Source organism: Kordia aestuariivivens, assembly GCF_014397005.1.
Taxonomy (GTDB): domain Bacteria; phylum Bacteroidota; class Bacteroidia; order Flavobacteriales; family Flavobacteriaceae; genus Kordia; species Kordia aestuariivivens.
In genome coordinates this window covers 57,672-115,342 of sequence record NZ_JACGWS010000012.1, presented here as the reverse complement: position 1 = coordinate 115,342, position 57,671 = coordinate 57,672, and the positions used below count along the sequence as shown (strand labels likewise).

Below are 57,671 nucleotides of genomic sequence, written 5' to 3'. Positions count from 1 at the left end.
CTTTGCCTTCGATAGAAATTAAAACTTTTCTATTTCTGTTCTTTGCAAAAATGCATAAGTCGGTTTTTCTTGGACTTCTATAATCGTCAAATTCGGTTGATATTTCAGGTAAAGCATAATTAAAAACTAATTCTTTACTAACTTTTTTTAAATATAGCTGAAAATCATCTCGTTTCTGATTATCAGTCCAAAATTTAGCCATTTCTTTGGCACTACGTTTATCAACCCATTGCTTTTTTTGGTTCGTAGGTGGGCAATGCTCAAACCATTCTTTAACTGTAAGAATCTCAACTTTTTTCTTTCTATTTTTATAGATTTTCATCTTACCCGAAGCGGTTGGTTAAATTGTACATAATGGTCACGTATATGAAAAGTAGCACTGAAAATAAGCGATATCTTTTCGGGTTATAGACAAGCTGAATTTTCAAAAATGTCCAAATCATTGATTTTGCAATGACTTGTTCTATTTTTTATATATAATGTTATGCTACGTTATTTTCGCAATGTCATTTAAATACCATAATCGAGTTTGTCCATCTTCGGCAACATTTGAATATATTTCCGCCCAAACATTATTTTCCTTTGAGATCTCATTTTTATCGATTAATTTTTTTCCATTATCGTCAATATCTACCCAGACAACCAATTCAGAACCAAATTCTCTAAATTCTATTTCCTCATCATCTAAGTCTGTTACCTTGAAGAAATTTGCTTTTATAACTTGCTTTACATTTGGATCTTGCGTCATCGGTATTTTAAGCAAATGCGAGAACATATTCTTTTGTTTCCAGATAAGCTCCTCGAAACTTCTATGATTTTCGCTCTTAAATAATTCGTCCATTAATTCTTTTACATCGTTTGGGTTTGGATTCGTTCCTATGTTGTTTTTCAAAATCGATTTGAGATTATTAAGGACTTTTAGACAATCTTCTTTTAACTCGTTCTGCGATTTTTGCTTAAAACTTTGATTAAAGTGAAGACAATTATTTCTTATTCCACGAATTTCATCAAGTAAATCATAAGTGTTTTGGTCAATCAAAGATTCGCTCAATTGCATTTTTAATCTATCGTACTGGCTAACATCATAGGTTTGTCCTCTTCGTCTCCCAGAGTTATATGTGTCAGTTATATGATTATGTTTATTGTTCTTTATTGAAATGTATTTTGAAAAATCCTCAGCTGAAACTCCTATTAAAGCCGTACAACCTGTATAAAACCCTAATTCGTAAAGACTTTCCGATTCTCTAATTAACTTTATAAAGTCGCTTATTTCTTTTAGATAGTGGATTTCTTCAATTTCCCATTTTCTATTAACAAAATTATCGATATTAGAATTAAACCAATCTTTAAGAACTTCTTTGTAAGCCTCTTTATCTCTATCTTCATATCTACCTTTTTCAGATTGAGGAATGGTTAAATAATTGAATTTGTGGAAATTTATATACATCTATTCTCGTAGTTTTTTTATAATGCAGCACAACGTATATATATACAGAATTCCATATATTTCTATTGTAACTAAACTTGCTTTTTACACACAGCTTTAATTACCGTTAAAACTAGGAGAATCTTACATAAAATCAAAGTAAAAAGTAAGATTTTTATCACTTATCATATTTTTCAAAATGTTTAACTCGTTCACAATCGCTTCTCAAAACAAACACTTTCTTCCACACCAATGTATTGATCGTAGTTTGGTATGCGTTGATAGTTGTTTTTTTCGTAGAAACGAATCGCTTCGGGTAACATGGTTCCGGTTTCTAGGATGCAACGTGTATTTCCGAGTTCTTTTGCCCAAATTTCCAATGCATTTAGAATGAGAACTCCTAAGTTTTTCCCTTGGTATTTTTCTTGCACATACATACGCTTTACCTCAACAGTTTCCGCAGCGTACTTTTTGATCGCGCCGCAACCGATGGGTTCATCTTCCAAATAAATTACAATGACATTATCTAGATCTTCCAATCCATTGAACTGACTGAAAAATTCGTCACTTTCTCCGTTGCGAATGGTTAGAAAAGCATCGAGTTCTTTGACCAAATTTATGAAATCTGGATTTGATGAGTTGGTTCGTTTGGTTTGGATGTCCATGGCTATTGAGTTTTTTCTCGACTGCGCTCGAACTGACAGTTTTAGTTTTTTGTTGATTCGGTATTATACATCAGATCGAGTAAATTTCTGATACGGAATTTGTATCGATATTTACTAGAATTCAAATATCGTTTCATAGTACTTCTCGATACAATTTTTCTCCGTTTCACTGCGAAAAACCACTCGAACTGACGACATCGCTATCTAGTCTTTGAGATACTTCCCAAAAGCGTAGTGTGTCTAAAATTCTAACAATCTAAAAGATTCCCGCCTACTCGGGAACGCGTCTATCTCGTAAATAATAATTCTCTATATTTTACTAATGGCCAAATCTCATCATCAACCAATAACTCTAATTTATCACTGTGATATCTAATTTCCTCAAAATATGGTTTTACTTTGTTGCAATATGCTTCTGCTGCTTTTTGACCTTCTAGTTTGTTTGCTTTTTTACGTTCGTCAGTCATTGCATTTACTTTTGAGTTGATTCCTGCGATATGCGCCGAAATTTTCTCGATTAAGTCAATTTGCTCTGCGGCTAATTTTTTAAAGTCATTTCCGAAGATTTCTTTCAATCCACTTACGTTTTCAATCAATGTATTTTGATAACGAATGGCTGTTGGAATTACATGATTTCGAGCAATATCTCCCAAAACGCGACCTTCAATTTGAATACGTAATATGTATTCTTCCAATTCAATCTCATGACGTGCTTCTACTTCTATTTTGCTCATCACGTCCATTTCTTCATATAAATCGAATGCTTTCTGAGAAATTTGTGCTTTTAATGCTTCTGGCGTTGTTTTGTTATTGCTCAATCCGCGTTTCTTCGCTTCTTTTTCCCAAGCTTCTCCATACCCATTTCCTTCAAAACGAATCTTTTTAGAATCTTTTATATATTCTCTTAAGATGTTGAAAACGGCTTCATCTTTCTTTAAATCTTTCTCAGCGACTAATTTGTCAACTTCTACTTTAAAGTCTTTTAATTGCTTCGCGATGATTGTATTTAAAACCGTCATTGGACCTGCACAGTTTGACCAAGACCCGACAGCGCGCAGTTCAAATTTGTTTCCTGTGAAAGCAAATGGCGACGTTCGGTTTCTATCTGTATTGTCTAATAATATTTCTGGAATCTTCCCGACAATATTCAGTTTTAAGTCTGTTTTTTCTTGTGGTGATAGTTTTCCTTTGGTTACATTTTCTAATTCATCCAACACCGCAGATAATTGCGATCCGATGAATACCGAAATAATTGCTGGCGGCGCTTCATTTGCTCCTAAACGGTGATCGTTACTAGCACTTGCAATCGCAGCTCTGATCAATTCTTCATTGTCATGAACTGCTTTTATTGTGTTTACAAAGAACGTTAAGAATTGTAAGTTCTTCATCGGTGTTTTTCCAGGACTTAATAAGTTGACGCCTGTATTTGTTGCCAATGACCAGTTGTTGTGCTTTCCTGAACCATTGATTCCTGCAAATGGTTTTTCGTGAAATAATACTTTGAATTGATGACGTTGCGCTATTTTTTCCATCACATCCATTAATAAGGAGTTGTGATCCACCGCTAAGTTTGCTTCTTCAAAGATTGGTGCTAACTCAAACTGGTTTGGTGCAACTTCGTTGTGACGTGTTTTTACAGGAATTCCCAACAACATACATTCTTGTTCTAAGTCGCGCATATAACTCATTACACGGTTTGGAATAGACCCAAAGTAATGATCGTCTAGTTGTTGTCCTTTTGCAGGAGAATGTCCTAATAAGGTTCTTCCCGTTAAGGTAATATCTGGTCTTGCGGATGCTAATGCAGAATCAATTAAGAAATATTCTTGTTCCCATCCTAAAGATGCATTTACTTTTGTGACGTTTTTATCAAAGTATTTACAAACGGCTGTTGCTGCAGTATCAACGGCATGTAATGCTCTTAATAATGGTGCTTTGTTGTCTAGTGCTTCTCCTGTGTATGCAACAAAAATAGTTGGAATACATAAAGTTGTACCATATATGAATGCGGGTGATGTAGGATCCCAAGCTGTATACCCTCTTGCTTCAAATGTATTTCGAATGCCTCCGTTTGGAAAACTTGATGCATCTGGTTCTTGCTGTACCAATTGTCCGCCTCCAAATTTTTCCATAGCGCGTCCGTTACCAATCGTTTCAAAAAACGCATCATGTTTTTCTGCGGTTGCACCTGTTAATGGTTGAAACCAGTGTGTGTAATGTGTTGCACCTTTACCGATAGCCCATTCTTTCATTCCTGTAGAAATATGATCTGCAATCTTTCTATCGATTTTTGTTCCAAATTCAATTGCATTCATTACACTCTTGTAAGCATCTTTGGTTAGATGTTGCAACATTGCATGTTCATTGAATACATTATTTCCGAATAATTCCGAACGACGTCCTTTTTCTTCAATTTCAACAGGCTTCCTGTTTAATGTTTCTTTTAACGCATTAAATCTAAGTGTAGACATAATTTTCTAATTTTTTACAAATATATCAATTTTAGGCTATATTTTGATCAAAAAATTATTTACCCCCAAAAAAACAGGGGTTGTTAATAAACATTTAATAATTTACATAAATTTTACCTTAATTTAAAATAGGTGTTCTTGAAATTAAATTATATTTGCAAACGTAATTATTAATAAGAACAGCAATTATTATGGCAAAATTTAAATTAGAGTATATATGGTTAGATGGCCATAAGCCTACTCAAAACATGAGAAGTAAGACTAAAGTCGTAGAAGATTTTAATGGAAAACTAGAAGATTGTGAAGTTTGGTCTTTTGATGGTTCATCTACTGAACAAGCATCTGGAGGTGCTTCAGATTGTTTATTAAAACCTGTAGCAATTTTTCCAGATCCAGTAAGAAAAAATGGATTTTTGATAATGGCCGAAGTTTTAAGCGCTGATGGTACACCGCACGAATCTAACGCAAGAGCTGCTATTGATGATGATGATAGTGATTTCTGGTTTGGTTTTGAACAAGAATATTTCTTAATGGATACCAAAACAGATTTACCATTAGGTTTCCCAAGAGGAGGATTTCCTGGACCACAAGGAAAATATTACTGTTCTGTAGGTGGAAGATATACTTGGGGAAGAGATATTGTAGAAGAGCATGCGGATTTATGTATTGAAGCTGGACTTAACTTTGAAGGTATTAACCAAGAAGTTGCACCAGGACAATGGGAATTCCAATTATTTGCTAAAGGCGCAAAGAAAGCTGGAGATGAAATTTGGATTGCTCGTTACTTATTAGATAGATTGACTGAAAAACATGGTTATTATATAGAATACCATCCTAAACCAATAAAAGGTGACTGGAATGGTTCTGGTATGCACGCAAACTTCTCTAACACGACTTTAAGAACATGTGGTTCTCAAGAAACGTATGAGAAAATTTGTGAAGCTTTTAGACCAGTTACTGATGAGCATATGGAAATATATGGTGAATTTAATGATGAGCGTTTAACAGGAGATCATGAAACAGCTTCTATTAATGATTTTAGTTACGGTATTTCTGATAGAGGTGCATCTATTCGTATTCCAATTATTACTGTAGAGAAAGGCTGGAAAGGTTGGTTAGAAGATAGAAGACCAGCTTCTAATGGTGATCCTTATAAGATTGCAGGTAGAATTATAAAGACTGTAAAATCGGCTAATATTAGCTAGTTTCGATTTTATTAAACATATTAAAAAGAGCTTACATTTCTGTAAGCTCTTTTTTTATGCTGTTATTTTTCTTCTCTTAAAAAACAAGGTATATGAAGAAGATGTAACTTAAAAATAGTAGTACACCTTCATACCTTTCTATTCCGAATTTCTTTGGTATAAATGCTAATGGAAAGAGTACAAAGGAAAAACCTAACATCCAAAAGATATCTCTGGAAAGAATTGAAGCTTCTACTACTGGAATTTCAGTAATGATTGATGTTAATCCAAGTACGGAACCAATATTAAATATGTTGGAACCAATAAGGTTTCCTAATGAGATCGCTTTTTCCTTTTTGATAGCTGCAATGACAGACGCCGCCAATTCTGGTACACTTGTTCCAATAGCAATCATGGTAACGGAAATAACACCTTCACTTACGTTCATATTACGTGCAACTTCTTTTGCGCCGTCAACCAAAAATTCTGAACCAAAATATAATGCTGCGCCACCAATGGCTAACCAACTAAAGATTTTTAAATAGGATATTGTGGCAGCGGCATCGTTAATTTCTTCAATATCAATGACATCTTTGTCTTTTCGTGCTGAGCGAATTAAAATGACTAAAAATAGTATCAAACACCCTAATAAGATGATTCCTTCTAAGAGTGTTAGTACATCATCATTCCATAAAAAATAATAGATGAGTAATGAAAATACCATTAATACTGGCCATGTCAGCTTGTAAAATGTATTGTTGACCGCAATCGGTCCAATAATCGCTGTAATTCCTAATACCAAACCAATGTTGGCGATGTTAGAACCTATTACATTGTTGATTGCTATTGCTGGCGAATCGTTTAATGCAGCGTTTACACTTACTAATAATTCGGGTGCCGAAGTAGCAAACGAAACTACCGTAAGACCAATAATCATTTTAGATATGTTCAATTTGAAAGACAATCCTACGGATGCTCTGACTAGAAATTCTCCACCAGCAACCAATAGTATTAATCCAAGAATTACATAGGCTATGTTTTCCATTTACTATTTTTTTTTGCGAAGATACTATTTCCTTTTAGATCTCAAACACGAACTAAGCACCAGAAAATCTATTACAACTCTGAATTACTTCAAATATGTTCGCTTCGCTGCATTTTTTAATTTAACCGTAGTCATAGCTATGCTGAAATTAATAAAATGCTCATATTTATTGTAATTCAAACCTTCATCACTATTTTCTAGCACATAATTCGTGTTAAATAAACTATAAATTTCGTTGATTAACTATTTTTATAGTTGTGCAACTGTTTTTTTAGTTTATATTTGTATTGAAATTATATCGAAGTTTATTTAATTTATTTTGAATCATGCAAAAATTAACCAATAAGGAAGAAGAAATAATGCACATCATCTGGCAGCTTGAAAAGGCTTTTGTAAAAGATGTGATGGCAGAGATTACAACCAAAAAACCTCATTATAACACCTTATCTACTATTGTTCGGAATTTAGAAGAGAAAGGATATGTAAGTCATAATGCTTATGGAAATACACATCAGTATTATCCAGTGGTGACAAAAGAAGCCTATCGTAAAAAGTATATGGATTCTGCAATTCAGCATTATTTTAATGATTCGTATAAGAATGTGGTGTCTTTTTTCGCAAAAGAAGAAAAGATCAGTGTAGACGATTTGAAAGAGATTATTAACCTTATTGAAAAAGAACAGTAATGGACGGATTATTTTTATTTTTCGCAAAAAGTTCAGGCGTACTCCTACTCTTTTTAGTGGTGTATTTTTTATTGCTTCGCAAAGAAACATTCTTCACTGGAAATCGTTTTTTCTTGTTAAGCGGCATGCTAATTTCTTTGGCGTTGCCATTTTTGGTCATTACGAAATATATTGAAACTCCGGCACTGACAACGACTACGGACCTATTTACGATTGCAGGAACAAACGCAACAGAAGAAGCTACACTTTCTTGGACAACAGTTTTATTGTATGCCTACATAACTGGCGTATTATTTTTCTTTGGCAAGTTTTTGATAGAACTCGCTTCCTTATGCAAATTGCTTTGGACTTCGAGTGTTTCCAAAAGAGACGGACAGTTTATTTATATTGAAACGACGTCTACGTTTTCACCTTTTTCATTTTTTAATTATATCGTGTACAATCCGGAGTTGTATTCTGATTCAGAGTTGGCTGCAATTTTAAAACATGAACAAGCGCATAGTAGACAGTTACATTCTGTAGATGTTTTTGTGGCAAAATTGTATTGTATTTTATTCTGGTTCAATCCGTTAGCATGGTTACACAAAAAGTATATTTTACAAAATTTAGAGTTTTTAGCAGATAGCGCCGCCATTAAACAAACACCTTCAAAAAAAGAATATCAACTTACATTATTGAAAGTTTCTGGGCATACGTATTGTCCTGCATTAACCAATAATTTTTATAATTCATTAATCAAAAAACGAATAGTTATGTTACAAAAAACACAATCAAAACATCTGAATCGATGGAAACAAATTTTAATTTTACCAATGCTTATTGCGTTTGTTTTTCTGTTTAATACAGAAGTCATTGCAAAAGAAGTAAGCACTACAACTTCAACTGTTGAAGAAACTTTTATTGAAAAAGAAGTTGTTGGAGATTTGGTCGTTGTTATTACAAAAAACACAACAGTTGATGAGCTAAAAGCGTATAAAAAGTTGTTTTCTTCTCAAGATATCAAGTTTAAATATAATGATCTTGATTTTAATTCAAAAGGCGAAATTAGTAGTATTGGACTTGTATTGACTTCAAAAGATTTGGAAGCAGCAAATGGAAAGTTTAAAGCTGGCAAAGACAAAGCAATTACTGAAATTCAGTTAGGAAAGCGCGATAATGAATTGTTCATTAAATCGAAAGCATTCGAAGGTAAAGGAAAAAACACCTATACATATACTGTAACATCTGAGTATTCTGATGATGATGGAAAAGCCAAAAAAATCTTTGTAACGACAAAAGATGGAAAAAAAGGAACTAATACTTGGGTTCAGAAAAAGGATGTCAAAACAATTGATATTAAGAATGAAGACGGAAAAGATGTAATTATTGTCAACGGAAAAAAGTTGCCTCTAGACGTAATTATTGAGGAAGAAATTGAGATTAAAAATGGAGACGGCACAAACTTTATTTTTCTTAAAAATTCATCTGATAAAAAGGATGATGATGTTGAAATAGAAATTATTAAAGAGGAAGATAATAAAATTGTTTTTCATAACTCTAATAATAAAAAACCGCTTATCATTATTGATGGAAAGCAAGTAAAACAGAGTAAGATGAATAATTTAGATCCCAATAAAATTGAAAGTGTTTCTGTTTTAAAAGGGAAATCAGCTATTGAGAAGTATGGTGATAAAGGAAAAGATGGTGTTATTATTATTAAAACAAAGAAAAAGAAATAGACTTTCTTCACTTTTTAAATTAAAAAAAGCGTCATATCTATAAAATATGACGCTTTTTTTATGCCTTCTTATTTTTTAATCAACTAAAAAAGAAAGACCAGATAAACTTGTAAATTCGCCAGGATCGGTTACTATGTAAACATTTCCTCCTGATGTTATATCAATACGAGCTGGTGAATAAACAGTAGCATCATAGCTAATATTACTTAACATCATTCTTTTGGACGGTCTAAACCCAGAAGGTAACTGAAAAAGTACCACATTAGTAGCACCTGCTTTCACAAGTCCTTCCATATAAACTACGCCGTCTTTTTTTCTATATCTAACGGCTTCATACCAGCTGGCATTATAATTTAAAAACCCATTTTGTAATAAGGGAACTGTCCAACCACTATCATTTCCAATAACAATACTTCCAGTTTGTCCGTTAACGCTTGTTACAGGTGCATGCACTTCTGCAGCTCGCTTTGCGCCTTCTGGTGTTACAGCTCTTGTGGAATCTGTTCCAGCTGTAACTTCCGTAAGCGTTGCCAATTCTACTTTTCCTTTGGTAGAAATGGTGGCGTTTGGCACTGCATTATCTACAATATGATTTGCCGTTTTTGGCGTAATGTATTTGGTGTCATTTGTAGATAAAGCTTCCGTTAAGTTTGCTTTGTCTTGCGATTTGTTTACTGCACTGTCAATGAGATCAATAAAATGACCTTGTGTTGGACGATCACCTGTTTCGAAATATGCTTTTAGCTCTGTTCTATTTTTTTCTGCCATGATTTATTTTTTTATACGTTATTTTTTTGTGATTTATCTTATAATGAATGTGGTTCCAATAATCATATCTCCGATTCCTCCAATGTCAATCCAATTGTCTTCATTAGGAATGGTTAGTATGTTATCTTCTGTACTTAACATACCCGATGTATTTTTTGCCACTACTTTAAAATGATGGTTTATTGTATTTCCATCAGCATCTTGTGTTGACAAACTTTGCTCTTGCAAATCGGTATCCGCTAACAATACATAGATATCAGTTTCATTGGTGGTTACTTCGTGAATTTTCACCCAATTTCCTTCCGCGTTCATTTTGTATACATAGTAGGTTCCTTTGTAACAGGTTTTCTGCCAGAATAATGCAATTTCATTTACATCGCCATTTGCGGCAATTGGTTCTGAAATGTATTGTACTGTTGGTGCTGGCGGACTTGCGACTTCTACCATCATACTTGCTACAATTTTTGAAGGTTGCGATGGCGCATATTCCGTGAGGATTTGTGGCGAATTCGTACCATAATCTGCTTCTGAATATTCTATGCGTCTTGCGACCGTTAATCGATAGAATAATCCATCTCCGTAAGGAACTTCAACTAAATCATTAAAGTCATCAAATACAGTCCACAATTCGTTTGCTTCAATTCCTTCCAATTCAATATCAACTGATTTTACGAGCGTCATGGTTCTGATTGATTGTGCATCAAGCTTATTAAATGCTCTGTAAATGTTTACTTTTTTGATGTTTTGAATTTCAGGGTATGCATTGATTTCTAACTGAATTTTTGGTTGAATGTCTAACGCTGCATTTTCTAAAACTGGCATGATTCGTTTTATTTCTGGTGCTTCTGGTGCGTTTGAAGTCACCAATTTAATAGGTCCTTTAAACTTGCTAAATTCTCCAAGTTTCATCTGCGAACTCATTTCTCGCGCTCCATAGAAATAAATGTTGTTTGATGTTCCGTCCAAGTTAAAGTCTGTAAACTGCGTTGTATGCGGACTACTACTTGTAACTTTCATCATTGGCGCCATTTCAAATGCTGGATCTGTTGGTAATAATACACTTCCATTTTCATCTCTCAGTACTTGCTTTTTGTTGACTGGCTTGTAACTATTTCCATTAATGTACGCATATACAACTGGTATTTCCGTTAACGGAACAAACGCATTGAATATGACTCCTTTTATGAATTGTAATAAACGTGGATCGCCTACTGCAATATTTCCAACATCTGTGTTTACAGCATTCGGATCAGCTACAAATGGTGTTATTGTCACATCTGGTGGAAATGCTGTGTTACTGTTGATTCTACCAATGAGTTCATTTGCCCATTCAAATAGTGCAACTTTATTAGGATTCGGAAATTTGAAATTATCTACTAATAATAATGGTGGCGGATAATATCTGTAATCACCTTCTGCTTCAAGCGTATCAAAGTCTAAGAAGTTTTCCCAACGATTTGTAAAGTATTCTTCATCATTTCCACCTAAAGCTTTTAGTTCTTCTCTAATTTCACGAACCTTTTCCTTTTCATAAAGCGCATTTAAAATTGCTTCATCATTGGCTCTGTAAAATAATACACCGTGTGGTTTGTGTGTATATTTCGTGGTGATTGTGTATGTAGAACGCCCAAAGAAATCTGGTCGTGTTGCATAGTTTGCACCATCTGGCTGTTCCGGTTGTAATGCTTCCACAATTTTTTGTGCAAACATAATTTTCGGAATGCTTATTTGCGAGTAGTATGGTTCGTCAGTATCATGACTTCGCAATCCAATGATAGAGTTTCGTACTTCTTCATCGTCTCCTGGTAATAAGTTTGCTGCCGTTAATCCGTAGGTTGCATTTTTGTATAAATATACTTTGTAACCTGGATAGAAGTTTACCGAAACATTGGCTCCTGTTTTGATTGGATCGTACGAAGTATCGTTTGAGAATATTGGATCAAACGCTACTACTTGCACATCGTTTTGTACTGTATCCCCAACATTTACAATGTTTAGAATTTTAGCAACTTTTAATACTTTACGTTTTCCATTTGGATTTCCTGTGGTATTTACACGAACAATTCCTCTGTACCATTCTACAGATTCGCCAGCTGCATTGTATTGCGCATGCTGATCTAGCGTAATTCCGTGGAATGTAATATTGTACATTCCTTTGTGTCCCATGATAGGATCGCCATTCGTATCTAAGTCGATAACTTCATCAACTTCCGTAATTGTTGTATGATTGTTTGTAGGATCTGACCAAATTCCACGCGTTTTTTCTAAGTGACGTTCTAATTCTCCATTGTCACCTTCAACCATCACAACTTCTCTGTGAATTGGCCAATTATCGCCAACTTGCACGTGTAATGGTTGCGGATTTGGTGTTCCCCAACTCGACGGCGTTTGCATGTTTTCAATTGCCATGAAAATACCATCATTCGTAATTTCAATTGCTTGCAAATTATCTGCATCTGGCGAAGGAATGTCATCTACTAAGGCATCACTGATTTCTTTTTTATAGACTACAAATTTTGGAAAACCTGAGGTTTGTATGACTTCGTGAATGATGTGTTGCTGTTGCCCAATGATAAATACACCACCTTCATAGTTTGACTCTAATCCGTTTGGAATATCAGGCATCAACGTTTGATCTACACTTGATAAGTAGTATTCATCTACCGTAAGGATTGACACTAAATTATTCGTAGGATCTTCTGCTATATCAATGACTTGTCCTGAGATATTATTCGGAATTTCATTTCTGAAAAAGATATCTACATCTTCTGCAAAAATTTCATCAGCATCATCAAAAATAGAGGTTGTATCACTTACTAATTGCGCATCTGTAATGGCGGAATCATCTGAAACCGCATAGTCTAGTAATTCTTGATATGAATGATAATCATACGAGATTCTAACCAACGTTTTATCTGTATCCGTAATCGCGTCATAACGATCTTGTTCTTCTTGAGACGTTAATAATAATGGACTTTCTTTTTGCACTAAATGCGGCTGAATGTTCGATGGCGGCAGTAGCGGATTTACAGGTTTTAAGTCTGTAATGATTGAAAGTTCCGTTGGACTTGCGGTTGCTCTTGAGAACCAGTTGATTCCATAAGAACCATAGTAATGTGTTCCGCTAATGATTTGCTTGTGTACATAAATCGGTTGTCCTACTTCTGGCAATGTAACTGGGAACGCTTCATAACGTTGTGTTGCATCAGAAACGGTACTATCAAGATGTAAATAGCGTTTGTCATGCGAGATTTCTGGTTTTTCCCAAACACCAGGATCTATTTCGTTTACACGTTGTTTTCTGTATTCTAATCCTGCATAGATTGGAATGGTGTAATTTTTTGCTTCAAATTCTGTGTTTACAACATAGAAAGCTGGGTTGAACACATCCTCTGGAATTTCTTCCGCATATAAGGTTACATAACGTTTTTTACCATCATGCGTGTATCCGTCAACATCAGTAATGTTAGAAGGTTCACTTGTTTCTGTTCCAAAGTAAGCACCTGGCGTTAGTTCGTCCAATTCTATTGGCAATGGCAAACGTTCATCTGCCATTGCGGTTGGTAAACTCATGCTTAAGTGTTGTACTTCGCGAGCACCTTGTCCGTCTTCTAAATCGGCAGTTGTTACATATTCTGCAATGTAAACATAGGTTTCACTTTGTAATTGTGAAGCAAGGTCTAGAAATCCTAATCCCAACATACGCGCTATGTGATAATCAAAAGAAGCGATGTTTAGCATGTCTAAATTTGAAATTTCCATTACATCATCTTCTCCTTCAACAACAATGTTTTCATCTAAAGGAATTTCCTCAATTGCTTTCGGGTTGGAAGCATCGTCACTTAATGTGATGTATTGTTCAACAACTTGTTTTATGTTTCTATCGTAAATATCGGGTTCAACTACATTCCATCTGTTTATATAGTTATCAATGTTTACCGTAGCATTATCATTGAATCGCGGCCAATTTGCATTGACCAATCCTGCTGTTGGTTCTAACTGTTGCAAAGCTGTGTTATCATCTAATGTTAACGCGTAACTTCCCATTGGTGTCCACGCTGAATTTTCATTCGTATTTTCAATGAAATCACCGTATAATTCAATGACAATTTGCATCATGAAACAGTTGCTTCCCGTGAATCTAAATGTACGTCCGTTTTCACATAGTAATCGTATGTTTTGCAAAGCTCCTGCTGAGAATGTTTTTCTGTTGGTTGCTTTTTTGAGTGCAATTAATGTGTTTGTAGATACCGACAGAGTTTCTGTTTGCAATGAACTGTTGGACGCTGATGAACTTACTTTTGCTTCTACCGCGAAGAATAAGTGTCGCTTGCTTTCAACTTCTATAAGTTCACTTCCATAACTTTGCACGAACCCTTGCGGATTTGATGCTGGATTTATCGTAGCACGTACTTGCGAGTATTTTGCTTGATTTTTGAAGTATACGTGGAAATCTTTCCCATCAATTCTGTATATCCATAAACTATTTGCATCATCAACGATCGTTGGTTCTGCTGCAAAATCAATCACTTTTGTCACTTTTGTATACGGTGTTCTGTACACTCTTACAAAGTCATCTTCTTTGTTGAAGTTTGCAGTACTGTTTGCATAGTTTCCTTTTGGCAAGTGTTTTTCTCCAAGTGCTCCTGAGAAAATCCAACGTGTATGAATTCCTTCCGCACTACCATCATTTCCTGTTGATCCTGCTGCTTGCAAGTAGAAGTTAGGCGATTGAATTACCGAGTGTTCTGTAACTGTGATGACAGTTGTATCACAGTTTTCACTACAATAATCAGTACGTTCCGCATCTACATCAGCAACAGTAATCGCAACATTTTCATACGTATACGGCAAGTCTCCAACAGTTGGTGTAAAAGTATCTGCTGTATACGGCGCTAACACGTAAGCGGCTGGTGTAATATTTTGAGAAATACAGTTTTGCAGTTCTAAATTTGTCTTTGCAATGTATGCTTCATTTGAGCCTGTGATTGTTCCAACTAAAAATAGCTGTTGGTCAGCATCGTTTAGTAATTGACTGATACTGTTTTTACTTCCAAAGTCAAGCTTTTTTCTCCAGAGTTCATTTAACAGATAATCAAATTTAATGACTTCAGTTGCTCTGTCTGTTTCAAAATTTGCAATACAATAGAAGGTATTTCCTGCTCCTTTTACCAATTTTGTATTGGTACTTAGTCTGTCATTTAAACTTCCTAAGCTTGCCGTTTTTACATTGTATGCGTTTGTCGAATTGTCAAATAAGGTGATGAATAGTTTGTTTGAACTATTATGAACACCTGCAAGAATGTAACTTTCATTAGGCGCTACAATTGGAATTGCTCCTGTTGTAAATAAATATGAACCATCTCCAAAACGTTTTCCCCAGTTTAGTCCTAAGTTGTCATTGAATGATAGTACAATTCCGTGGCGAACGGTTTGTTGTGCAGGTGTTGTTGCCGAACCTAGTATGGTAAAACCAAAAGGCGTTGTCACTACTTCCATGATTTGCTCATCAGAAACTCCTGTAATTTTTCTTGAGGTACTTATGTTTCCGTTTTCATCAAGTTTGTAGAGTTCCATGTCATCTTGTAATGAAACTTCGTTGTACCAAGCTGTTACAATGTATTTTTGCCCACCTATATTTTCGTTTAGTTTTCTAATTCCTGTTCCAAAACGTGTGTTTGTAGAATACAGTATTTTTGACCAAAGAATCGTTCCTTGCGAATTGATTCTGAATAGTACAATATGTGCTCTGTTTGTTGCTCCTGTACCATAGTTTCCTAATACTATAGCACTGTTGTTATCTGAACACCTTACTGCAGATGATAACGATACTTTTCTACCAGCAATGACAAGTTGTTTGCGCCAAGCTACCGTACTATTTCCGTTAAAGAGCGTTACAATTCCGTTAGTTCCATCACTTCCAACAGTTAAAATATTCGATGTTCCTAGCTTACATACTGAGCCATTATTGTCTGTTAATCCACCTGTTCGGAATGAGCTTGTAAAGTAGCAATCACTTGAAATGTAAAATTCAACTGATGTTGTTTGCGAACTTTGCGTTCCGTTTACAGTAAAACTGAGATTTGCAGTTTCTTCTATACTTGTGGATTGTAAAGTAGCTGTATATCTTCCGTTATTATTGTCAACAGTAGCTGTAAGAGTTCCTTTAGATGTTGTAATAACTACAGTTTCGCCGCCAGAAGTAATGTTGTTTCCTTGCGCATCTTTTAATTGTACAGCAATCAACGATGTACTGTTTCCATCTGCAACAATCGCTGCTGGATTTGCTGTAATGGTACTTTGATCAATGTCAAATGTTGGACATATTTGAATGATGTTTGGATCGTAATCAACTGCTTCTAAACCAAGATCTGCAGCACTTCCTTGAATTATTGTTACTTCCACATCATTTATAGCTTGCATTTCCAATGAAATTTCATTGATTTCTGGGTTGCTTACTTGATCAAATGCCGCAATACAATCGTTTCCTTCTAATTCAACATCTGTTTTGATAACATTTCTATTTGCTTCTTGCAAGAAGATAAAATTGTCAAATACTTGAAACTGTTGTGCGTTAATTGCTATTGAACTTCTTTTTGTCCATAAACAGTTTAAGTTGAAATCAAATTTAAAATAGTTCGTTTGTGACGATCCAAATTCTTTGTGATTGAAGTAGAAATTTGTGTTGTTAAACACCATCTTATTACTTTGCTCACTACTGTTTGCTCCTAATCCTTCTGCCAATATTGCTTTTTCAGGCAATAAGTTGTTGTTAAGATTTAGTGATGTTAGCAAACGTTTCCCACTTGGAGAATGTGCCAAGTACAATAAATCGCCTTGCGGATAAATGTGATAAGATCCGGAGCCACCACCAATTTGTATTGGTGATAAGTTTTGATATCTGTTTCTTCCAACAATTTCCAAGTTTGTATTTAACTCTGTAATTCCAAAAGGAATATTGGTAAATCTACCAGTTCCTGCCAAGAATATTCGGTCATTATGAACTGTCATTCCAGAAAATACTGAAAAGTTGTTCGGTTCTATGTATGACATGTTTATACATTTGATAATGTTTCCATTATCATCAATAGTACAAACCGATTGTAGCGCTGTAAATACGTAGCGATCTAGTGGTATTTGTTGTATCAATGTTTTGTCAACATTATAGTGTGCATACGGATCTGCAGCAATATTGTATTCCTTACTCCATTGTATGACTCCAGCTTCGCTCATTTTTAGCGCAACTGCATTTGGCGTATTTGTGTCCACCCCGTAATGTCCACCGTAAATGATTAGGTTTCCACTTGTGCCAGGGATTATTTGGTTAATGAAGTGTAAGTTGTTTATTTGCTTTGCCCAAATTAGATTGTAATTGGTATCAACCTTCACAATTTTTGCAGGAATGTTACGTACTACGTTTGAGTTAGCTCTGTAATAGATACAGTAGATAAAACCATTGTGATGTAAGTAAGGTTTGCAATACCCCAAGTTTATATTTTTAACGAAAAAATTATTTTCTAGTGCCATTTGATATATTTTTTAACTATCAAGTTCTTTTTTATTTATTGTTTAAGCGATCGTGATATCGTCTACTTGAATTGTATCTTCTATTACGTATTCAGTTCCATTCCAAATCATGTATCGGAATCTGAAACTTAGATTCACAGCCGTGATTTTTTTGCTTTCATGCATTATTAATGCTTGTGAATAGTCTTTTGAATACAATACTTTGTACGCAGGATCATCTTGATCATTTGCTGTATTGATTACACGTATTGCGCCTCTTTCTCCATCTGTACTACCAGCTTCAAAGATTTCTTCGGTTCCGTTGATTTTTTCAATTGGAATTTTCGGAATGTTGAATGGTTCTGGATTTCGAATGAGTAGTGCAACTATATTTCCACCGCCATCTAAAATTTTGTTGAATTCAGTATTGATTGGCGGATCTAATGGAGTCATTCCTAATACACCTTCTAATACTCTATCAAATACATCTAGATATTGTGTTTCTATTGCATTGCTATCCGTATCACTGTTTCCTACTACGATGTTGTAAGCCGTTGTGATTTCGCTTGCCGTTATTGCTGGTAAGGCAACTTCAAATACTGCTTGTCGCGGATTGTCAACGTCGTTTTCATCAACTAATAGATAACTGTTTACTTGCGCTCCGAAGTTTTGGTATCGTGACGTTTGGAACACATAGTTGTGTACTTGTTCGCTTGTAACTACGTCGTTGCTTGCCGTTTCAAAAGCATTGAAAATTAACGCTGTGTATAGTTTTCTTGGCTTCAGATTGGTCAGCGTTACTGAGTACGCATAACTCTGTGGTTTGATTGCATTTCCGATCATGAAGTCACATTGTATTGCATCATCATTTTCATTGATATAGTTAATGAAATTGTTCAGTATTCTAATGTTTAGCGGAATTCTCGGATCGTTATCATCTACCCATGGTACGCCGCCTTCTCCATTTCCTTCTGGTAACGGAACCGTATCTTCATTATAATCTATTGGTAATGGATATGGAATGGTTACATTAGTTACTGGATCTTTGATTGCAATATGCATAGAACCTGTTAGTTCTGGTGCGCCTAAGTACGATTCCCAAGTGTTCAACATGTGGAATGCTAATGGCTTCGTGAAATACAGCGTAATTCTACATTGCTCTTGTCCATAAAATACAGGTTTTGCTTGCAATAAGTTTCCGTCTGCATTTGGATATGATCTTGTGTAATCAATGTATTGACGTAATGATGTTAATGGATAACTATCTGGATTTGTCAATTCGCCTGATAGTGTAAGGATTCCATTTGCATCAGCTCTGTTTTTGATGTTGTTACTTTCATCATATTCGTTTCCATACGTTACGCCATCTGCATTGTGGAAATGCCCAACTGGACCAGCCGTTTCAAATCCATAATAGTAATCAAATACACCTTGATTTTCTCCATTGTCTACTTCATCTTTTAGTTGATAGTGTACATAGTATTTCGAATTCGGTCTCCAGATTGGTTGGGCAGTACGTTGTACGGCTTCTTCCATGTCTTCTTGTTCTTGCTGAATTGCAGGTTGTCCTGGGATTGTTTCGTTATACTCAAATTTTTCAATTGATAACCAACAAACTTGTTGCAAAGATGTGTTACAAATATGTGGTACTTCTTCGTTACAGTTGCAATTTCCTGCAGCTTCAATAAGTTGCATGAGTAAGATTGCAGAATCGTTTAAGTCTCTGAATCGCAAGATTTGCTCATGATGTCCTACGAGTCCAACAATTAGATTATAGAGTGTATTATAGTTTTCATATTCAGCACCTATACTTGAAGGTAATGATATACCTGGTACAACTAATAAGTTTTTGATAATGTCTCTGAACTCTTCAAAACATCTTATACTTGCGTCTACTTGCTCACTGGTTTCAATACCTACAAAGCATTCATTATAGATTCTTACTAAGTTGTCATACGCATCACAGATTATTGGATCTTTTTCACAATCATTCGATTCAAATTCTTCACATATAATTCTTTCAATGATGATTGATGCTTCACTTCCATTTATTGTCGGCTCTACTTTTTCTACACCTACTACTACTATACTAGTATCTTTGTTAGTTGGTACATCTACTCCGTCTGGTTTAAAGCCTAGCTCCAGTTTCATCAACGCAATACAACTCATATAATCTACACCTATTTTGCCTGCAATAGAAGGATTTAGCAAGATGTAATGTTTGTTTTTAATAGCGTCAAATACTAGTTTATTGATATTTGAGTATCTCAAAACACTATTGTAATCTATCATTTTTATATCCTTTATTTCAGGTATATCTTTCACGATAGTTATTGCAAATTCATAAATTTTACCATCCGTATAAGCTGCTACCGTATTGTATGTACTGGAATAATTTTGCTCTTCTACAAAAGAGATTTTTTCAGCACTTTGAATATTTAAAATTTTAGTGTAAACCTTATTGTTTTGGATATCATTTTCTGCAAATGTTGAAAATACGAGTCCCGTATCTCTTGAAATCACGTAGTAATTTCCATTTCCAGCTTTATGAACCGTTTCTATTTTTGCAGCATTACTTTTCGTCGTTGATTGATCTATAATTCTATTCCACATTTCGTTGAAACCTGCATCATATCTTGCGACACATGCTTTTTGTGCAGCATCACCATCTGTTACCATCATTCCAAGTATTATTCCTCTACTATTGTCAGAAGTAACTGCTGTGATTTCAGTAGATACTAAAGATTTGTCGCTGAGATTGTAATTTTTCACAAAGTCTCCATTCTTATCTAAGTAATATACATCTGCTATGTTTACTTCTACACCTTTAGCATTTACGTACGTGTAATTTACTGGTATGAAGAAGAATTCGCCCGAAGGAATCGGTCGTAACATATTTTGTAATGATACTATGCCTTCTTTGAAAGTTCTGTTAATTTCTCGTTTCCAAATAAACTTTCCGTCACTATCAAATTTTACAACTGCGGCTTTGTTACGATCTACGTATTCTAGCGTTACTAAAATATTTCCATCTACAAATTCTTCAATGTTTGTAAATTGTGCAGAAGGGCTTTTACTTCCGACATCGAATACCTTTCTATATATGGTTTCGCCATTTTCATCTAGTTTTATGAAGATTGGGAACTTTTGAATTGATCGATCAGGAGTTGTGAATCCTACAATGTACATATGATCACCAATTCTTCGAGTATCTAAATAGGTGTCGTCAATGATTGTTTGATTACTATATTCATTAATGAATACTGATTTTTGAACCGTTTGAATTGCACTTTTTTGTAATGTATTATCTTTTGCTGCTTCTCCACAACCTACTTCGCCAATAGCCATTTCACTTGTACTTAGCAATAGTTTTAAGTTTGTAATTTCGCTTTCACATTCTCTTAGTGTATCAAAATATTCAATGCGTCGCGCAATTACTTCTCCTGTGTTATCAATGACATTGAAGTAGTATTTGTTAGTTTTTGTTTGTTTAATTTCAATACTATTACTTTCATTTATAATTGCAAATACCGAAGTTTTCAATTCGCTAACAGCAGCTTCTTTGGTATAGTAACGTGTGCTACTACTTAATACAATTTCACATTTTTCATTGTACACTCTGAAACGATATTCATCAATTCCATCAGTGTCAATTTCATTGTAAATTTCGGCTATGATTCGTTGTTTTAGCGTGGTAACTTCTACAGTTTCCGTCGAACAACCTTCAGCTTCTAAGCGTTCTAATTCAGCTACTAATTCATCGTAACGTGCTTGTTGTGCTGGTGTTAATTCTATGATTTGTCCAGTTTCGCTATCATACGTCGCTTCTAATAGTTCTGCAATTTCTTCACGAACTTGACGGATGAGATGTGCATTTGCTGATTTTGGAGTGACCGTAATTTTAGATGTTAATTCATTTTCATTGGTATATGAAATGACATTCTCGAGTTCTGCTCTTGTTTTGTACACTTGATGAATTTCTTCATAATCCGGTGTGCTATTTGTGTCTGATAATAGCGTTTTATAGTAACGAATGGTCACACCTTCGGCATACGTTGTTAGTTTTAAATCCGTTGTTACAGAAGCTTCTGGCAGAATGATAATGAGCCTATCTGCATTGCTAAATTGTAACGATTGCGCATAGTCAAAGTTGTTTTCTACGTCAGTAATTTCCATACAACCAACAGCCGTTGGCTCATTGTTTGTTGTTAGAATAATTTCTGTTGTATTCGTTATTGCAGAAGCTAATACTGAACTTGTTCCGTTGTCCCTAAAGCGTTTTAAGTATATAGCACTAAAGAATAATTCGTTCGCTCCAGTTGCTGTAAATTCATACTCTGATTTTACTTCTACATTTACAATTAAGTTTCCGTTATCAACGCTTACTTCCGTAATTTCTAAACTATCAAGTGGAGCACTATTATTGTCAAGAAGTATGGTATTTATTGCCGTTAGGTATTGCTCCGAAATTTCAATAAGATTCGTTGCTGCTCCGTTTTCTAGCGTATAGAAATCTTCGTTAACACCGAGCGTCACATACGTATTTGCACCATTTATTCTGATTCGCATACGATCAAAATTAGCTCTAGTATAATCTTGACCACTAGCTGAATGTATCAGTGGAAGTGACCAAGTCATATTTTGAACATACGTTGTTTCTTCTAAATCGTCATTTCCTTCTTCAATAGAATAGTACGCACCATCAATGAAATGACCGATGTATCCGTTTGGTCGGTAATATTTGGTTCCTAATAGTTTTTCTAGCATATCAGAACAATCACCAGTTTCTAGTGTTGTCACACAGTATAATTCTGAAGGTGTAATTCCGTATTCTTCTGGAATAAACCATCCTGGCTCACCAGCTTCCATGTATGAGAATGGATTTGTAGCTAGTAATCTAATAGAATCATATTGATCTCCATTTCGTTGCCAATACCCTATTCTTAGATGACTTACGTCTGGTCTTTCTGCAGTTGGCACCACAGCTTCATACGGATGATAGTCTTGCCATGCGCTTCCATTCCACATTTTTATTGCTATGTTTTCAATAGAATATTTGTGTTTTACTTGGCGTAATTCGTGCCCGCCACGAACAACTTTGTTTGGCGGAATTAAGTCTGTGAAATTGTTTGCGCCACCTGTGTGCCCTCCAATTTTACTAGAGATTGCTCCAGGAACGAGTCCTTTCATTGCTTTGAAATCGATATACGTATCTAAAGGAATGACTTTGTCAATGTTGTTAGCATTTGGAACCGTTGCGAAGTAATTCAACTCAAAGGTTTCATTCGTCATCATGTGCACACCTTGTACCGCTTCTTTTGTTCTGTCTGGATAGTTTGGATTACTTCCGTCAGATAGTGCTGGAATTGGTGTTCTGTCAACTTGCTTGTTTTTCTCCCATTTAAGCTTGACTTTGAAAGTTTTACAGATTTTAACGATGATTCTGATACATACTCGAATACGAACTTGTGCAAAGAGTAAGAATGGTTTTGCTGCTTCCGCAGAAAGAATCGCATCGAGACTGACTCTGAATCCAACAATTTTCCACACGCTGATTGAGATTGTTCCACCAAAAGCGATGTAACCACCTAATTGGAAACGCTCGAAACTGATGAATCCACCAACTTCTACATACGCACTGATTTCTACTTTGATTCCGAAGAAATTTTTCTTCAATGATAAATCAACTCTAGCTCCAGCTTCTATTCCTCTTGCCGAAAGCATTAAGAAGGTTTGTGCCGTAATGATTGTTAAGACACGCGCTGTGATTGGCGATTGTTTTGTTCCAAAGTTTAGATACCAAGCCGATGGATTGTTAAAGAAGAATCCGGCTTGTACTTCTGCGTATAAGTCTAAGATCCAACCGTTAGATTTTGGTAATTGATAGTCTGCTCCAAACCAGAATTCGAATGAGTTGTCACCAACGGCAACACCTGCAAAGAATGGCGGTTCTGTACTGTCAATAATTCCTAAACGTTCACCGAGTACATTGGCTCTACCATCTAAAATGAATACTGATGGTAATGATAATATTGCCATGAGTCGTGTAGAGAATAGGAATCCATCATCATGCATGGTTCCTAAGACTGTTCCTGCACCGACCGCTACTGGTAATTCGTATTGATCGGTTCGTGGTGGTCCACTAAATTTATTAATATTTACGCCTCGTTGTGGATAGGTGTAGTATTCGTACCAAGTATTTTCGCCAGAAACTAAACCTATTGCTTCTTTTTCAGCTACGTATTTGAATCCGAGTAATCCGCCAAATCCATAGAAAGCCAATCCTGTTGCTGCCAACGGAATTGGTGTTGGCATTTCTATTCCTGCTTCAATGATGAAAGCCGGTTCTTTTGGTTGTAGACGCATGTGTGCTGCGCCACTGATTCGTGCTTTTGGAAGTTTTAAACCAATTTTTCCTTCGTACTCAGGAGATTCTCCCGGTTCTGGAATCGATAGCATTCCGTTGATGATTGCTAATGCAGAATCTGGATTTGCTGTTCCTGGAATGATTAAGTCTACTTCTATCGTTTGAATACGTAAGAAGCTGTCTCCGTCGTCGTCGTGTTCGTCATTGTCGGTTGTGTAGTAGTATTTGATTCCTTCTCCACGCGCGTCAATTCCTAATGGATCTAAACTGATGGCTCCATCAAATCCCCAATAGTTGTATTTGCGCATGACACCATTTTTTTCTTGCTGATGTGACCCGAAATGAATTCCTGTCACTGCAATTTCAATAGGTCCAAGATTTAAGGAAATGTTTGTTGGAATGAATGCATTTCCGCCTACGATTTCAATAGATCCATCATCGTATACACGTAGTTTTGGAATTACTATTTTTTGATCGCCCAACACGCGTATCATGATTTCATTTTGAAATGAAATTTCACAGGATGTTCCGATGTAGAAATTACCTTCTTCCCTACCCAATTCTAAGGTTAGGAAGTTAATTGTTACAAAGTTGAATAGGTTTAACGGAATTCCTTGTGGTTCGGAAGCTGTCAGATTGAAATCGCCTTCGTCATTTAAGTGTCCTTTGATTTCGATAAGCGCCTCGTTTCCGTCACCATCTTCTAGTTTAGGAATAAGCAAACGTCCTTCAATGTTTGATTCTATGACTGCATTTTGCTTGAACGTGATATCAAAATCTTTGAATCCTAATTCCCAATTCCCAATGTTTACAGGCATAAAACCGTCTCCACCTGGAGCAACTGTTTCTAATGCTATGGTTCCTGAAACACCGCCAGTTCCGATTAACATATTGTATCCTGCCACTTTTAGTGTTGCATTGTCTACATTGTTAAACCATTTTTTTGGTAGTGTAATGGCTACTGTTTCCGCATAAAATCCTCTGAACTCATCGGGTCTTCCATCGGCGGTTGCTTCTGGAATGTTACGATCGGTTCGGAAGTCGAATTTTAAATTATCTATGTCTATGAGTAATCCTGTATTTCCTATTTGCGAGGGTGTGAGATTGAAAGAATCTGCTTGATTGAATTCGAATCCATGTTCTGAATGATACGACATGCTACCCACATTGTAGATTAGCATCGATTTTTCATCTTCACCTTCAATCACTTCTCCGTTAGCATCAACAGGTTTTAACCATTTTCTTGGAAACGCTAACGCAAGTTCTAATTGTTCTAAGGATACTGAAAATTTTGGAATGAAGAGATCAATAATTGTATCAAGCGTAAATTCGCCCATCCATTTTTTGAAAATGGTTGATAGGTTTTCAAATCCTCCAGAAAAATCAGCAATATCAACATAGTTTTCTAGCGTATATAGTAATAAGTCTAGATTTCTAGTTTGAAGCTGCGTGATTAGATTCGTTATTTTGTCATAGTCATTTGCCTCTTGCGGAAGTGTTAAAGGAGGAAGCGCATTGTAATCAGGATTGTTGTTAAATTCATCAACAAAAGCTAAAAAAGGATCCGTTTCTTCTCCTAAGAAACCATTGATTACTTCAAATAGTAATTCTTCTTTTGAGACATTAAACATTTCTAATAGTAAGTTAAAGTAATCTTCAACGGAGTTTAAGTCTCCAAGTTGAATTTTCTTTATGTATTTTACTATTGGAAGATTGTAATATATTGCCAATGGCAATTCTGTTGTATTTGTGGCGCTCCCCGGATTGAAAAGTAATTCAAAACCTTCTTCACCACCAAAGAGATTGAATCCTATTTCTTTGTTAAAAACCAAGACTATATGATGATATGCAGTTTCTCCATATATACTTTTTTCAACATAATACGTTTTGTAGAATAGCTTGTCTGTTGTATTATCAACAACTGATTTTATTGGTTCAGGCAACTTGTCTGAACGTATCAGTTTACTTAGCGCCGGATAAAATTGTGGTGTTGGCATTATTTCTCGATTTTAATTAAATTATTAATTGATGCGAATAGATTTGATTCTTTGTTTATATACGGAGTTACGAACTCGTAAGGAATCTGTATATACGATATGTATGTTTCTATTCTGTTTTGCTCTGTGTTTTCTAAGAAGTTTTCGTCTGTTACGGTAACGTTAAAAACGATTCCTTCTTTGTGAAAGTGCGAAAAAGAGGCGTTGTTTATGACACATTTGATGTTGTCTGTACTGTACGCCGGTTTTTCAAAAACTTCCGTATATGCTTCTTGTAAATGATCTACTCTTTCTGCCAATTTTAAAAGATAATTATCGACTACTTTTCGCTTTTCTTTGTGTGTGTAGTCTGAAATGAACTTTTGAAATTCTTCCTTTTTCTTTGTGTCAATAATGGCAGAAATTTCTATGCGTTTTAATTTTTCTATATCTAAATTTATGTATTCAGTGTATGGAGGTTCTTTTGATAGTTCGTATCGTTTTACGATAGTGTATGTAAGCAATTTGTCTGAACTTAAAACAGCTGTTGAGTATATTGGTGCATATTCTAAATTGAGTTCATCGTTTATCGTTTCTACTTTACTTACTAAGTTTTCAATTTTATTTTTTTGAATTGAATCTCCAAGTTCTTCTTTGAGTAATGACGAAAGTGTTAGTATTTTGTAATTTAGTTCACTTACAGTTTCTTCATTTTTATTGATGGCAAGTTTTAATTCGCCTTTGATACCTGTATTGTTTGAGTTTATATAAAACTCTTCCCATTTTGTTATGTCTTGATAGGAATACACTCCTTTTTTTTGTGTGGTGCATGAAAAAAAAGTGATTATAATCAATACATAAACATGTTGTTTAATCTTCAATACCATGATATAGTTTTGATTTTACAGAGGGTCCAATAAATTGATTGAGTGCCGTAATTCGATCAGCACTTAAGCCTCTAATCGCATTTTTTATTTTTGATATACTGTGTTGATTGATTGCGTCGATTAATTCTTTCCTTCTAGCTCTATATCTTGATGGGAAATTATAATTCAATAGTACAATTGCAAATAACTCCGCTTGATTTGGTTTCGCTTTTAGTCTGGTGTCATTTAAAAGGTATTGAACAGTATCTCTACCTTCTTCAGAATAGACTCCATTTTTATATTTTCGCCCATTATATCTTTGAGTTCCGTCTCTGAGTGTACGTTGTAAATCGTAAAATCGAGGAATGAAAAACTTATGAAACGTAGCTCTTAGATTGCGCACATAGGTTTTGATTTCTATGTCGTTTATTAAGTCTTTTTGTTCATCCCAAATATGATAGCTTGCTTTTGATCTACAACCAAAACTGCGTTTTAGATACTTACTTCTTGGTCCAATGTCAGCAAAATCACCTGGAATTGCAGTTTCCCAATGTTGGTAAAATCCGTTTACAGGATTGTTAGAGAAAGAATAGTTTAATAATTCGTTATAGAAATACCAATCATCATTGTCAGCAGAAGTTCTTTCTTTCCAACGATCATTTTCTGCATTAGGAGATAATGTTACACTTGCCGTACTCGTTTCGTCTTCAACATATATTCTGTGATTATACGCTTTTTGATTACTTGCATATTGACGAAGTATTTTGATTTTAGCTGGTGTTCCAGAAGTTCCGCCTGTACTATTTGTAACTTTCGTTCTACTTGAATTGTCTTCTATTAATGATCGAATCGTTGTTTGTAGCGAAGCGCATGTCACATTTACATTGATTGCTGCTGTTCTTCTTCCTCCGTAGTACAATCTAAAAGTTCCGGCACCAGAAAACTGAATATCAATTTCTATTTCATAATAGCCATTAAATGTAGCTCCGATGTCAACGCCCATTCCAAAGGTGAGTCCTGAATTGTTTTGCAATGTAGGATGATCATATTTGTCTTTCCAAACAGCTTTTAATCCATTTGTATCTTTTATGACTTCATCGGCATCGGACAAACTTAAACCTTCAAAACTTAGTGATTCCGTATCCATCGCTTCAACGTATACTTTGTGCGATGTTTGTACGTTTGTTGTTGCGTTTACCTGTGTGATGGTAAGGCACGTTCCGGCTGTATCATGCGCTAATGTATGCGTTCCGTTTGTTACGGTAACACTGTCAGGGTTTGAGGATTCTTTTACAAAGTGCTTGCGATATACTTTTGTTGTTATACCTGCTGGCCAATGCGGGATTCTAGAAATTCTGGTACTTGTCAAACTTGGGTTTAACCAATAGCTATTACTATATGGGTTTTCAACTTTAGCTAACAAATAGAAATACAAGGGTATTTTTGTGATGTCTAGCGGCGTTTCTCCAGCCACAGCTGTTTCATCATTTTGCCCAAATAGCATAGCTTTTTCCGTAGCTGAAGGTGTAAGTCCTGTTGGTATAGTGTAACTTCCATTGAAAGGTGTTTCACCAACATACGTATACGCTTCTTCTTTGTGCCAGCCTTCAATATCGACATTACTTCCATCGACAGGTTTTCCTGAACTGTTTACTTGTTCGCCTGCGGAATTTATTTTTTTGATTCCAGAACCTGTTAGATTTCTGATGTAGTTGGCATATTTCCCCCAAGTTGTAGGACTGGTTGCTATTGTGCTTGAGGTATCTCCATCTGCAATGTCTTCATACGTAAAGTTTGTATGCGTGTATGGCAACTTAAAGATGACATAAAACGTTAGTTTGTCTAACGAAACATTTGCGCTTGTAAAATCAACTGTGTTTGTTGTTGCGTTATGCGAAAATCCTGCGTATTCTGATATTTTATTTTTAGCAGCAGACGTAAGATCCGTGTTTCCTAAAATACTGTTTAGCATCGTTTTTACAGCAGTTGTTATGGTGGCGTTTATGATAACACTTCCTGTTAACTCTGCATCAACTATTGCTGTTGTTAGCGAGATATTTTGCGTAAGTAGCACCAATTCTACTTCTGCAAATGCACTTGTATCTGTTATTGCAATCATATTAAATCTTTTTAATCAGCCGTTGTTGGCATCTATTTGTTTTCCTTTGATATTGTATTTTCTGATTTCCACACAGCGACCATTTTTAAATTGTTCTTGTGTTTTTATCTTTCCTTTTTTATAAAAAGTTGTTCTGAATAAAATTTCATTCGCTCGAACATTTGTTTCGCTTTTCAATGAACCGTTTTTATAAAATTCTTTAATGATTCCGGAAGCTTTTCCTTTTTTATAAGGCGTTAGCCGTTTTTCTCCTTTTTCATTGTATGTGATCCAAATTCCTTCTTTAGCGTTCTGTTTTATGTATCCATCTTCTCTTAGTGTTTTGTCTACATAAATTTTATACCTACCGTCTGGTAAATTTTCCTTTAGAGCATATTGAACATTTGTAACATGTCCCATATCTTCTTTGTATTTAATATTTATAAAATTTAAGTCTGTTGAGTCTTTAACTTTATATTCATACTTGATTCCTTTAATTTCACTTTTAACTTTTGAGATATGAATTTTAGTGATATTTTGAGAAACACAATTAATACATAACAATAGTGTTACTACTATCATTAAAAGAGTACCATATTTATAGCTCCTTTTTAACATTATAATCCTGTTGCTGCGTTATTAATTCCTTCTGTTACAATATCTACCAGCGTTTTAGTATTTCCACCATTAAAGTCCGCGGTTCCAATTTGAATTTTTGAAATATGAAAATGTCCTGTGGGTAATGTTGGGCGCAATTCTTCTCGCATTTTTGCAACTCTGTAAAAGATTTCATTTGATAAGTAATCGCTTCCTGGACCTTCATTCATTCTTTCTCCAACAGTTGGCGGATCTATTCCATTTGAATTTGAATGAAACGCTCCTGTACTGTCAACATAACTATAATCATAAACAATTGGTGGATCAATAAATTCTGGCGGTAATGTCGTTTCAATCCATTCTAAATTAGTACTGTTAATTTCAATAGACCTGCTTAAAGCTTGTCTTGTATAATCTAAATTATCATTGAATCCGCCTCTGGTTACAGTTGCATACCTATCAATATTATAATTCCCTGGTCCAGATTGACTTACTGTTATAATCATATCTACCTGATTGATAAAAGGCTGAATGTATTCTTCAATAACTCCTTCTCCTTGACCTTCTGTCGAATTTGCATTACTATCAAAATCTTTGTATCGAACCGGAACTATTAACGTTTGAATGTATCCTAAATTATTAGCTGTCATTGTTCCATGTAAAGACAAAGCAACACAACCAGAAGGATTACTTTGACGCTTGTTTCCGCTGTAAGCTGGATTACTCTCATCTAGTAAGAAAGGATCAAAACCAGTGACTAGTATTTTTTTAGCACCAGCTGGCGCTCCAGAGAAATCAACCTTAGTATAGTTTCTACTTTCCTCTTCCATTAAGGTAATCGTTTTCTCCAAGTCTGAATCAGGAGCTATTTGTGAGTCTTCTCGAATGTCTCCCAAAAAGTATGGATGCGCTTTGAGTATGGATGCCATTTTTAAACGTGCCCAATATAATGGACGATCATCAGCATCCGTTGGATTAGCTTGAACATATTGTACTGCTTTTTCCCATAATTCTCTAGACTTTTGGCTCACTAAGGATGTAATTTGAGAATATAAAAGTGAACTTTGTACATCCAAATTATTTAGCGAGGTTTCAAATGAAGAAGCTACAGTTTGTATTTCTGACTGTAATGCAATAAATTGATCTTCATTTTTAATGGTTCCTGAAAATATCTCAGTTCCTATTGCTTCTTCATAATTGCGTTCGTAGGCAACACTTTCAATTTTCTCATCCGTAAAAACAATTATATCTGTAGCTGGCGCTGCTTGATGTGCTTCTAAATCTCCAGCTCCATTTACTTTTAAACCTCTTAATACATACTTAAATTGTGTATATGGATTTCCGTTGTCATCAAGACCTGTAATCACATCATCAATTGCCAGATATGTTTTAAAAGCAGGATCAAATTCCGTTTGTTTCAACTGTTCTAAATCTTGATATTGTTGCACGGTCATTCCCATTATTGAAACATCTTCAAAAGTATATTTCTCCGCTTCCTGAATTAGATCATTTTCTTGTACTTGAAATTTTAAGTACTCTTTGTCAACACCTCCAATGATAAATTTTTGCTTGATAATTTTTATGGAACCAATTTGCGCATCTAAATCATATAGAAATAGGTTATTAATTGCGCCTTCCATTCCGCTTAGAGGAAGTTTATCATCAATGCTTTGTTTGATGTTTAGATTGTATTTTGAAGGGTACGAAACAAATGTTATGAAAAGGTTGTCTTTCGCAATTCCTAAATTGGTTGTGTAATTAGCTCCATTTATTTGTGTTTTATCCACATAAGCAGCATCATAATATACTTTAAGATAGCTTTTCCCTGAACTTTCGTCAAAAGGAATGTCCATTGTAAATAGTGGGAAAATAGTATCTAAATACGTCTTTTTTTCTAATGATAAGCCTTGGTCTTGCAGCGTTTCATTACTTTTTAAGAAACCAATTTTAAAATAGTTTGTAAAGGCTCTTCCACCTGATTTTGGAACTGTAATTTTTTTCGATGTTACTTTTTCATCTACAATAGTAGGTGTAAAGAAAAGATCTTTTGCTTCTGGCAATGTAAGCCCAACTTCTTCTAAAAAAGCCCGCTTATAATATAGTCGAGGAAATTCATTATCTCCAGTTGGAAAAGAGAATAAGATATTTTTATCTGTATTCGCGGTTCCAAATTCACTTGCCGCACTATCATCACTGATTACAAGTAATGGCCATTTGAAATCTCTGTAATAATTTACATCAACCAATGTATTGGTATTATCTAAATTCCATTGAATGGTATCATTATAGTTATTGTAATAGTTAAAAGAATCATTAAATTCATTTCTAATATCTATGTATATTCTATTTTTATAAAAGTGTTTTGTGGTGATATCATTATATATTGCATCTCCAACTTTTGGAACGAATCCAGTTCCATTAAAAACTTGCAAACCTTCATCATAGAACGCATTAAAAAACGCATTAGAGTCCATAAAAGCTAATGCATCTTCCTTTTCATGCTTTCTTTTATATTTTTCTGTATCAGTTGCAGTTGGTGCTAAGGCAGTAAAACTTAGTTTAGAATCTAATTCTCGAGCAAGTTTAAAAGTTGGTTGAAAACCGATTTTTTCAAAAACTATTGTAATTCCAAAATCTGAAGCTGTATCAAAATCTCCGATATAATTCCCCCCAAAAATGAAAGGTAATGTGATATCTCCTGCTGCATAAAAAGCCTCATTAAGACTATCTGTATCTTCCTTTTTTAGGACTGGATCAGTTTGACTAGCATTATATACAAGTCCTAATGAAGTATCAGCCGCTGGTTCAGTAGCTGGCATCGTTTCATCTGCTGCTGCATACCATGCAATAGCACTTTCATGAATAGATCTTGTCAGATCATTTTTATTGATGTTTGCAACTTTAGCACCTTCAATGATGCTATCTTTTTTGATTCCTTTGTATATAATGTAATCTATTTTGGGTAGATTCAAATCGGGTTGTGCATTGGGTTTGAGTACAATATTGTACACATTTGTAGCACCAATTTGTTGTACCAATACCGTACCGTCTGTTATTGCAAACGCTTTAGGTGCTGAACTTCCAGAAAATAGATTGTTCAATCTATAATTATCTTCATCAATAGCTCCAAACGCTTTGTTTTGCGTTTGCACACTTAGTTTTGATGGTTCTGTAAAAAAATAAAAAGCCATACTTAATTTATTTTAAAAATTATTTAGTGTCGATAAAACAAAATTTATCGAACGACATTGTTTAATACTGTGTGGGAGATGTAAAGGTGTAATTAATACTTATGAATAGTTAATTACAGTTTTATAGGAGGGAATATAAATAGCAGATGATAATGCTATTCCACTCAAAGTTAGGAAAAAATCTTACGCAAAATGAACTTTCATTTTAAAAAATCTGTTATTTTAATGTTAATACTTTACATATTCTTTACTAAAGTGTATGTTTTTGTATTAAAAACGAGTTTTTTAAACCAATAAAAGAATTTTCACTCCTATTATTCATTTATATTTTCAACAAATAACCAAATAATTATTTAAAATTCTAAATTTTCCAACTAAGTCATCCTGTAGTTGCAGTATTTATGAAATAACCCCATCTTACTTACAGTTTTAAAATATACTATATAACACTAGTATGTATGGTTATAATTATAATAGGTAACTCGCTTATTCTGAATTGTTTTTGTTACTTTTATAGTGATGAAGAAATCTTTTTTTAAAATAATAGCCAAGCTCAATAAGGTCCTATTGCCTTCTTTTTCTAAAAAACAACTGGATTTAAGTAAAGCAACAAAATTACAATTAGCAATCATTGGATAGCGTTATTACGTCACAACCAAAGCATTAGATTGACAAACATCATTTTTATATGAAACTTCCTGTTTGATTTAATCTCATTTAAGCAGAAAAAAATTGTTTTTTTACGCTTTATTGTTTGTATTTAATATAAAAACAAATATATTTGCACCCACAAAAAAAGGCCTCGTGGCGCAACTGAATAGCGCACTTGATTACGGCTCAAGAGGTTACTGGTTTGAATCCAGTCGAGGTCACAAAATCCCTTTCATTTATTTGGAAGGGATTTTTTGTTTCTAAAACTTATTGAAAGTGAGTGAATTAATTAGATAATTGAATTTACCATATTGGTTCATAATAGATATTTATAAGTATATGGAAGCTTAATTTAATGATTTAAATATTTTGAAATATTTTGAAATATTGAAAGTACTATACTTAGGTAAAACTAATGAGCAGACATAAGTTCCAGAGAAATAAGAGATTGCTTTGTATTGTTCACAATGTTTAAAGGTGCTTTCCCAAATGGGTCCCTTTTTTACAACTTTGTCTAATTCCAATAACTTAAAGTCCATCATCATGCCAGTTTTGAATATTTTTGAAAGTGCCTCTTTTGCTGTCCAAATAAGTGTGTAGCCTTTCGCTTCTTCGAGAAATAGATTTTCAACCAATTGAACTTCTTTTAAAGTCATTTGATCTTTCAAAACATCAACGTTTTTTGTGTTCACTTCTTCTAAATCAATTCCCATCGGGTGACTTTCAGGAAATGCGATACTAAGTCCTATCGTATTACAATGACTAATGCTAAGCTGAATATTCTGTATAGCGAGACATTTAACTACAGGAAATTCAAATACAGCAGTATCTATAAAAATAGTATTCAATTCATTAAAATCAGTCAACTCATAAATAGCTTTTTTGGCAGACAATCTACCGAGAAGGTAACTCATCTTTCTCGGCTCATGTTTAAAAGAAGAATAAATTTCTAATTCTTTTGGATGAAGCGCTTCGAGTTCTAATTCTGCCATAGAACCATTGATCATGGATATACCAAAACTATGAACTGAATTTTTTCTAGTTAACGATAGTAACGCGGCTGTAGTTTTCATTAATTAATATACGGTTAGTGTTTCTTGTAGAATAGGTATTTTTATGATAAAGCTTAAAAAATATAAAACAAGACCTATTTCTCGTGTAGGTAAAGTTCTATAATTTATTGGATAATAACAAAAAATAGCTTCGATACGCTGTTTTTTTATTCAAGCAAAATTAATTCATTACCTTGATCAAGATAGGCAATTTAGAGTTTTCTCAATAGAAATAGCACTAATAAATTAAAGACTTCAATCATGGAATCGAAAATAAAATTACCCAGTCAGCAATTGTAAAACAGGTGTTTTTACTTGCCACTTCGTTTATTTTAAAACGTAACTTTGTTATAATGAGTAAACTGTATTCTAGTTTTTCACTTAGAATATTTAACACTCATACATACTAATGATTTTGAACTTGTAAAGCATGATTATATTTTAAGTAAGGCGATGCAAATTTGAAAATATGTTCAGGAAATTAGTTTGACCATAAAATCATTATAAAAAAATTATTTAATGAACTTAATTAAAACACCCCCAAGTGCTAAGTCATCTAAGATAAGTTTACTTACCGAAGATGAATACAAGAAAATTGTTCTCGATTGGAACAATACGAATGTAGCATATCCTTCCGAAAAAACCATCTATCAATTATTTGAAGAACAGGTTTTAAAAACACCAAATAGCATTGCAGCAGTTTTTGAACACGAAGAACTTACGTATGCCGAATTAAATGCAAAGGCAAATCAACTAGCGCGCTATTTACAATCACAAACAACGATTCATTCGGATACCTTAATTACACTTTGTTTAGACCGAAGTTTGGATATGATTATTGCTATTTTAGGTGTTCAAAAAGCTGGAGCAGCCTACGTTCCAATAGACCCAGGATATCCAACAGAGCGAATCAACTATATATTAGAAGATACAAAAACGAATCTCATTCTAACCCAATCTCATCTGGCTGAAGGTCTAAAAAAAGTAAGCGATGTAAGGCTCATTACATTGAATACTATACCTTATAAGGAAGAGCAATCGAGCAATCTCGTTATACAAAATACAGCTACAGACCTTGCGTATGTAATTTACACATCTGGTACAACAGGAAAGCCAAAAGGAGCTGTAGTAACGCATCAATTATTGGTCAATAGATTAATTTGGCAAAAGGAGACTTATAACTTTAATGAAAGTGATACTGTTTTGCAAAAAACACCATACGTTTTTGACGTTTCTGTTTGGGAATTATTATTGCCATTAATTTCAGGGAGTAAACTACTTTTTGCAAAAGTAAATGGACACAAAGAACCTGAGTATTTATATAAGATTATCGAAGGTCAAAAAGTGACGAAACTACACTTTGTTCCAAGTATGTTAACTGGTTTTGTTGCGTATTTAAAAAACACAAATGACAACAAATTACCTTTTGTAAAGGACGTTTTCTGTAGTGGAGAAGCATTGTCTATTCAACTGGCTAGGGATTTTAAAAATTTATATCCAAACATAAAACTAAACAATCTTTACGGACCTACAGAAGTTGCAATCGATGTAAGTTCTTATGATGATATACAGGTGAATGCTGATTTGATTCCAATAGGAAAACCAATTCAGAATATTAAATTTTATGTGCTAGATGCAAATAAAAAAGCGGTACCTGTTGGTGTAGAAGGAGAATTATATATCGGAGCACAAAATCTTTCTCGCGGGTATTTGAACCGACCAGAACTCAGTGCGGAAAAATTTATTTCAAATCCATTTGCAAGTCAAGCTGAAATTGAAAAAGGATACACGCACTTATACAAAACAGGCGATTTAGTAAAATGGCTGCCAGATGGAAACATAGAATACATCGGACGAAATGATTTTCAAGTAAAAATCAGAGGATTTAGAATAGAATTAGGAGAAATTGAAAATATAATCAATTCAATTCAAGGAATAACACAAATTTGTGTACTTGCCAAAGAAAGAAATGAAAGGAAATATTTAGCAGCTTATTTCACTTCTGAAACTACAATCTTAGAAGAAGATATTTTAAAAATAATAGCAGCACAATTGCCTGAATATATGTTGCCGAGTGCTTTTGTACAGCTTGAAAGTTTTCCTTTAACGATCAATGGGAAATTAGATCGAAAAGCATTACCAGAACCTGAATTTACCAATGAAGCAAATTATGTTGCGCCAAGTAATGATTTAGAAACTAAATTATGTAGTATTTGGCAAGAAGTATTAAACCTAAATAAAGTTGGTATATCGGATGATTTCTTTCGAATAGGCGGAGATTCGATCTTAAGTATTAAGTTAAGTTCAAGACTAAGAAAACAAGGTCTTAACTGTAGTGTTGGAGCTATTTTTGATTATCGAACAATTCAACAACTAGCCAAATTTATAGTCTCAGATGTTGATACAGTTCAAATTATTGCAGAACAAGGAAACCTTGAAGGTGAGTTTAATTTACTTCCTATTCAACAATGGTTTTTTAATAAAATAGATGCGAAACAACTTCCTGAATTTAATCACTGGAATCAAAGTTTTTTAGTAAAAGTTCCCCAACTTGAAGTTAAAAAAGTTCAAGAAATCATTCAAGCTTTGACAGCGCAACATGATATTTTACGAACGAATTTTAACGATACAGCACAGCTATACTCTTCTAAAATTAGTGTTCCACAACTACGCAGACTAAATGTTGAAGATCTATCAAAAGAAAAAATAGAAGAAACATTAACAAACTGGCAAAGTCATTTCGATATTCAGAATGGTCCTTTATGGAGTGTAGCATACATTGAAGGATATGAAGACAAAACGGCGCGTTTGTACTTTGCATTACATCACTTAATTGTAGATGCAGTTTCCTGGAGAATACTAATCGAAGACTTTCAATCCCTATATAATAACGAAATTTTAGAGGGGAAAACGAGTAGTTATCGTCAATGGGTACATGAAATCTCAACATACGAAGAGAAGCATCCAACAGAAAAAACATATTGGGATGCTATCTTAAAAACAATGCCAACATACGAAGTTCTTGAAAAGAAAGAAGCATTCGGTAAAATTGAAATCAGCAAAAAACGAACAAGTGATTTATTGCAACAAGCCAACAAAGCGTATCATACAGAAGTAAACGATTTGCTCTTAACAGCATTGAGTTTAACGCTTCAAAGTTGGAACGAAGAAGCAACGAATTTCATTACCTTAGAAGGTCACGGTCGAGAACAATTAAATGAAACCATCGATCATAGTAAAACAATTGGTTGGTTTACGACCATGTATCCTGTGGAACTTTCGAATCAGGAAAATCTGGAATCTAGTATCAAATGGATCAAGGAAAACTTACGCGCTATTCCGAACAAAGGAATTGGTTTTGGAGCAATATATCCTAACAGTTATATCAAATTACCAAGTATCACCTTTAACTATTTAGGTCAATTTGATAGTCAAGATGGCTATTGGCAAGTTACTTCTGAAAACTCAGGCGCTCCTATACATATAGATAATATTGAACCAGATATTATCAACATTACAGGAATGGTAACGGACGGTCAGCTCAATTTTAGCATCATCAGTCAATTGGGCGAAACTGAAACCACGAGTTTCTCAAGTAATTTCCAAAAGCATTTAGAAGATGTTATAGCACATTGCTTGGAGAAAATCAATAACAAAGAAACAAAGCACACGCCAAGTGATTTTGAAACGGTAACAATTTCACAAAGCTTATTAGATGAAATAGAAAACGATCAACAAATAGAAGCGATCTATTTGGCGAATAGCTTACAGCAAGGATTTGTCTATCACGCATTAAGTCAAAAAGAAGATGATGCGTACAGAGTACAGTTTCTATTTGATTACAAGCAAGCGTTACATGTAGAAAATTACATCAAAGCGTGGGAATTAGTTATTGAGAAATATCCAATACTAAGAACGACATTTAACTGGTCAGAAGAAATCATTCAATTGGTACATCGAAGTGCAGCACTGAATTATGAAGTTTTAGATATCAGTGAGTTATCAATTGATGAGAAAGAAGAATACATTGTCAAATTGCAAGAAAATGATCGAAAGATCGCATTTGATTTAAAGAAGCCTTCGTTGCTCAGACTCTACATCATTAAACAATCAGAAACACAATATACTTTACTAAAATCGGAACATCATAGTATCTTAGACGGTTGGAGTGTACCTGTTTTGTTAAATACGGTTCATGAATATTATGAGCGGTTACAAAAAGGAAATCAGATAAAAATTACGGTAGACGATTCATATGGTTTGGCACAACGTTATTATGCGAAACACAGAAAAAACGTTGATGATTTCTGGTATAAAAAATCGTTATCAATTGAACAGGTAAATGATTTAGCACCATTATTATCTAGCAAACAAGATTTAGACACTGTAAAATCACTGGAAAATCCTTTTGATACTGCTATTGAAATTTCAGGAAGTGAATATCAAAACCTAAAAAAACTAACGAAAACAGAAGGAGTAACCTTAAATACGTTGGTCCAATTTGCTTGGCACAAACTAATTCAAGAATACACGCAAGACCATCAAACGATTGTTGGGACAACGGTTTCAGGAAGAGACATTCCAGTTTCGGGAATCGAAGAAAGTGTTGGATTGTACATTAATACGCTGCCTTTAATAATTAATTGGAATAATGAAAATACGGTATTAGAACAAATTCAATACTTACATCAGCAAATTACGGACATAAACAGTCACAGTTTTGCGAATCTTGCAGACTTGCAAAAAGAAGGGAAACGATTATTTCATAGTTTATTCATCTTTGAAAATGATCCAATGCCTACAAATGAAGAGCTAGGCGAAGATAAATTGCATCCAGAGTTGAGGTATGCGGTTGAGAAATTAGATTATCCAATTGGAATTACGGCAAGTGAACAAAATGGTAAAATTGTAATTAGTTTAAAATCAGATCGCGATATTTTAGATGTTGAGCAGGCAAAATTCAATCTAAGTAAATTACAATTAGTACTAAATCAACTAACTCCAAACCTACATAAAAAACATACAGAACTGTCAACAATTACGACAGAAGAATACCAGCAAATAGTTATTGATTGGAACAATACAAATGTTGAATATCCAAAAGATAAATTGATTCATGAACTATTTGAAGTACAGGTTTTAAAAACGCCAGGAGCAATTGCTGTTGTCTTTGAAAAAGCAGCACTCACGTATGCCGAATTAAATGCGAAAGCGAATCAATTAGCAAGATATATCCGCACACAAACGGAAGTTAACTCAGATACTTTAGTTGCAATCTGTCTAGATAGAAGCCTAGAAATGATCATTAGTATCTTAGGAGTTCTAAAATCTGGAGCAGCATATGTTCCAATAGATCCTGAATATCCAACGGAGCGAATCAACTATATTTTAAAAGACACACATACGAATCTTGGTTTAACACGATCACACTTAACAGAACGGTTAACAGAAAGTTCAAGGTTAAAACTCATTGCGTTAGATTCAATTTCCAATCAAGAATTAGATGCTTCTAATCTACCGATTCAAAATAACTTGAACGATTTAGCCTATGTAATCTATACTTCTGGAACTACCGGAAATCCGAAAGGTGTCATGATTGAACATGCTTCGGTGTGTAATTATATGCAAACTGTTGCAACATGTTTTGAAAATATTGAAAATATTGATTATTCGAGTAATTTTTCTTTTGACTTGTCAGTAACGACCACAATTGTTCCTTTACTAATGGGGAAACGAATTTGTATCTATGGAGGGAAACTCACAGAAATCAATAAATATGTAAAACACTTAAGCGATCATAAAATTGATTTCATAAAATCGACACCTTCTTTCCTAACTCAAATTCCTTTTGCAGAAATAACGCATTGCGTGAAAAGCTGTTTCATTGGTGGAGAAAAAAGTGATGCAAATCAACTGACATATTTAAACAAATACATTTCAAATGTCTATGACGAATATGGTCCAACGGAAGCTACTGTTGGAACAACAACGATTTTAAATGTTGATGGAACGAACAGTATTGGGAAGCCGTACGATAATTATAAAGTATATGTTTTAGGAAAAAATAGCAAGCCAGTTCCGGTTGGAGTTGTGGGAGAATTGCATATTGGTGGCGCAGGTTTGGCGCGTGGATATTTGAATCAAGCAGAACTTACCAAAGAGAAATTCATCTCAAATTATTTTGCCAGTCAAGCTGAAATTAAAAAAGGATACACAAGACTATACAAAACAGGAGATACTGTTAAATGGCTTCCAAGTGGAAACTTAGAGTACATTGGTAGAAATGATTTTCAGGTAAAAATCAGAGGCTATCGTATTGAATTAGGCGAAATAGAACATGCAATAAATTCAATAAAAGGAATCAAACAAGCATGTGTTTTGGCAAGAGAAAAAAATGGAAACGAATACTTAGTTGCTTATTTTGTAACTGACGAAATGTTGACAGAAGAAGCAATCTTGAAGCATGTATCTTCGCAGTTACCAGAATATATGATTCCAAGTATTTTGGTTGAGCTTGATAATTTTCCATTAACAATCAATGGGAAACTAGATCGAAAAGCATTACCAAATACTGAATTTACCAATGAAGATTCATACGAAGCACCAAGTACTGATTTAGAAATCAGAATCTGTAAAATTTGGCAAGAAATATTAAAGCTTGATAAAGTTGGCGTCACAGATAATTTCTTTCGAGTAGGAGGAAACTCTATCTTGGCAATAAAACTATCTCATAAAATAGGCAAGTCGTTAAATATTCTTGTCGTTGTTGCTGATATCTTAAAATACAAGACGATTTCGAGTCTTGCTAAATATTTGAGCACGAACACGTCAGCACAACTAAAAATTCAAACTCAGAATTTAGAACGCTATCCATTATCGTTTGCACAAGAACGTTTATGGTTTATTGAACAATACGAGCAAGGAACCAATGCATATCATATTCCTTTATTGGTTGAGCTAGAAAAAGACACAGATGCAGATCGATTAAAAGGCGCGATTCAACAAGTTATTCAGCGTCATGAAATATTGAGAACAATCTTTAAACAAGAAGATGAACATTACATTCAAGTAGTGATTCAAGACGAATTGGTGATCAATGAATATTTGCATGAAAACACAAACATTGAAGATCAAATAGTACGTGACATCAACACACCATTTGACTTACAAAATGAACTTCCTATTCGCGTTAGTTTCTATCAACAAGAAGATAAAGTACAACTTCTAATTACAATTCATCATATTGCTTCAGATGGTTGGTCAGAAGATATTTTACTGAAAGAAATTGATGCTATTTATAAAGGAGAAGTGTTACCAAATTTAGGTATTCAATACAAAGACTTTTCAATTTGGCAACGAGAATACTTACAAGGCGATCTTCTTAAAAATCAACAGGATTATTGGCAAGAAAAATTAGAAGGGTATGAACCTTTAGGAATGCCAACTGATAAAATCAGACCGAAACAAATAGACTATTCAGGTGCTGATGTATTATTTAGTTTAAATGCAGAATTGTCTAATAAACTAAGGAATCTATCTAAAGTGCAGGGCTGTACAATGTACACAACACTAGTATCTGGATTTTTTATATTGTTGAATAAATATACGAGCCAAGATGACATTATCTTAGGAACACCAATTGCGAACCGACACTATTCGGAGATTCAAGATTTAATAGGTTTCTTCGTGAACAGTTTGGCACTTCGTGAAGAACTAAATCAAGAAAATACGATCACAGAATTGTTGTCTCAAGTTCAAAACAACTTAATAGAAGCGCAACGCTCACAAGATATTCCATTCGAAAAAATAGTAGAAACGATTGGAGTTGCGCAAGATTCTTCACGCCATCCGATATTTCAAGTGATGTTTGGTGTACAATCTTTTGGAGGAGAATCGGCATGTAATCTATTCAAATCATTACCATTAAAAGATGCGTATGCAATCGCGAAGTATGATTTAAGTTGTTTTATGGACGACGGTCAAGAAGAAATTCATGGTTCGTTTAATTTTGCGACTTCGTTGTATGAAGAAGCGACGATCACAAGAATGATTACTCATTACCAGTTGGTTTTAGAGCAAATGGTAAATGAACAAGATACAGCGCTTAAAGATTACCAGTTATTAACGGAAGCAGCATATCAACAAATAGTTGTTGACTGGAACAATACAGAATCAGCGTATCCAAAAGACAAGACGATTCATGAACTGTTTGAAACGCAAGTTTTAAAAACACCAGAAAATACTGCGCTGGTATACAATGATGTACAATTGAGTTATCAAGAGTTGAACGCGAAAGCGAATCAATTGGCGAAATACATTCAGGCACAAACGGAGGTTACATCGGATACTTTAATTGCACTTTGTTTAGATAGAGGAATAGAAACCATGATCGGTATTTTAGGAATTCTAAAAGCTGGAGCAGCATATGTTCCCATAGATCCAGAATATCCAGCAGAGCGAATCAACTATATTTTAAACGATACCAAAACGAATCTCATTCTAACGCAGTCACATTTAGTGGAGAAATTCAAAGAAACTAAAGGCGTTAATTTGATCGAAATAGATACGGTTTCTTATCAAGAATTAGATGCTTCTAATTTGCCAATTCAAAATAAATCGAAAGATTTAGCCTATGTAATCTACACTTCTGGAACCACAGGAAATCCAAAAGGAGTCATGGTTGAACATACTTCGGTGGTTAGTTTTGCGATTGAAAATAACTTTATGGATTATTCAAGGGTTGAATCCGTAGCTGGTTTATCTAGCTTTGTATTTGACGGAAGTATTTTTGACGCACTCGTTCCTCTTTTATCAGGGAAAAAATATGTGATGATCGCTAAAAATGATGTAACGAATTTAGATTTATTACATGATCGATTCACACAAAACAATATAGATACGGTCTTTTTCACAACGGCATTATTCAATTCTGTCGTAGAAAACAAGATCGAAATTTTATCTGGTTTAGATCAAATCTTATTCGGAGGCGAAAACTCAAACGATAAAAATATATGTACGGTTAAAAATAAATATCCTGAATTAAGTTTACTTCATGTATATGGGCCAACGGAAACGGTTACGTATTCAACTTTTTGTAATCTATCTCAATTAAAGTACGATGATGTGAGTCCAATTGGAAAAGGATTGAATAATAAAAAACATTACATACTGGATAAATACCTGAATATTTGCCCAATTGGAGTGGCAGGAGAATTGCATATTGGTGGTGCAGGAATAGCTCGCGGATACTTAAATCAAGTTGAATTGACTGCGGAGAAATTCATTCCAAATCCATTTGCAAGTCAAGCGGATAAAGAAAAAGGATACACACGTTTATACAAAACGGGAGATTTAGTACGATTACTTCCAGATGGAAATATAGAATATGTAGGTCGAAATGATTTCCAAGTAAAAATCAGAGGCTATCGTATTGAATTAGGCGAAATTGAAAATGCGCTAAATTCAATTGAAGGAATCAAGCAATGTTGTGTACTAGCTAAAGAAAGAAATGGAAGTAAATATTTAATAGCTTACTTCACTTCGGAATCAAAAATCACAGAAAAAGCTATTTTAAAATTACTATCAGCGCAGCTTCCTGATTATATGCTTCCAAGTATTTTGATGGAGTTAGAGAAGTTTCCATTAACAATCAATGGAAAGTTCGATCGCAAAGCATTGCCAGAAGCAGAATTTATCAATGAAGATTCATACGAAGCACCAAGTACTGATTTAGAAATCAAGATTTGTGAAATTTGGCAAGAAGTATTAAACCTTGATAAAATTGGAATATCAGATGATTTCTTTAGAATTGGAGGAGATTCTATCTTAAGTATTCAACTGAGTTCAAGGCTACGAAAACAAGGTTTAAACTTTAGTGTGAGAGCAATTTTTGATCATCGAACGATTTCGAAATTAGCACTTTTTATAGCGCAAGATATCACAACTATTGAAATCACTGCCGAACAAGGAAACCTTGAAGGTGAATTTGATTTACTTCCTGTACAAAAAATGTTTTTTGATAAAAAAGAACGCAATCAGTTAGCTAAATATAATCATTGGAACCAAAGTTTTTTAGTGAAGGTTCCAGAATTAGATGCAAACAAACTTCAAGAAGTTATCGCGAAAATTGTAGCACAACACGATGTGTTAAGAATTGTATTTGGAGATAGAAATCAACGCTATCAATCAGAAATTGAAATTGCTGAGCTTACTTGTTTATCTATTGGAAATGAAACGGAAGATGAAATCGCAGCAAAACTAACGACTTTGCAAAGTACCTTTGATATTCACAAAAGCCCATTATGGACGATTGCATATATTGACGGATATGAACATAATAGTGCCCGCTTATTCTTCGCATTTCACCATTTAATCATCGATACGGTTTCTTGGAGAATCTTAATTGAAGATTTCAAATCTTTATATCTTGGAAATGCTTTAGAAAAGAAATCAAGCAGTTACCGACAATGGGTGAATGAAATCTCAACATACGAAGAAAAGCATCCAACAGAAAAAACATATTGGGAAGAGATCTTAAAAAGAATTGTGCACGCTGAGGTTGAAGAAAAGCAGGTTCAAACAAGCAAAACAACACTGACGAAGGAGCAAACGAGCAACTTATTACAAAACGCGAACAAAGCATATCATACGGAAGTAAACGATTTATTGCTAACTGCGCTTGGTTTAACGCTTCAAAATTGGAATAAAGAAGCAACGAACTTCATTACGTTAGAAGGTCACGGGCGAGAAGATGTAAATGAAACCATCGATCACAGTTCGACAGTCGGTTGGTTTACGACATTATATCCTGTAGAACTGAAACTAGAACAAGATATTTCTTCAAGTATCAAATCGATCAAAGAAAGTCTGCGTACAATTCCGAACAAAGGAATTGGTTTTGGCGCAATGTATCCTAAAGAATTGATCAATTTACCACGAATTAGCTTTAACTATTTAGGTCAGTTTGATAGTCAAGATGAATATTGGCAAGTCGTCTCTGAAAATTCAGGAATAGAGATTCATGCGGATAATACTGATACTACATTGATCAATATTAATGGAATGGTTGTGGCTGGGAAATTAAGCTTTCAGGTAGACAGTAAATTAGGGTTGGAAGAAACAGAAGTATTTGCTCGTAACTTTGAGAAGTATTTATCAGAAGTAATAGAGCATTGTCAAGCCAAAATAGAAAACAACGAAACAAAGCATACGCCAAGTGATTTTGAAACGGTAACAATTTCGCAAAATCTATTAGGTCAACTAGAAAAAGATCAACAAATAGAAGCAATATACCCAGCGAACAGTTTACAGCAAGGATTTGTATATCACGCGTTGAGTCAGAAAGATGATGATGCATACAGAGTACAAATTTTGTTTGATTACAAACAAACGTTAGACATAGAAAATTACATTAAGTCCTGGGAATTAGCTGTTGAAAAACACCCGATTCTAAGAACAGGATTTAATTGGGAAGAAGAAATTCTTCAGATTGTATATACGGAGGCAGACTTAATTTGTGAAGTTTCGGATAACAGTCATTTATCAGAAGAACAACAAAAACAACAAATAGTAGACCTACAAGAAGCAGATCGAAAAATTGCATTTGATTTAAGGAAACCTTGTTTGTTGCGTCTTCATATCATAAAACAATCAGACACACATTACACAATTTTAAAATCAGAACATCACAGTATTTCTGATGGTTGGAGCGAACCTGTTTTGTTAAATACAGTTCATGAAAATTACGAACAACTCCAACAAGGGAAAGAAGTTCATGTTCGCATCGACAATTCTTATTTAGAAGCGCAAGAGTATCTTTTCAAGGAGAAACATACGATAGAAAACTATTGGTGTGAAAAATCGCAATTAATCGAACAGGTAAACGATTTGACGCCTTTATTATCTTGTAAACAAGATTTGGATGTTGTGAAGTCATTAGAAAATCCTTTTGATACAGCTGTTGAAATTTCGGGAAGTCAATATCAGGCTTTGAAAAAACTAACGAAAACAGAAGGATTAACCTTAAATACGTTGGTTCAATTTGCATGGCATAAACTAATTCAAGAATACACAAAAGACAATCAAACGATTGTTGGAACAACGGTTTCAGGAAGAGATATTCCAGTTTCAGGAATTGAAGATAGTGTTGGACTGTACATCAATACGTTGCCTTTAATTATAGATTGGGAGAATGAAAATACGGTTTTAGAACAAATTCAGTATTTGCATCAGCAAATTACGGACATAAACAGTCACAGTTTTGCGAATCTTGCAGACTTGCAAAAAGACGAGAAACGCTTGTTTCATAGTTTGCTCGTATTTGAGAACTATCCAATGCCAGAAGACAAAGGGCAAGGCGAAGATAAGTTGCGTGCCGAATATAAATATGCAGTGGAGAAATTGGATTATCCAATTGGAATCATGGCGTATGAAGAAGGTGAGAAACTGATTGTGACTATAAAATCAGATCGTGCTGTTTTAGATGCAGCACAAGCAGAATTTAATCTAAGTAAGTTGGAATTGTTACTGAATCAATTAACTCCAAACTTAGCTAAAAAACATACCGAACTTTCAACGATTACAGCTGAAGAATACAAACAAATCGTTGTTGATTGGAACAATACAGAATCAGATTATCCAAAAGACAAGACGATTCATGAACTATTTGAAGCGCAAGTTTTAAAAACACCAGAAAATACTGCAATAGTATATGACGATGTAGAATTGAGTTATCAAGAGTTGAATGCGAAAGCGAATCAATTGGCAAAATACATTCAGTCACAAACAGAAATTACATCAGATACTTTAATTGCACTTTGTTTAGATCGAGGAATAGAAACCATGATTGGTATTTTTGGAATTCTAAAATCAGGAGCCGCATATGTTCCCATAGATCCTGAATATCCAGCGGAGCGAATCAACTATATCTTAAACGATACCAAAACAGATCTCATTCTAACGCAGTCACATTTGGTGGAGCGATTTACAGAAACTACAGATGTTAGTCTGATCGAAATAGATACGATTTCTTATCAAGAATTAGATGATTCTAATCTGCCGATTCAAAATCAACCAAACGATTTAGCCTATGTAATCTACACTTCTGGAACTACAGGAAATCCAAAAGGTGTCATGGTAGAACATACTTCGGTGGTTAGTTTTGCAATTGACAATAATTTCATTGATTACTCAAGAGTTGAATCCGTTGCTGGTTTATCTAGCTTTGTATTTGACGGAAGTATTTTTGACGCATTTGTTCCTTTGTTGTCAGGGAAAAAGTATGTGATGATCGCTAAAAATGATGTAACGAACTTAGATTTATTATATGATCGATTCACACAAAACAGTATAGACACGGTCTTCTTCACAACTGCATTATTTAATTCTGTCGTAGAAAACAAGATTAAAATTTTATCAGGTTTAGATCAAATCCTATTCGGAGGCGAAAACTCAAACGATAAAAATATATGTACGGTTAAAAGTAAATATCCTGAATTAAGTTTACTTCATGTATATGGACCGACGGAAACGGTTACGTATTCAACTTTTTGTAAGCTGTCTGAATTAGCGCACGATGATATTAGTCCAATAGGAAAAGGACTAAACAATAAAAAGCATTATATACTTGACAAAAATCTAAATATTTGTCCAGTTGGAGTTGCAGGAGAACTTCATATTGGTGGCGCAGGATTGGCTCGCGGATACTTAAATCAAGTTGAATTGACTGCGGAGAAATTCATTCCAAATCCATTTGCAAATCAATCGGATGAAGAAAAAGGATACACGCGTTTATACAAAACAGGAGATTTAGTACGATTGCTTCCAGATGGAAATATAGAATACGTGGGTAGAAATGATTTCCAGGTAAAAATTAGAGGTTATCGTATTGAATTAGGCGAAATTGAAAACACCTTAAATTCAATTCAAGGAATCAAACAAACATGTGTTTTAGCAAAAGAAAAGAATGACAATAAATACCTAATTGCGTATTATGTTTCTGATGGAACGATCACTAAAGAAGACATTTTAAAACTAGTATCGGCGCAACTTCCTGATTATATGATTCCAAGTATTTTGATGGAACTAGAGAAGTTTCCGTTAACAATCAATGGAAAATTAGATCGGAAAAAATTACCAGAAGCAGAATTCACAAATGAAGATTCATACGAAGCACCAAGTACTGATTTAGAAATCAAGGTTTGTGAAATTTGGCAAGACGTGTTAAACTTGAATAAAGTAGGTGTCACAGATAATTTCTTTCAAATAGGAGGAAACTCAATCTTAGCAATAAAACTATCACACAGAATAAACAAAGAATTTGATGCATCAATTGAAGTCACGGATGTTTTTAAACATAAAACGGTTCAAGAACTATTAGAACGTGTTTCTGATATGACAGAAGATGAAGAAGAATTCATAGAAATGGAATTATAATGACAGCTATTTTAAAACTTATATACGAAGCGAACAATTCGGGCATCATTTTATGGACCGAAGAAGGGAAGCTAAAGTCTAGAATTCCTAAATCATTTAGTAATAAAGGACTTTTAAGCCAACTAAGCGCGAATAAAGAATCGATACTTTTAATATTGGAGTATAACGAAGTTTTTTCAAGCGGAATAAAACTGCCTTATATTTATAAAGTCGAAACCATTGAGGAACACGTATTATCCTTTGCACAAGAACGTTTATGGTTCATTGAACAATATGAGCAAGGCACAAATGCGTACCATATTCCTTTATTGGTTGAACTAGAAAAAGATACGGATGCTGGGCGATTAAAAGATGCGATTCAGCAAGTTATTCAACGTCATGAAGTGCTGAGAACAATCTTTAAACAAGAAGATGAAAACTATGTTCAAATAGTGCTTCAAGAGGAATTAGTGATCCATGAATACTCGCATGAAAACACAAATATTGAAGATCAAATTGTAAGTGACATTAACACACCATTTGACTTGCAAAAGGAATTTCCAATTCGTGTTAATTTCTATCAGCAAGAAGAAAGTGTACAACTGTTAATTACGATTCATCACATTGCTTCAGATGGTTGGTCAGAAGACATTTTATTAAAAGAAATTGATGCTATCTATAGAAATGAATCGCTAGCTGAATTAAGTATTCAATACAAAGACTTCTCAATTTGGCAACGAGAATATTTACAAGGCGATCTTCTTAAAAATCAACAGGATTATTGGCGAGAAAAACTAGATGGTTATGAACATTTAGGAATGCCTAAAGACAAAATCAGACCGAAACAAATAGACTATTCAGGCGCTGATGTATTATTTAGTTTGAATGCTGAATTGTCGAATAAACTCAGAAGTTTATCCAAAACTCACGGATGTACAATGTACACAACTTTGTTAGCTGGATTTTACATCGTATTAAGTAAATATACTGGGCAAAATGACATTATTTTGGGAACACCTATTGCGAACCGACACTATGCTACGATTCAAAATTTAATAGGTTTTTTCGTGAATAGTTTGGCACTTCGTGAAGAACTAAATCAAGAAAACACAATCGTAGAATTGTTGTCTCAAGTTCAAAATAACTTAATAGAAGCGCAACGCTCTCAGGATATTCCATTCGAAAAAATAGTAGAAACAATTGGAGTTGCGCAAGATTCTTCTCGCCACCCAATATTTCAAACGATGTTTGGCGTGCAATCTTTTGGAGGAGAATCGGCGTGTAATCTATTCAAATCATTGCCATTAAAAGATACGTATGCAATTGCGAAATATGATTTAAGTTGTTTCATGGATGACAGTCAAGAAGAAATTCATGGCTCGTTTAACTTTGCAACGTCGCTGTATGAAGAAGCTACAATCAAAAGAATGATTACGCATTACCAACTTGTCTTAGAACAAATGGTAAATGAACAAGATAAAAAACTTAAAGATTATCAACTTTTAACGGAAGAAGAATACCAACAAATTGTTATTGATTGGAATACTACGGAAGCAGCATATCCAAAAGATAAGACGATTCATGAACTGTTTGAAGCGCAGGTTTTATCGAGACCAAATGCTATTGCAATAATCTTTAAAGAAGAAGCACTTACGTATGCCGAATTAAACGCGAAAGCGAATCAATTGGCGAAATATATTCAGTCACAAACGAAAGTTACACCAGATACTTTAATTACGCTTTGTTTAGACAGAAGCCTAGAAACCATGATTGGTATTTTAGGAATTCTAAAAGCTGGAGCAGCGTATGTTCCCATAGATCCAGCATGTCCAACGGAGCGAACCAACTATATTTTAGAAGATACAAAAGCGAGCCTCATTCTAACGCAATCACATTTAGTGGAGCGATTTACAGAAACGGCAACTGTTAGCGTCCTAGCAATTGATGCGATTTCTTATGAGGATTTAGATGCTTCTAATCTACCAATTCAAAATCAACCAAACGATTTAGCATATGTAATCTACACTTCTGGAACGACGGGAAATCCGAAAGGTGTGTTGCAGACGCATGGAAATGTGCAACGATTATTTAGCACAACAGATCATCAATTTGAATTTAGCCACAAAGACACGTGGACTTTATATCACTCATATATATTCGATTTTAGCGTTTGGGAAATGTGGGGCGCATTATTTTATGGCGGAAAACTCATCATTCCGACGAATGAAACGGTTAAAGATATTCCTCGTTTTATCGATGTATGTCTAAAAAATAAAGTCTCAATTTTAAACCAGACACCAACTGCTTTTTACACTTTTGCTGATAATCTAAGTCATAAAGATGTTTCTGAATTATCGTTTAAATACATCATTTTTGGAGGTGATGCGTTAAATGTGAAGTTGTTGAACAATTGGTGGGACACGAAACGAAAATACAAGCTAGATACAACACTAATTAACATGTACGGTATTACTGAAACTACGGTTCATGTTACATATAAAGAAGTGTTTGAAGATGAAAAAGCGTTTTCAAATATTGGAAAAGCGATAGATGATTTATCAAGTTATGTTTTAGACTCCACGAATAAGCCAGTACCAATTGGAGTAATTGGAGAACTGCATATTGGTGGCGCAGGATTGGCGCGCGGTTACTTAAATCAGCTAGAACTTACGGCTGAGAAATTTATTCCTAATCCATTTGCCAGTCAAGCTGAAATTGACAAAGGATACACGCGTTTATACAAAACAGGAGATTTAGTACGATTACTTCCGGATGGAAATATGGAATATGCGGGAAGAAACGATTTCCAAGTAAAAATCAGAGGCTATCGTATTGAATTAGGCGAAATTGAAAATGCATTAAGTTCAATTGGAGGCATCAAACAGACTTGTGTTTTAGCAAAAGAAAAGAATAGTAATAAATACCTTGTTGGTTATTATGTTTCTGATGGAACAGTAACTAAAAAGGAACTCTTAGCACACATATCAATACAACTTCCTGATTATATGGTGCCAAGTATTTTGGTTGAGATGGAGAAATTTCCATTAACAATCAATGGGAAACTAGATCGTAAAGCATTGCCAGATGCTGAATTTAAAAGTGAAAACTCGTATGAAGCACCAAGTACTGATTTAGAAATCAAGATTTGTGAAATTTGGGAAGAAGTATTAAACCTTGAAAAAATTGGAATATCAGATGATTTCTTTAGAATTGGAGGAGATTCTATCTTAAGTATTCAACTGAGTTCAAGGCTACGAAAACAAGGTTTCAATTGTAGTGTTAGAGCAATTTTTGATCATCGAACGATTTCGAAACTAGCTCAGTTTATAGCAGAAGATGCAACAGCTATTGTAATCACAGCCGAACAAGGAAATCTTGAAGGAGAATTTGATTTACTACCTGTACAACACTGGTTTTTTGATAAAAAAGAGCGTAATCAGTTAGAAAAATTTAATCATTGGAATCAAAGTTTTCTAATCAAAGTTCCAGAATTAGATATAAGTAAACTTCAAAAAGTCATCGCAAAAATTGTAGCGCAGCATGATATTTTAAGAATTGAATTTGGAGATCGAAATCAACGCTATCTATCCGAAATAGAAATTCCTGAGCTTACATGTTTATCTATCGGAAATGAACCAGAAGCTGAAATCGCAACAAAATTAACGACTTTACAAAGTACGTTTGACATAAACAAAAGTCCATTATGGACAATTGCATATATTGACGGATATGAAGATAATAGTGCACGCTTATTCTTTGCATTTCATCATTTAATTATTGATACGGTTTCTTGGAGAATTTTGATTGAAGATTTTAAAACTCTATACGATGGAAATGCTTTAGAAAAGAAATCAAGTAGCTATCGACAATGGGTTCAGGAAATTTCAACATACGAAGAAAAACATCCAACAGAAAAAGCATATTGGGAAGAAATATTAAAGAAAATTGCTCCTGCTGAGGTTGAAGAAAAACAAGTTCACACAAGCAAAGCAATGCTGACCAATCAACAAACGAGCAACTTATTACAAAATGCAAACAAAGCATATCATACAGAAGTAAACGATTTATTATTAACGGCACTTGGCTTGGCACTTCAAAATTGGAATGCTTCAAAAAGTCAGTTCATTACGTTGGAAGGACATGGACGAGAAGACTTAAATGAAATCATCGATCACAGTTCCACAGTTGGTTGGTTTACGACCTTATATCCTGTAGCATTAAAACTAGAAAAAGATCTTTCTTCAAGCATCAAATCGATCAAAGAAAGTCTGCGTACAATTCCAAACAAAGGAATTGGTTTTGGTGCAATGTTCCCTGAAGAATTGATCAATTTACCACGAATCAGTTTTAACTATTTAGGTCAGTTTGATAGTCAAGATGAATATTGGCAAGTACTATCTGAAAATTCTGGAATGGCTATTCATACTGATGATGCTGATACTACGCTGATCAATATTAACGGAATGGTTGTCGCTGGGAAATTAAGCTTTCGAGTTGATACTAAATTAGGCTTTGAACAAACAGAAATATTTGCTCGCAATCTTGAAATGCATTTATCAGAAGTGATAAAACATTGTCAAACTAAGATAGCAAACAACGAAACTAAGCATACACCAAGTGATTTTGAAACAGTAACAATTTCACAATCACTTTTGGATGAATTACAAAAAGACAGGCAAATAGAAGCAATTTATCCAGCGAACAGTTTACAGCAAGGATTTATTTATCACGCCCTGAGTCAGGTAGAAGATGATGCATACCGTGTACAATTCTTATTTGATTACAAACAAGCGTTTGATCCTGAAAACTATATTAAATCTTGGGAATTAGCGATTGAAAAATATCCAATTCTAAGAGCAGGATTTAACTGGGAAGAAGATATCGTTCAGGTAATTTATCGCAAAGCCACATTGAATTACGAACTACTTGATATCAGTCATTTAACAGAAGAAGAATGCGCTAATTATCTTATTGAATTACAAGAAAGAGATAGGCAAATCGCGTTCGATTTAAGCGTTCCATGTTTATTACGACTTTATATCGTTAAGCAATCGGAGGATTACTATACAATTCTTAAGTCAGAACATCACAGTATTTGTGATGGTTGGAGTGGACCAGTTTTATTAAACACTGTTCATGAAAATTACGAACAGCTTCAAAAAAATCAAGAAGTAGCAGTTCGAGTAGATACTTCTTATTTAGAAGCGCAGGTTTATGTATCAAATCAAAAACAAAAAATTGCAGACTATTGGAAAACAAAAGTCGCATTAGTACAACAAACGAATGACTTACGACCATTCATCTCTTGTAAACAAGATTTGGATACTATTAAATCATTAAAAAATGCTTTTGAGATCAAAGTTAATATTGGCGGAGATGAATATCAAGTATTAAAGAAATTGACCAAAACGGCAGGATTAACGCTGAATACGTTGGTTCAATTTGCTTGGCATAAATTGATTCAAGTGTATACTCAAGATACGCAAACTATTGTTGGAACAACTGTTTCAGGAAGAGATATTCCAATTAATGGAATTGAAGAAAGCGTCGGATTGTACATCAATACCTTGCCTTTAATTATTGATTGGGACAATGAACATACGGTTTTGGAACAAATTCAATACTTCCATGATCAAATTACAGATATAAATACGCATAGTTTTGCGAATCTTGCAGATTTACAAAAAGAAGGAAAACGATTGTTCCATAGTTTATTTGTATTTGAAAACTATCCAATGCCTGAAAACAAAGAAGAAGGAAAGGATAAATTGCAAGCGACATTCCGTTATGCAGTAGAAAAAGTCGATTACCCAATTGGTATCACAGCATACGAACAAGCAGATCAATTGGTGTTGAAGATTGAGTCCGATCGTGAACTTTTGGAGGAGGAAAAGGCAAACTTCAATTTAAACAAACTCAAGAATTTAATAAATGCACTGACCAGTAGTTTAGACAAAAAGCACAACGAGCTTTCAATACTAAGCGAAGCAGAATATACAAAGATGGTCATTGATTGGAATCAGACCGAAGCGGATTATGCAAAGGATCAAACAATTCATGAACTCTTTCAAGCACAGGTTGACAAAGCACCTGATGCCATTGCTTTGGTTTTTGAAAATCAGCAATTAACCTATAAAGAAGTAAACTCTAGAGCCAATCAATTAGCACGGTATTTACAATCAACAACGGAAATCAAATCAGATACATTGATCGCGTTATACATGGATCGCAGTCTTGAAATGATCATCGGGATTTTAGGAATTCTAAAATCTGGAGGCGCTTATGTTCCAATTGATCCAGCATATCCAATAGAGCGAATCAATTATATCTTAGAAGATACTCAAACGGCACTTGTGCTGAGTCAATCTTCCTTGCTGACTTCATTAAAACAGAATACAAAAGCAAAGTTAATTGCTCTTGATAAAGTTGATTATCAAACTCTTGATGTGTCTAATCTTACCATAGAAAACCAATCGAAAGATCTGGCATATGTATTATATACTTCTGGGACAACGGGTAATCCGAAAGGAGTCATGATAGAACATCGATCTGTGATTAATTTGTCTTGTTGTTTAATTGACAAATATGATATCACTTCGCAAGACGCAATCATTCAATTTGCTTCAATAGCGTTTGATATGTCTGTGGAAGAAATTTTTCCATATCTATTTGCAGGCGCAAAAGTTGTAATACGTACCGTGGAAATGCTCGACATTAACCATTTCTGTGAAACCGTAATCGCACAAGATGTTACCATATTAAATTTACCTATTCCTTTTGGTTTTTTACTTGAAGATTTAGATTTAGAAAAACGTGAAAAACTCCTTGAACATCTTCGAATTGTTGCATTTGGCGGAAGTCAATTTTCAGCAGATCTATTAGAATTGTGGTCTGGAAATAATATTCAAATACTAAATGCGTATGGACCAACCGAGTCTACGGTAAACACAACAATCGGAACAATTTCTTCTGATCAAGTTCACATTGGAACACCAATTGCGAACACTCAGGTTTATATTTTAGATGCACAACGAAAGCCTTTACCGCAAGGAATTATTGGTGAAATGTATATTGGTGGAGCAGGAATATCACGTGGATATCTCAATAAACCTGATTTGACAGCAGAGAAATTCATCGAGAATCCTTTTGCAAGTCAATCAGCTATAGAAAATGGTCATTCTAAAATGTACAAAACGGGAGATTTGGTTTGTTGGCTCGATGATGGGAATCTGGAATATGTAGACAGAAACGATTTTCAAGTAAAAATTCGAGGATATCGAATAGAACTTGGAGAAATTGAACATGCTTTGAATACGATTACTAGTATAAAGCAAAGTTGTGTTGTTGTTAAGGAGAAGAACAATACGAAATACTTGACAGCTTATTTTGTCGCATCAGAAAAGCTAGAAGAAGTACAATTAGTAGATTTGCTAAAAGAACAATTGCCTGAATATATGCTTCCAGGTGCATTTGTGCAGCTTGAAAATTTCTCATTAACGATCAATGGAAAGATAGATAGAAAAGAACTTCCAGATGTTGAATTTGAAAATTCAGCCTCTTTTATAGCGCCTCAAACAGATTTGGAGATCAAAATTTGTTCAATTTGGCAGGAAGTTTTAGGTATAGATAGCGTTGGAGTTACTGATGATTTTTTCCGCATAGGCGGGAATTCAATTTTGGCAATAAAACTCGTTGGAAGAATGAACAAGATTCTTTCCGAAATCGGGGACAAGCTTAGTATTGTTGATTTATTTATGCACAAAAGTGTAAATGAAATTTTATCCAATCATGTTTCTGAGTCAAGCGCAGTAAGCTTCATGCGGAAAATGCATATGAGTGAGCAAGATAAAGAAACATTATTCTTTGTGCATCCAGCCAAAGGTGGTTGTGAGGTGTACACAGAATTGGCGTATGAACTTAAAAATGAACGAAATTCGTATGGAGTTGATAATTTCAACATCATACAGGAAAAAACGATTTCCAATCTGAACCTTCTTGCAGAAAAATATGTAGATGCTTTGCTTACTATCGATGTGGCGCATCCTATAAACTTGTGCGGTTGGTCGTTAGGTGGACATATAGCGCTTGAAATGGGATACATTTTAGAGCAAAGAGGATTTAGAAATATAAACATTTATATACTTGATACATTAATCTGGGATACACATTTATTACAGTTATTAGATACGTACAGCGAAGTTGAAAGCACGGAAATTGAAAACGCAAAATTGATTTCGGATGGATTTGACGAAGCGTATGCTCGTAATGTGGTAAGAGCTGCTAAAGCAGAAGATAAAATTGGGAAGCAATCCGTTTCTGGAATATTAAAATCGAGTCGTGTTATTTTATTCAAGGCGTTACAACATGATACACGAATTGACTTTGAAGGAAGCGATGTAATTCAAACATATATTCAAAAATTAGAAGATAATAACGTCGGACAGTTTGTTGAAAACTTAGAAGTTATTAATTTAGACTGTCATCATGGAAATATAATAGAAAAAGTCCTTGAGAATAGTGAGTATTCAAATCAACTTGTGAGTACACAAGAAGTTAGAATCCTGGTGAAATAGAATAAGAAACAAAAAAAAATAAATTTAGAGGCGAAGGCTATGTGTTGTTTTTGCTACGAATCAAAACCTAAATATGAAGGAAATATTTCCCACACATAAATCAACCTTTACGGGTGAAGGTCTTAAAAAGAACATCCTGTCGGAATTCAATTTGAGTCCCGATTGTGAATGCGTACTCTTTAAACCAGGATTGAATGATACCTACAAAGTTTTAGATAACGGAACTGCATATTATTTGCGAGTATATCCAAATAAATGGAGAACAAAAAATGATATTGAGTCAGAGCTCAAATTAATAAACCATCTTGATAAAAGTAATATTCAAGCTGCAATTCCTATCAAAAACATGCATGATGAATATATCATGGAAATCAATGCTTCAGAAGGCGTTCGATATGCTGTTTTGTTTGAATCGGCAA

20 protein-coding genes and 1 tRNA gene (2 of these 21 cut by a window edge) are annotated in these 57,671 nt (G+C 34.4%); 8 read left to right on the top strand and 13 right to left on the bottom strand.

The genetic code is table 11. The features are described from left to right. From H2O64_RS18025 to H2O64_RS18010, 4 genes are all read right to left on the bottom strand, one after another. On the bottom strand, positions 1-322 hold the start of the coding sequence (locus H2O64_RS18025; protein WP_187563612.1) for a DUF6946 family protein. Its footprint begins 422 nt before the window's first position; the window shows 322 of its 744 coding nt (coding positions 1-322); the start codon lies at positions 320-322; its stop codon lies beyond the left edge, outside the window. A 165-nt stretch (positions 323-487) separates the two neighbouring features. Continuing rightward, the gene (locus H2O64_RS18020) at positions 488-1,447 is read right to left on the bottom strand and encodes a hypothetical protein (protein ID WP_187563611.1); all 960 of its coding nucleotides are present in this window, start codon (positions 1,445-1,447) and stop codon (positions 488-490) included. A 191-nt stretch (positions 1,448-1,638) separates the two neighbouring features. Continuing rightward, positions 1,639-2,091 (bottom strand): GNAT family N-acetyltransferase, encoded by a 453-nt coding sequence (locus H2O64_RS18015; RefSeq protein ID WP_187563610.1) that lies wholly within the window; start codon positions 2,089-2,091, stop codon positions 1,639-1,641. A gap of 287 nt (positions 2,092-2,378) precedes the next feature. After that, a complete protein-coding gene (locus tag H2O64_RS18010; RefSeq protein WP_187563609.1) occupies positions 2,379-4,562 on the bottom strand; it encodes a glutamine synthetase III family protein in 2,184 nt (727 codons plus the stop codon). A 191-nt stretch (positions 4,563-4,753) separates the two neighbouring features. Between H2O64_RS18010 and H2O64_RS18005 the strand changes: the two genes are divergently transcribed. Next, complete coding sequence (locus tag H2O64_RS18005; protein ID WP_187563608.1) at positions 4,754-5,767, top strand: glutamine synthetase beta-grasp domain-containing protein; 1,014 nt, start codon at positions 4,754-4,756, stop codon at positions 5,765-5,767. Between the two features lie 76 nt (positions 5,768-5,843). Here H2O64_RS18005 and H2O64_RS18000 read toward each other — a convergent pair whose 3' ends face one another. Continuing rightward, the gene (locus H2O64_RS18000) at positions 5,844-6,791 is read right to left on the bottom strand and encodes a calcium/sodium antiporter (protein ID WP_187563607.1); all 948 of its coding nucleotides are present in this window, start codon (positions 6,789-6,791) and stop codon (positions 5,844-5,846) included. 326 nt (positions 6,792-7,117) lie between these two features. Between H2O64_RS18000 and H2O64_RS17995 the strand changes: the two genes are divergently transcribed. Both H2O64_RS17995 and H2O64_RS17990 read left to right on the top strand, forming a co-directional pair. Further along, on the top strand, positions 7,118-7,477 hold the full coding sequence (locus tag H2O64_RS17995; protein ID WP_187563606.1) for a BlaI/MecI/CopY family transcriptional regulator: 360 nt from the start codon (positions 7,118-7,120) through the stop codon (positions 7,475-7,477). Then, positions 7,477-9,195, top strand: coding sequence for a M56 family metallopeptidase (locus tag H2O64_RS17990; protein WP_187563605.1), 1,719 nt, complete (start codon positions 7,477-7,479; stop codon positions 9,193-9,195). Before H2O64_RS17995 ends, H2O64_RS17990 begins: the two co-directional genes overlap by 1 nt. A 75-nt stretch (positions 9,196-9,270) precedes the next feature. On the opposite strand, the gene H2O64_RS17985 is transcribed toward H2O64_RS17990, so the two are convergent. From H2O64_RS17985 to H2O64_RS17955, 7 genes are read right to left on the bottom strand one after another with little or no spacing between them, the layout of a single operon-like run. Continuing rightward, complete coding sequence (locus H2O64_RS17985) at positions 9,271-9,963, bottom strand: hypothetical protein (RefSeq protein WP_187563690.1); 693 nt, start codon at positions 9,961-9,963, stop codon at positions 9,271-9,273. A gap of 33 nt (positions 9,964-9,996) precedes the next feature. Continuing rightward, positions 9,997-17,490: an Ig-like domain-containing protein gene (locus H2O64_RS17980; protein WP_187563604.1), complete on the bottom strand. Its 7,494-nt coding sequence runs from the start codon at positions 17,488-17,490 to the stop codon at positions 9,997-9,999. 42 nt (positions 17,491-17,532) lie between these two features. Further along, positions 17,533-25,833, bottom strand: coding sequence for a hypothetical protein (locus tag H2O64_RS17975; protein ID WP_187563603.1), 8,301 nt, complete (start codon positions 25,831-25,833; stop codon positions 17,533-17,535). Beyond that, positions 25,833-26,699, bottom strand: coding sequence for a hypothetical protein (locus tag H2O64_RS17970; protein ID WP_187563602.1), 867 nt, complete (start codon positions 26,697-26,699; stop codon positions 25,833-25,835). The genes H2O64_RS17975 and H2O64_RS17970 overlap by 1 nt, the downstream gene beginning before the upstream one ends. Further along, positions 26,683-28,797 (bottom strand): hypothetical protein, encoded by a 2,115-nt coding sequence (locus H2O64_RS17965; protein WP_187563601.1) that lies wholly within the window; start codon positions 28,795-28,797, stop codon positions 26,683-26,685. The genes H2O64_RS17970 and H2O64_RS17965 overlap by 17 nt, the downstream gene beginning before the upstream one ends. A gap of 15 nt (positions 28,798-28,812) precedes the next feature. Further along, positions 28,813-29,358, bottom strand: coding sequence for a toxin-antitoxin system YwqK family antitoxin (locus tag H2O64_RS17960; RefSeq protein WP_187563600.1), 546 nt, complete (start codon positions 29,356-29,358; stop codon positions 28,813-28,815). A 35-nt stretch (positions 29,359-29,393) separates the two neighbouring features. After that, a complete protein-coding gene (locus H2O64_RS17955) occupies positions 29,394-32,564 on the bottom strand; it encodes a C15 family peptidase (protein WP_187563599.1) in 3,171 nt (1,056 codons plus the stop codon). A 519-nt stretch (positions 32,565-33,083) separates the two neighbouring features. On the opposite strand from H2O64_RS17955, the gene H2O64_RS24100 reads away from it, so the two are divergent. Further along, a complete protein-coding gene (locus H2O64_RS24100; protein ID WP_235982936.1) occupies positions 33,084-33,203 on the top strand; it encodes an SsrA-binding protein in 120 nt (39 codons plus the stop codon). 159 nt (positions 33,204-33,362) lie between these two features. Beyond that, positions 33,363-33,436, top strand: a tRNA-Arg gene (locus tag H2O64_RS17950). 126 nt (positions 33,437-33,562) lie between these two features. Here H2O64_RS17950 and H2O64_RS17945 read toward each other — a convergent pair. Next, on the bottom strand, positions 33,563-34,207 hold the full coding sequence (locus H2O64_RS17945; RefSeq protein WP_187563598.1) for a 4'-phosphopantetheinyl transferase family protein: 645 nt from the start codon (positions 34,205-34,207) through the stop codon (positions 33,563-33,565). Between the two features lie 579 nt (positions 34,208-34,786). On the opposite strand from H2O64_RS17945, the gene H2O64_RS17940 reads away from it, so the two are divergent. From H2O64_RS17940 to H2O64_RS17930, 3 genes are all read left to right on the top strand, one after another. Then, on the top strand, positions 34,787-48,700 hold the full coding sequence (locus tag H2O64_RS17940) for a non-ribosomal peptide synthetase (protein ID WP_187563597.1): 13,914 nt from the start codon (positions 34,787-34,789) through the stop codon (positions 48,698-48,700). Continuing rightward, positions 48,700-57,252, top strand: a complete 8,553-nt coding sequence (locus H2O64_RS17935; RefSeq protein ID WP_187563596.1) for a non-ribosomal peptide synthetase — start codon at positions 48,700-48,702, stop codon at positions 57,250-57,252. The genes H2O64_RS17940 and H2O64_RS17935 overlap by 1 nt, the downstream gene beginning before the upstream one ends. 73 nt (positions 57,253-57,325) lie before the next feature. Then, positions 57,326-57,671, top strand: the start of a protein-coding gene (locus H2O64_RS17930; RefSeq protein ID WP_187563595.1) for a phosphotransferase enzyme family protein. It continues 662 nt past the right edge of the window; the window shows 346 of its 1,008 coding nt (coding positions 1-346); its start codon is at positions 57,326-57,328; its stop codon lies off the right edge, out of view.

Bases quoted from the DNA above. Each gene is read 5' to 3' on its own strand.
- H2O64_RS18020 (WP_187563611.1), bottom strand. From the start codon at position 1,447: ATGTATATAAATTTCCACAAATTCAATTATTTAACCATTCCTCAATCT.
- H2O64_RS18015 (WP_187563610.1), bottom strand. From the start codon at position 2,091: ATGGACATCCAAACCAAACGAACCAACTCATCAAATCCAGATTTCATA.
- H2O64_RS18010 (WP_187563609.1), bottom strand. From the start codon at position 4,562: ATGTCTACACTTAGATTTAATGCGTTAAAAGAAACATTAAACAGGAAG.
- H2O64_RS18005 (WP_187563608.1), top strand. From the start codon at position 4,754: ATGGCAAAATTTAAATTAGAGTATATATGGTTAGATGGCCATAAGCCT.
- H2O64_RS18000 (WP_187563607.1), bottom strand. From the start codon at position 6,791: ATGGAAAACATAGCCTATGTAATTCTTGGATTAATACTATTGGTTGCT.
- H2O64_RS17995 (WP_187563606.1), top strand. From the start codon at position 7,118: ATGCAAAAATTAACCAATAAGGAAGAAGAAATAATGCACATCATCTGG.
- H2O64_RS17990 (WP_187563605.1), top strand. From the start codon at position 7,477: ATGGACGGATTATTTTTATTTTTCGCAAAAAGTTCAGGCGTACTCCTA.
- H2O64_RS17985 (WP_187563690.1), bottom strand. From the start codon at position 9,963: ATGGCAGAAAAAAATAGAACAGAGCTAAAAGCATATTTCGAAACAGGT.
- H2O64_RS17980 (WP_187563604.1), bottom strand. From the start codon at position 17,490: ATGGCACTAGAAAATAATTTTTTCGTTAAAAATATAAACTTGGGGTAT.
- H2O64_RS17975 (WP_187563603.1), bottom strand. From the start codon at position 25,833: ATGCCAACACCACAATTTTATCCGGCGCTAAGTAAACTGATACGTTCA.
- H2O64_RS17970 (WP_187563602.1), bottom strand. From the start codon at position 26,699: ATGGTATTGAAGATTAAACAACATGTTTATGTATTGATTATAATCACT.
- H2O64_RS17965 (WP_187563601.1), bottom strand. From the start codon at position 28,797: ATGATTGCAATAACAGATACAAGTGCATTTGCAGAAGTAGAATTGGTG.
- H2O64_RS17960 (WP_187563600.1), bottom strand. From the start codon at position 29,358: ATGATAGTAGTAACACTATTGTTATGTATTAATTGTGTTTCTCAAAAT.
- H2O64_RS17955 (WP_187563599.1), bottom strand. From the start codon at position 32,564: ATGGCTTTTTATTTTTTTACAGAACCATCAAAACTAAGTGTGCAAACG.
- H2O64_RS24100 (WP_235982936.1), top strand. From the start codon at position 33,084: ATGAAGAAATCTTTTTTTAAAATAATAGCCAAGCTCAATAAGGTCCTA.
- H2O64_RS17945 (WP_187563598.1), bottom strand. From the start codon at position 34,207: ATGGCAGAATTAGAACTCGAAGCGCTTCATCCAAAAGAATTAGAAATT.
- H2O64_RS17940 (WP_187563597.1), top strand. From the start codon at position 34,787: ATGAACTTAATTAAAACACCCCCAAGTGCTAAGTCATCTAAGATAAGT.
- H2O64_RS17935 (WP_187563596.1), top strand. From the start codon at position 48,700: ATGACAGCTATTTTAAAACTTATATACGAAGCGAACAATTCGGGCATC.